Genomic DNA, 57,671 nt, shown 5'->3' with positions numbered 1-57,671 from the left:
TTGGCGGGCTTTTTTCTTCCTCTATATCCAGAATAGCAGTTTTGGCGAAATAGTACGCCAAACCTATGCCGTTTTATATTGTTTGTTTTCTTTGACTTGCGGAGTATTTCGCGATCAGGGGGCTTGACACGGTGGAATACCGTATCGTCGTGACTCTACTTTAAGGTCGCATTAGAGCGCCCCGGCATGAGCTAAAAAGGTGCTTTAAACCAGCCTTTAAGTGCATTTTATGTGCATTTTCTTGGACTTAAGAGCGGGTTTGCCCTCTGCCCGTTGAAAGTACAAATGCGACCTGGCTTCCGCCAAGTTTCGCATCTGCGGTGCATTTTTTTCGGCTGCCTCAGGGCAGACTCTCCGACTCAGCGTTGCTCCGCTCAGGATGACGACATGGGAACACACAAATGTGGCTTCTGTTAAGCTGCGTGGATTGTGATGAAGTCTTGGATCTTCGCTCTCTGTTTTGTAGGCGCGGCGGGTTTGAGCGCGCAGACGCCTGCCTGGCAGCCGCCGGCGGGATTTACCCAGACGCCGGTCTGGCCGGGGACGGTTCCGGATGCGGCGCCTTCAGCGGGGCCGGAGGTCGATACGACTACCGCCAAGGACCAGTTGATCGCGGGCAAACCGCTGATGCGGCTCGGCAATGTCTCCGTCCCGACGATGACCGTGTATCCCGCGAAGGGCAAGAATACGGGCGCGGCGGTGGTGGTCTTTCCGGGCGGCGGCTATACGATTCTCGCCATTGATCTGGAAGGCACAGAGGTCTGCGACTGGCTGACTTCTTCCGGCGTTACCTGCGTTCTGCTCAAGTATCGCGTGCCAGGTTCGGGGCCGTATCCGAAATCGCCGATGGCGCTTGAGGATGCGCAGCGGGCGGTTGGGTTGGTGCGCTTCCATGCAGCGGAGTGGCATCTCGATCCACACAGGATTGGCGTGCTGGGCTTTTCGGCGGGCGCGCATCTGGCGGCTGCGTTGAGCACGCACTTTGATCAGCGGCTGTACAAGCCTGTGGATGCGGCGGATGCTGTGAGCTGCCGTCCGGATTTTGCTGTAGTGATTTATCCGGGGTATCTGGCGATTGCCGACAAAAATTTTGCGTTTAATCCGGATGTTCCGGTTACGAAGGACACGCCGCCTACGTTTCTCTTGCAGACGGAGGATGATCATGTGGCCCATGTCGAGAGTTCGCTGCGGTACTACGAGGCGCTGAAGGCTGCCGGGGTTCCGGTGGAGATGCATTTGTACACCGAGGGTGTGCATGGGTATGGGTTGCGGCGGACGAAGCTGCCTGTGACGGGCTGGCCTCAGCTGGTGGATGTATGGTTGCGGACGATTGGGATGGTTGGGGAGTGAAGTCGCTTCATACGAATCACCGACTCCTATGAACAAATTGAAGTCTAAGAATTAGCTTTTTAAACCCTTTGGCATTGCACTTATTAGCTTCATATCTTTCGTTGTCTTCTGCTACGGCTGTTCAGCCTATGAAACAAACCACTGGGGACAGCCGCAAGGCTTCATCACGCACTTGCTGGCGGCAGGGGCATATTTGTCACTCTTTTTCGTGGCGATTTTCGTTGTTTTGGGAATTATTTCCGTGATCGTAGAACGCGGCAGCTAAAGGTATCATCAGGAATATGGCTACGATCCACATCTCGGTCAATGAAGCAGTTCGCGAGTTCGCGGCTCTGTTGGATCGCGTTCGAGCGGGTGCGGAAGTTGTCATCGAAGACGGTCCTATTACGGTAGCTGTGCTAAAGTCTCCGACTCCGCCACATCGGACGATTTCGGAATCCATTGCCCTGGCGGAAGCACGCACCAAGGAGCTAGGTTGCGAGCCTGTAATGGATGCGGACTTTGCCGCCGATCTTGAAGAGATCATCCACAACCGCAAGCCACGCGATACATCTGCATGGGACTGATCCTCGATACCAGTGCCTTGATTGCAAGCGAACGGAACGGGGAGACAGTCAGGCAAATTCTTCAGCACGTACGTGCCGCTCATGGCGAAACTGAGGTTGCCATTTCAGCGATCACCGTTGTTGAGTTCACACACGGCATTTATCGCGCTAGAACGGATGCAGATCATAAACGGCGACGAGCCTTCGCAGAAGAAGTGTATCGAGACCTGATCGTACGTCCGGTTACGCTGGAGATAGCGCAGCTTGCCGGACAAATAGAAGGTGAGCAGGCTGCTCTAGGAAATGTCATACCTTTAGAAGACCTTTTGATCGGAGCGACCGCACTACATCTTGGCTTCGACGTCCTGACGGTCAATGTAAAGCACTTTCAACGCATTCCCGCTCTGAAGGTCATTTCCTTTTAGTCTGTAGCTCAGGCGAAAAGCCAAGAACTGAACGATACTTTGCCAAAAGTTGCTTTAGCGATAGACGCTCGTCGCTGCGACCGATCATGAAGGCGAGAAAACACAAGGCGAGCACGGAATGATCGAGCGAAGCTCCGAAGTATTCCCAGAACGGAGCGTGTGCGCCGGGGTAATTCGACGAGAATAGCAGCGAAAGCATGTAGACCAGCCCGAAGGCGCTGGCGGTTCTTACCAAGATTCCGACTACGAGGGCCAGTCCGATTGCCAGCTCGCCGTATGCGACGAGGAAAGCGATCGCTGTCGAGTGTGGCAGCACGATCTTCTCGAGCACAGGAACCATGAACGGATACGCTCCGCCATTTTGCAGGAAGCGATGGATCCAGAACTCGAATCCACCACGCAGGGTGAACTGCGTGCCGAAGACTTTGTATTCGCCGAAGATGAGGAAGAGCGCGCCGACTGCAATTCGTAATATTGCAAGGGCGAAGGCGTTTCGATCCACTCTACTTTCTGGGCTGCGCATCGTTGGCGATCATTGTATCGTTGGGCTTTGAGGCCAAATTTCGTGTCTCTGATGAGGAAGAGCGGCCTTGCATACGCAAGGCTTCGCATCTATCGGTGCGGATCCTTCGACTTCGCTCAGGATGACGGTACGTGCATTGGACCTTGCGGCTCCCACTCTTTCGCACACTACGCGAAAGGATGGGGCACCCTTTTTCGTGCTGCTGCCTTGGAAAGGCGGACTTGCGTTTCCAAGGCTTCGCACGAACCCTTCGACTTCGCTCAGGGCAGGCTAACAGCGCTCGTGCGGGTCCCTCGGCAGGCTCAGGACAGGCTCTTCGACTTCGCTGCTCTCCGCTCAGGATGACGAACCTTTGAGGAAAAGTTCCGTACAATAGGGCAAGCAATTTCTTACGTGAAGGATACGGTGTCGATTTCCTCTTCTGCTCCCTTGAAGCGCGTGCTGAGCGGCATGCGCCCGACTGGCAAACTTCATCTTGGCAACTATATGGGCGCGCTGCACAACTGGGTGCGGCTGCAACATGAGTACGAGTGCTACTTCTTTATCGCCGACTGGCATGCGCTGACGACCGATTACGCAGACACGTCGCAGATCCGGCCCAATACGCGCGAGGTGATTCTGGATTTTCTAGGGGCGGGGCTTGATCCGGCGCATAGCGTGCTCTTTGTCCAGAGCGATATCAAGCAGCATGCCGAGTTGCATCTGCTCTTCTCGATGATTACTCCGCTGGGGTGGCTGGAGCGCGTGCCTACGTACAAAGAGCAGCAGGAGAATATCACCGGTAAGGACCTTTCGACGTATGGATTTCTCGGGTATCCGCTGCTGCAGTCGGCGGACATTCTGATTTATCAGCCGGATTTTGTGCCTGTGGGTCAGGACCAGGTGGCGCATGTGGAGCTTACGCGGGAGGTGGCTCGGCGGTTTAATCAGTTCTATCCCGGCGCTCAGGGTTCAGAGATACTTCCCGAACCGCAGGTTCTCTTGACGCCTTCGCCGAAGCTGCCGGGGACGGATGGGCGGAAGATGTCGAAGAGTTATGGGAATACGATTCTGCTGACTGATCCGGAGCCAGTGGTGCGGCAGAAGCTGAAGCCTATGGTGACCGATCCGGCGCGGGTGCGGCGGACCGATCCTGGGAATCCGGATGTTTGCCCGGTGGGAGATCTGCATAAGGTTTTTTCGTCGCAGGAGACGCTGGCCAAGGTTTACGACGGGTGCACGACGGCTTCGATTGGCTGCATTGAGTGCAAGGGCTGGGTTGCGGATTCGGTCGTGAAGGTTCTTCAGCCGATTCAGGAGCGGCGCGCTGGGTATGAGGCGAATCCAAAAAAGGTGGATGAGATTTTAGAGGACGGGAAGCAGCGGGCTACGACGCGGGCGGAGCAGACGATGGTGGAAGTGCGCTCGGCTGTGGGGATTGGGTAACGCGATGACGGACGAGTTGAAACCTGGTCTTCCTGAAGAGACGTCGGATGAGAATCCTGCGAACCTTTCGTCTGGTTCAGACATGGCCGAGGACAGCCCGGGGCTAAAGCCCTCTGATGACGGGGCTGTGTCTCCCGGGCAGAAGCCCGGGGCTTCTACCCTTTCCGCTGAGGGAGAATTGGGCGGTTCCGAGGAGCAAACACCGGAGAAAAATCCTGCGAAGATCTCACATCCCGCGAAGCGGGATATGGGGCACCCTGGTGTTGAGAGTCAGGCGTCGGCGGAGGCTTCGAGTCCATCTCCTTCTGTGCCCGCAACTGCAAAAAAGAGCGCAGAGAGGTCAGATAAAGACAAGAAGGAAGATAGCGCGTTTCCTTTTTCGGTTACCGTCGGCAGGGTGTATGACGGGCCGCTGGATCTGCTGCTGGATCTGATTCGCAAGCAGGATATTGATATCTACGACATTCCGATTGCGAAGATTACGGCGCAGTTTCTGGCGTATGTCGAGCAGCTGAAGGCTACTGACGTGGATACAGCGGGAGAGTTCATCTACATGGCGTCGCTGCTGATTCACATCAAAAGCAAGATGCTGTTGCCGCGTTCTCCAATCGAAACCGTCGAGGGCGAGGAGATCGATCCGCGGCGCGAACTGGTGGCGCGGCTGCTGGAGCATGAGCGCTTCAAGAATGCCGCGCAGATGCTGTCGCAGAAGCAGTTGATCGAGGAGTCGACGTGGTCGAACCCATCGCTCAAGGAGTTTCGCAACGACGAGGGGCCGGAGCAGGAGATTGCCGCGGACACGGTGGATCTGGTGCGCGTCTTCCGCGAGATTCTGGACCGTCTGAAAGAGCGGCCCGTGCTCGATGTAGAAGAAGACTCGGTGACCGTGGGGCAGATGATCGACTACGTGCGGCGGCGGCTGATTACTGAGGACAAACCGGTTGCGTTGCGAAAGCTCCTAGGCCACGCGAAGTCGGAGCGAACGCTGATTGCCATGTTTCTGGCGCTGCTTGAGCTCGTGCGTTTGCAGGCCATCCTGCTGCGTCAGGAGCAAAATTTCAGCGATATCTTTGTCAAGAAACATGCTGACTTTGAGCGTGTGATTAACGACCGGATGAATCAGATGCGGGATGACTGGGCGTAAGCCCTGTTTGCATCACACGTGCGGCAAATCTGCCGCATTCATCAAAAATTAATAGAGCTTTCGTGGGTATCTTTACACATCGTATGGACCGGCCCTGATAGGGTGCTTGCACGCATCTCTGTCGGAGCTGATTGTCTATGAACGAAGCCTCGTCTGTTGCCCTTCCCCCTGGACCTACTGCACCTTCTAAAAGCGCTCTTGACCACAAAATGAATAAGTCGCCCGGGCTGATCGGCACGCTGGTTTTTGGCGCAGTCCTGTTAGGCGGGGTAGGCTATGCCGGGTTTCATCTGGCGAACGACCTCGCGGGTACTCGCCTGGAAAGCATATGGCCGTATGTGCTGCTGGGAGTGGCGCTGCTGATTGCGCTGGGATTTGAGTTCGTCAACGGCTTTCATGACACGGCGAATGCCGTGGCCACGGTGATCTACACCCATTCGCTCGAACCGAATATTGCGGTGGTGTGGTCGGGAATGTGGAACCTGATCGGAGTGCTGACTTCGTCGGGCGGCGTTGCGTTCTCTATCATTACGCTGCTGCCGGTGGAGCTGATTCTGCAGGTGGGCAAGGGCGCGGGATTCGCAATGGTCTTCGCCCTGCTGATTTCGGCGATTATCTGGAACCTGAGCACCTGGGCTTTGGGTTTGCCGGCGTCGAGTTCGCACACTCTGATTGGCTCGATTATTGGCGTTGGCATCATGAACCAATTAATGGGCGGCCACAACGGCACGAGCGGCGTGGACTGGACGCAGGTGTCGAATGTGTTTCGCGTGCTGCTGATTTCGCCACTAGTGGGTTTTGGTTGCGCTGCGCTGCTTCTGTTGCTCCTGAAAGTTCTGGTTAAGAACCCGGCGCTGTATGAGTCGCCAAAAGGCACGGAGCCACCACCATTTTGGATTCGCGGGCTGCTGATTCTGACGTGCACGGGCGTAAGCTTCGGGCACGGATCGAATGATGGGCAGAAGGGCATGGGCCTGATCATGCTGATCCTGATTGGTACGGTACCGACGGCTTACGCATTGAACCATGCGATCGGCTTTTCCCAGGTGCCTGACTTTGCCGCCGTTTCGGAACAGGCCGCCAAAGTATTGAGCGGCTATGTCTCACAGAATGCGGTAATGGACGATGCACGTGCCGATCTGACGGAGTACATCCGCACCAAGCAGTTCACCCCAACTACGGCGCTGGCGGCGAGGCAGCTGGCCATCGATATCTCGAATGAGGTGCAGCAGTACAAATCGCTGGCGGGAATCCCGGGCAGTCAACAACAGAACGCCCGCAACGACATGTATGTAGAGAGCGAGACTTTGCGGCTGATGGCGAAGTCGAATACGCCGGCCTTCAGCGCTTCTGACAATGCCGTACTAACGAATTACAAGAAGCATCTGGATAACGCGACCAAGTTCATCCCCAATTGGGTGAAGGTGGCTGTGGCGTTGGCGCTGGGGCTGGGGACGATGGTCGGCTGGAAGCGCATTGTGGTGACCGTTGGCGAGAAGATCGGCAAGGAGCACCTGACGTATGCGCAGGGCGCCTCGGCCGAGATTGTGGCGGCTTGCACGATCATTGCTGCCGACCAGTTCAAGATGCCGGTGTCGACAACGCACGTTCTGTCCTCGGGCATTGCGGGAACGATGATGGCAAACGGGAGCGGGCTGCAACTTTCGACGATTCGGAATATCGCGCTGGCGTGGGTGTTTACGCTGCCTGCGGCGGCCCTGCTGGCTGGATGCATCTTCTGGCTGCTGCGGCAGGTTGTTCACTAATTCACAACTGACCTGACGGGATTCGTGGCGCTTCGGTAGTATCAAAGAGAACCGGAGCGCCATTTTTTGTTTTTCGGGCGTATCCTGTCCCCTGAATGCATGAGCCTAAAAGCAAAAATTGAAGCGGTGATTTACGCCGCAGAAGAGCCGGTAACGCTGGCGCAACTGGCTGGCCTGTTCGGCGATGAGGCCCTGGAGGAGAAACGCGCGCGGGAAGCGGCTGCGCGTGTGATTGAGCCTGCCAATGAAGTGTCGGTGGTGCTCACCACGGAAAGCGTTGGGCCTGATGATGGCGCCGTTCCGGCTGAAGCCATCGCCCAGGTTGTCGAGGAAGAGTACTCGGCTCCATTGACGGTGGAAGAAGCGGCTGTCATGGCGGCGCAGGCTTCCGAAGAAGGTGTGACGGTTGTTGAGGCCGTGGTTGAGCAGGAGCCGGATTCGACGCCGCCCGAGGACGACAAGCGCGCGGCACGTCTACGGGATCGCGAAGTGCGAGACGAGCTGCGGCGCGTGGTTGGTGAGCTGATCGCCGATTACGCCGAGAGCGATCGCGGCATGGAGATTCGCGAGATTGCCGGCGGCTATCGCGTAGGCACGAAGCCCGAGTATCACGACGCGGTGCGCGGATTTGTGAAGAGCCTGAAGCCGCCGATGAAGCTGTCTCTTCAGGCATTGGAGACGCTGGCGGTGATTGCCTATAAGCAGCCGGTGACAGCGCCGGAGGTGGGCGAGATTCGCGGCGTGGACTCGGCGGGCGTGATTGGGTCGCTGATCAGCCGCAAGCTGATTACGACTGCAGGCCGCAAGCAGGTGATCGGCAGGCCGATTCTCTACAAGACGACCAAGGAATTTCTGCTGCGCTTTGGATTGAAGGACGTGAACGAGCTGCCATCGATTGAGGAGTTCGAAAAGATGGCGGCGGGCGAGCTGTCTGAGCCGGAAGAATTGCCCTTCGAAGAGAGCGTGGCTGTTCCGAACGAAGAAGGGATCGTTGAAGCGGCGGCAGACGAGCCGGCTGATGAAGAGGAATCCGAGGCCCAGGAGGAAGCCAAGGCTCATGCGGCAGTCGAGATGGCGGATGAGAGTGAGGATGAGCTGGAAGATTTTCCCGGCGTCGCTGTCGAACTGGAGGTTGAGGGCGAAGAGGCTGAGATTATCAACGAAGCCACGGCCGAAGAGCACGCGGAATACAAGCCATGAGCGCGCCGATTCGGCTGCAGAAGATTATTGCCCAGGCGGGCATTGTCTCGCGACGCAAGGCAGAGGAACTGATTCTTGACGGGCGCGTGCAGGTGAATGGGCAGACCGTCACCGAGCTTGGCACCAAAGCTGATCCGGAACGCGACCATATTCGCGTAGACGGCAAGCTGCTGCACGGCGCGCAGCAGCAGCGCTACCTGATGCTGAATAAACCCAAGGGCTATGTGACGACGGCGAGCGATCCCGAAGGACGACCGACGGTGATGAAGTTCGTCGAGCGCGCCGGCGTGCGCGTCTTTCCTGTGGGCCGGCTCGATTATCAGAGTGAAGGCCTGCTGCTGATGACCAATGACGGTGAGTTGGCCAATGCTCTGACGAGGGCAGCGGCGAAGGTTGAGAAAATCTACCTGGTAAAAATCAGCGGCAAGCCGAACGAGGCCGGACTCGACCAGCTGCGTTCGGGGATCATGATTGAGCGCGGAAAGCCGGGTTTGCGCGAGGGGCGCGTGATGACGGCTCCGGCGAAGATCCGATTGATGCGCGATGCGGAGAATCCCTGGTACGAAGTGACTTTGATCGAGGGACGGAATCGGGAGATTCGCAAGATGTTCGAGGAGATCGGGCATCACGTGGAGAAGATTCGGCGCGTGGGCTATGGGCCGCTTGTACTGGATATTCCCCCGGGCGAAGTGCGGGAGCTTTCAGCGGACGAGGTAGAAGCGCTGCGGCGGGCTGTTCGGGCTAAGAGCGCAAGTCCTTCTGCGCGCGCGCCAAAGAAACGTGCCCGAGGGCATTCCAGTGTCGGCCCTGCGCCAAAGAGGCGTGCCGCTAAAAGCACAAGGCCGCGCGCTAAAGCTGATCCGTCTCGCTAGAGCTTGACGGTAACCGTTTTTACCTCCGTATACTGCTGCAGAATCGCGTGATGCTTCGGTCTACCTGCCTACCACCTGCACCACCGACTCATCAGTTCCGGCCCAAGCCGAGGCACCTTCGTGCTTTAGCTGATGCTCAGCGTCGTCCCACATTAGCTTCGTGACGGAGCCGCCGGTCTTTTCATATGTATAGGTCGCGCCGTCGTCCTGAAAGAGAGTAAAGCTTCCACTCGCGCCCGGATACACCCTGACCGACGCAATTGTCTGTGACTGCTGTGCGCTTTGCACCTCAGAGCCCACCGGCACAATACTCCCCGCCCGTACAAAGAGAGGCAGGGTATCGATCGGAGCATCAGCCACAATCGTCTGCCCACCGTGCACCCGCTCATTCGTCCAGTAGTTGTACCAATCACAGCCTGCCGGAAGGTAAACCGTCCTGTGCGTCGCGCCTTGCTCGGTTACAGGAGCAACAAGGAAAGCCGGTCCATACATATATTCATCCGGAATATCCGCAGCTTTGGGATCTGCCGGGAAGTCCATGAACAAAGCCCTGATATACGGAGCGCCGGTCTGATAGCTCTGATACGCAACGGAGTAGGTATAGGGAAGAAGCTGGTAACGCAACTTCAGATACTTCGCGAGAATCGGCTCAGCCTGCTTGCCGTATGACCAGACTTCGTTGTGCATCCTCTCTCCGTGCGCCCGCATGACTGGCTGAAACGAGGCCCATTCGAACCAGCGCACAAACAATTCGGGATAGTCTTCGTAGTTCCCAATGTTCTCGCGTACGTCCGATCCATCGATCAGCGGCTTATGTGCTGCGTGATAGCCGGCCGGGATCGCCGGCGAAAAGAAGCCCGCGATGTCGGTGTCCCAATAGGGGAGCCCGCTTGCGGTAAAGTTCAGTCCTGCGGGAACGGAGCGCTTCAACATGTCCCAGGTCGAAATGATATCGCTCGACCAGAAGACCGTGCCGTTGCGCTGTGCGCCGAGGTACGCGGCTCGCGCCAGGATCATGACCCGCCGACTGTCTCCGAAATCTCGCCGGAAACCTTCGTACACCGAAGCCGTGTGAAACAGTGGATAGGCGTTATAGAAGCGCGTTCCCGAGCCGATGGAGAAGACATCTTTCGCTGGGTCAACATCCGGCTCCGTTTCATCGAGCCAGATGTAATCGAATCCGTACGGCTTTACATACCGGTCGCGAATCTTCTCCCAGAACCACTTCGCTGCGTCGGGATTGGTTGTATCGATGTTAGGCCCGATCGCATCCTTGAAGGTTCCGGAGTCCGGCTTTCCGTCTCGCGTATGAACGAGCCAGCCTTTGTTTAAAAGCATGTCGTAGAACTGCGTGCCGGGTGCAAAGTGTGGCCATACGCTAAGCAGAGTCCTGACATCCATCGCATGCAGTTCCTGATTCATCGCCGCCGGATCGGGCCAGCGCTTTGGATCGAGATCGAGTTCGCCCTGCTTTGTCATGTTCAAAAAGTCCACCACTACAACATCGAGTGGCAGCTTCTTCTCGCGATACGTTTTCGCGACGTCCAGAATCTGTTGCTGTGTCGGGTAGATCGCCTTGCTTTGGATGTATCCGTAAACCGCTCTCGGCAACATGTGCGTCACACCGGTCAGGAGCCGATAGCCTTCGTAAATCTCATCGCTGGTCTGCCCCGCTATGACGAAATACGATACGCGGCTTCCAACCTCCGACGACCATACATTCTGGCCGTTGAATCCCAAGTCCACGGTCGTCTTCGATGGGTTGTCCCATACGAGGCCATACCCACGGCTGGAAATCATGAAAGGCACACACACATCCTGGCCGCCGATTGCTGAATATTCATGCCAACAGTGAATTTCATGATCCCGCAGGTCCATCCAGCCTTTTTGCTGCTGCCCTAGTCCGTAGTAGTGCTCGTCGGCAGGTGAGTCAAAGATGGCCGCCACCCGGTAGCCCTTTTCGGTAGCAGTGTCGGTCTGAGCTACTTCCGCTCTTTCCGGGGCCATCGTCCACGTGCGCATATGCAATAGCGGCTTGCCATCCGCCGCTGTTACTAGAACTGCGTCATTATGTGGAGCGTATGGATTCGGTCTTCCTCCAAAGTAATGCTCGCGCAACTGGTTATTGAGCGCATCCAGAGGCATCGGCTGTGGCAGCTTGTCATTCGGCTGATCACCGGGCGCAATGCGCACCACCATCTGCGCTGATCGGAAGACATCATTGCCTTCCGCATCGCGCTCATGTGTCCATCCCTCCGCTGATGGTGTTGCCACGATCCCGTATCCCGGCCCTCCGGTCGCGGCAGTTTTATCGGTGCTGATGGTGACCCGTAAAACATTGGGAGCGTAAGGAACCAGTGAGATCACCCGTCCATCGCGCTCAAATACGAGGGGATGATTCTGGGCTATTGCTACTCCACCAAACATTACCGCCTGGAGCGCTGCTAACAAGCCCCATCGAAAACACGACCTCATCCAATTCCCTCCAGTCAACATTGGCCCGCCAACCTATATATGAAAACTTCACGTTTCTCTTACGCTCTTCTGCCCAAGTCAGGGCATCCGGGTGCATGGTCTTAATCTGCGATCAAAATCGATGTCCTGACGTATTCGGGGAAAAATTGGCAAAGCAGTCCTCCCGCTGCGCAGCCTCACAGTTTTTTTTGTTAATCACTCAAAAACTGGCACGCAGATGAAGCTGGAGATAACGTGCCGGGAACTGATTGGTAGAATGGCCAAACAATGTTGGGTTGGATAAATCCGAATTCATACCCCAGAGATTGGCGCGATTGAAAAGGTTCGTGACTTCTCCCTTGGCTTCGATCTGCATCTTCTCTCCGAAGAACCAGGGAGTATGAAAGAGCTTCTCAAATGTGAAGTTGACGTTGTTGTAGCCGGGTCCATCGTAAGTATTTCGGCCGAGATTGCCTTCCGTGCCCAATGCGGGGCCAGGGAATGCAGACGCAGGGAAAAGCCCGTTAAGAAAGGCTTTTCTGGACTGTCCTGCAAGGTGGTTGCCGAAAGAAGGTACGTTGGGAACGTCGAAGTTAGAACCGTCAGCGTTATAGTCGCCGCCAGTATTGCCGACGACATTGCCAGCAGCATCGAAGACCGGATTGAATGAAGCAGTGGTGTACACGGTGAAGGGCTGACCTGTTTGCATGATCCATATGCCGCCAAACTGCCATCCGCCGAAAAGTGCCTTCTTCCACCTGGCATCGTAGGAGTTGGGCACAGTCCAGGTTCCATCTGCGGAGAATTGCTGACGAATATCGAAATCAGACCGGCCGCGTTGCCCTGCATAATCTCCATTCGTAAAGATCGGACCACTCGACTGGCCTCCATTAGAATTGCTCGTGACGGCTCCGCTATCCAATGAGCCGGCGTTGCTGAGAATATCCATCGCCTTGCCCCAGGTATAGATGCCCCGGAATGCGATCCCGTGAGAGAAGCGTCGCGCCATCATGGCAGATCCATAACTCCCGAAGGAATTCGCGTCCGAGGTTGCGTACTGGATCTGGTTAAAGTTCGGATTGAGACGTGTCAACTTCCCCTTATTAACGACCAGATCTCCGGCGAAACGGTTGAGGTCCTGGTTATAAATTGGGAGATGGCGCGCCGTAGACCCTGAATAGTTGAGCTCGAACAGCATGTTGTACGGCAGTTCCTGTTGGACGCTCAGCGTCCAGCTTTCGACTTTGGTGAGTTTGTAGTTTGGCGTGTATGCCCCGAGACTCGCTCTCTGGCCAACCACGCCGCCCGCGGGGTTCAACACGATATTGCTGGTATCCACAATCGGGCAAGCCTCGGTGAACCCTGATGGTGGACTACAGAGTTGGAAGACGGGTGGCGTTCCCTGGCGCACATCAAGCGATGGTGTGTAGTAGTTCGGTAAATTGCCGGCAGTAATGTCGGTGATATGCAGGTAAGGCGGCTGGTCTGAAAACAGGCCAACACCGCCGCGCAACGCAGTCTTGCCATTGCCAAAGACATCCCAGGCAAACCCGATACGTGGTCCCAAGCCCCAGACGTTTTGATTGAGGACATGAGTGCTGTTTGACAGGCCAGTAATGCCGTTGGCGATTTGCTCGTTATATGTGGATCCTGATCCGAGGGTAAATTTGGTTAGCTGCGGGCTATAGATAGAGAAGAAATTCGACATCATGTCGTAGCGGATGCCGGCGTTGAAAGTAAATGTAGATGTGGCCTTCCAGCTGTCCTGAACGAATATGCCAGTGTAAAGGCCGCGATAGCGGCGCTCGTAGGGAGCCTGTAGACGCGTATTGAGATTTACCGGAGTTGCGGATTCAGTCAGCGCCTTGTCCTGAACAAAGTCGAGCAGACTGTTGAAATTGTATGTAGGCCGGCCGAAAGCACCGCTTTGCTGATCGTTTTCGCGGATATTGAATTGCTCGAAGCCGAATTTCAAAGTGTGGGTTTTAATGTTCGCGGTCATAAGATCGCGCCAGCCCAGTGTTTGCTGGGTAAAGTTCCCAGGTCCCCAGTTCGCGAAGCCTTGCAGCCCGGTGACGTTGACATACGGTATGGTCATCGAGGGAGCGGCCAGGTTGGAGCCGTATGGACGTATGATGTTCGCGCCCGCTTCGTTGAGCAGCTTCGGCGAGAATGTATGTGTCCAGTCAATGTTCACAAAATCCGAGCTATTCTTCAGGTCGTTATTCAGGGCTGGGCGCGGTGTGGCGCCGACTGAGGTGTCGTAAGTTCGGATTCCGGTTACGTAGATACGATCATTCTGATGGAGGTAGTAGTCGCCACGAACGCTCCACTGATATCCGTCCTTGGGTACAGAATAGCTGATGTTGGCGGTGCCAAGCGCATCCATGCCAGCCGGGATATTGGCTGGAGGAGCGAAGAAGCCGGAAGATTCGATCTGCCCTACGGTCAATATATTGCTGGTCGGAAAGCTGAGAGGAGGTGCGGTGGTAAGCACCTGCGTGGCAATGTTATTGGGAAGATTAGCCGTCGCCCAGTTGTCGAAATCCTGGGTCTCGACGGTGTACTGACCGGCGCTCGTAGTGCTGGAGCGAAGCACATCGACGGCGCCAAAAATAAACAATTTGTTCTTGATGATAGGGCCGCCAAAAGTTGCGCCTACCTCGTTCCGCGTGAACTGCGGGACCTTGGACTCGAATTCCGTTCGAGCCGACAAGGAGTCATTGAGAAAGTAGTAGTCGATGCTGCCGTGGAAGTCGTTCGTGCCCGATTTCGTGAAAATGTCGGCAGTAGCGCCGCCATTGCGCCCTTTCTGCGCATCGAAGTCGTTCGTCCGAATGTCCATGGACTCGACAATTGATGGGTTTGGTGAGATCGAACTGCCACCTCCCCTGGAGGGGGTATTCGTGTATGCGCCGTCGATCTGGTATCCGTTCTGTTCCTGGCGTAATCCGGCGGCATTGATGTTGATGGCGTATTCGTTGGTGTAATTGTCGCCCGATGTCACTGCATTGCCGGTCATTCCCGGCGTCAGCGCTGCCAGTCCATAGACGTTTTGGCCCGGTAACGGCGTGTTCTGTATTGTGGTCGAGCCGACAACGGATGAGGTTGTCGGGGTGACCAGGTCGAGTGATACGGCAGAGGCGGTGACGGTGACATTCGTGGTTGCGGACCCTACCGTGAGCGCAGGTGTCAATGTACGGGTTTCGCCGGGCTGAAGAACCAGGTCTTTCTGGTCCCAGCTGGTAAAGCCGTTCGCCTCGACGCGGACTGTATAGGTGGATGCCGCGATGCTGTCGAAGCGGAAGTATCCGGAGTCGCTTGTGGTCGTGGTTTTGCTGATGCCGAGCCGGGTGTCGGTAATGGTGACCGTGGCGCTCGCAATCGCGGCCCCGCTTTGATCCTGTACCGTACCTACAACTCCGCTTAGGAATTGAGCATACGCTGATAGTCCGCTAAAGAGAAAAAACAGCCCTACAGAAATCTTCGCCAGATATTTCATTTTCTTAAGCCTCCTGAACATATCTCTTGCCGTGCGGTTTGCTCTTCTTGGCAAGTCACATCCTGGAAAACGATTACCGCGACTGCTTAAGCAATTCTCAGGCAGCGCGGTTTCGCCAGCCACCCCTCTCATCCTTCCATCTCTGCGATCAGAAAATCGGACGAGATTTCTTCTACGGCAACTCCGCAGTCACCAAGCTGATCGTTTGTGCGACATGAGTTTCAAGTATTGGACGGTTAAATACGGTGGTATACCTCCCCGAAAGGCATTTACGCAGGGGCGTGAAATTTTCCTACAAGCCATTCATTCAAAGGCGAATAGCGCGGGATTGCCTAAGTGGTGCGATGGCTGAAATGTTAAGGGGATTAAATTTTGTTATAGTGGCGGTCAACGGATCGGATGAGCATGGAACGCTCTGCTGCGCTGACTGAGAATCCGGCGTCGCACCCACACTTACCACCTGAAAGTAGTGAGGCGACGGCGATCATTCTGCGCGAACTGGAGAAAATACTCGAAAGTCCGCCGTTTCGCGGCTCTTCCCGGCGAAAGGAGTTTCTCTCCTATGTAGTACGCCACAGCCTGGAGGGGCATCACGACCTTTTGAAAGAACGTACGATCGGAACTGAGGTCTTTCACCGCGATGCAGATTACGCGACTGGAGACGATCCTGTCGTTCGCGTTCAGGCCGGTGAAGTACGGCGACGTCTGGAGCAATACTATTACACGGCCCCGGACGTTCCAGTTCGTATCGAGATTCCAATCGGCTCCTATCATCCGGAGTTTCACTGGAATACACATGCACTCCCGAAGGAATCGCATGCCGAACAGGCCATCGAGACCAACTCGCATGCTGTGGCGCAAGATTCTGCAGGCCGCCGGAGGTGGTTCTGGCTGCTTATAGCAGCAGTCTGTCTGGTGGGCATCGTTTTAGGGATTGCCGTGTTCAGTCCAGGTCTTCGGCATCATAAGCCGCCGCAGTCTCTTTTGGAGCTGTTCTGGGCTCCCGTATTCAAGACTTCGCAACCGGTGATCATTTGCCTGGCAAAGCCGGTAGTGTATCGGCCGTCGGTAGAAATTTATGAGCGCTATGCCAGATCCCACCCGGGCACATTTGAGAGTGAATCCGAACGAGACAACGAGGTTTTACCTCTGAATCCAAATGCAAAGCTGACCTGGGGAGACATGATGGTCTATCCGGGGTACGGCGTGGCCAGCGGAGATGCATATGCCGCGGTACAAATATCGAATCTTCTTGTGCGCATGGGCAAGCCAAGCCAGGTCAGGATTGGTAAGAGCTATTCCTTTGAAGACCTGATTAAGGCACCGGCGGTAGTTCTCGGTGCGTTCAACAATAAGTGGACGATGCAGATGACATCGAACCTCCACTTCGCGCTGCAATTTGACGCAGGTATCCGGGAGCAGATTCCTTCCGGACGGGTGTGGACCTCACAATTCAACTCGCGCGGCGAATATACGGCCGACTATGGCGTTGTTTCCAGGCTTCTCGATTCGAAGACAGGCCAGTTCCTGGTTTCTGCGGGTGGAATTGGCTCGCCGGGCACTCAGGCGGCAGGAGAGGTGGTCTCCAACCCGCAGTATCTTGAGGAAGCTCTTCGAACAGCGCCTGCGGATTGGGACAAGAAAGACTTCCAACTCGTCGTACAAACCAACGTGATCGATTCCATTCCTGGTCCTCCGCATGTGGTTGCTGCTTATTTCTGGTAAGCGACCTCCGCGCCCGTGAAGGCGATTTACACTGTGAGGAATCGTTTCCTCCTATGCTTCATGGCAGATGGATCGTGGTCTTCGTAGTATCTATGTCTTTTGTTGCCCGAGGGCAACAGAGTCAGTCATCCGTTGCGTCAATCGAATCTTTAATTCGCGCACAGCAATATAGTGCGGCCCTGGATGCTACCCGATCGGCCTTGCATGAAGATCCCAGGAATTACCGGTTGTGGACGGTGGAGGGCATCGTCCTTTCCATCCAGGGCCAGCGTCCAGCGGCGCTAACAGCCTTTGACAGGGCGCTTAGCTTTTCTCCCACGTATCCAGCAGCTCTAAAGGGCAAAGCCGAGATTCTGTATCAGACACAGGACAAGCGCGCCATCCCCGTTCTCAAGGAGATTTTGAGCGCAGATCCGAGAGATGAAACCGCGCATGAAATGCTGGCCGTGCTGGAAACAAAGCAAGGCGATTGCGATATCGCAAACCAGCATTTTCTTGCCAGCACAGACGCGATGAAAGATCACCCCGGGTCGCTTGAGGCCTACGGTTATTGCCTGGTCCAAACAAAGCAACCGGAAAAGGCGGTTCCGGTATTTGAACAACTCATGGCGCTGCACCCGGAAAGCACAGATACAAAGTATGATCTCGCGGTGGCTCAAGTAGAAGCGGGACGCTATTCGGATGCCGTCAAAGTCCTTGAGCCATTCCTTCAGGCAGATTCGCCGGACTCGGATCTTTTGAGCCTGGCATCTGAAGCGTACGAGGGGCTGGGCAATACTCCCAAGGCAGTCGAACTTCTTCGGCAGGCCATCGTGCTGAGTCCAACCGCAGCAAGCTACTATGTTTCCTTTGCCACGCTCTGCCTGGATCATGAGTCCTTTCAGGTTGGGATTGATATGCTTGACGCCGGCCTGAAACGCATCTCGGATGATCCTTCGCTATACATTGCCCGCGGCCTGCTCTATGCGCAGCTAGCTCAATACGACCAGGCTGAGGCGGACTTCAGGAAAGCGGAGCAGTTAGATTCGGCGCAGAGCCTGAGCGCATATGGAATCGACCTTGCCGAGATAGCCAAAAACAATCTCGATCAAGCGTTGTTGGAAGTGCGCTCGCAATTGAAAGCGCATCCGGAAAGCCCGCAACTGCACTTCATGCTTGCGAAATTGCTTTTCGAGCAAAGAACGGCGACGGACAATGTTGTCTCTGATGAAGCCATCAAAGCCGCCGAAGAGGCTTTGAAACTGAAACCGGACATGGTCGGAGCCAGAGACCTGCTCGCCGACATATACATCCGTTCCGGGCAATACAATCTGGCAATTGAGCAGAGCCGGGCCTCCTTGCGGTATTTTCCTTCCGACCAGAGCGCGATGTATCACTTGATCATCGCTCTTCGACATTCCGGGCCGGAGGGCCAGCGCGAGGTGCAACAGTGGGTCAAGCAACTCTCTGACTTGAAGCAAACCTCGCGACAGAAAGAAATGGAACAGAAGCACTTCAAACTTGTGGAAGTAGATTCACCACCGGCAAAGTAGCTTGGTGATTGTCCTCGGAGGGAGTTTTACGGTATACACTCCCCAAATGCAAGTCTGCTCCCTGCGATTTCCCTCTGCTCTGTGGCTTTTCAGTTTTCTCCTTCTCGGATCAGCATTTTCGCAATCGCGTTCGCCTGAGTATTCGCAATTGCAAAATCAGCTGGCGCGCGGTTGGAATACGTGGGACACGCACAGCGTTATGACTCAGGTGCTGCTGCCGGAAGGGCTTGCCGTGCAAATCGGGATCAAGCACCAGAGCACCGAGGGCTCTGATGGCTTTCTTGCATCCGCGCTGATCGGCCGCCAGGGAAAGGAAGATGAGCGCGTGATTCCCGGTCCGCACTCCTACAACGGTAGCTATACCGATTTGAAGCTCCTGTGGCGCGGTCATCAGATACGCATGCAAAGCGCGCATGACGGCGAGGATCTCGTGATGCTGCTCACCCCTCTTCCGTCAGTCGGAAATGCTCATCTTCCTCCGGAAGTGACCATTTCTCTTGGAATGCTCTGGAACCAGCCGGGCAAAGTTGTAAAGGAAGATGACCACCTGGAAGCACAGCTTCCGGGTCGGAACATATTTGTTTATATGTCTGGAAAAGACACCCATGATGTCAGCGTGCCTGTTTCAGGAAGCTATCTTTCTGCGGATTTGACGCAGCCTCTGGGGCTAAGCACGGGCAGATTACGGACTGTGGCCGACATACACACTGTGTTGGAACGCGAGAGACGCGCTTATGAGCAATCCGTTGCAGGTTTCGGTGATCGCGCGCCGGTAGCTGATGCCATCCAGACCGTGATTGGGTGGGACACAATCTACGAGCCTCACGGCCATCGCGTCATCTCCCCCGTGAGTCGTATCTGGAGTGTCGGATGGGGTGGTTACGTACTGTTCGACTGGGATACATTTTTTGCCGCTACACTCGCTGCAGTCGGCGACCGCGATCTGGCATACGCAAACGCAATTGAAATATGCCGCGAGGCAACGGCTCAGGGGTTCGTACCGAATTATGCGCGTGGCGGTGGATGGAAGAGCGAGGACCGTTCCGAACCTCCAGTCGGGGCCATCACTCTACTGGGCCTCTACAACAAATTTCACGACCGGTGGCTCCTTACAGATACATTCCCTGCCCTGCTTGCCTGGAACCGCTGGTGGGCCGAGCATCGCGATCGCCAGGGCTATCTCGTGTGGGGATCCGATGGCGAAAACCAGCCTGCGAATCTGGACGATGAGACTCGAGGCACGCGCGCTGGCGCAATCCTCGAATCGGGACTCGACAATAGCCCGATGTATGACGATGCTGCCTACGACGAAAAGGCGCATCAGCTTGAATTCGCCGATGTGGGCCTGATGGGAATGTATATTGCCGACTGCGACGCGCTGGCGGAAATCGCAAATGTTCTGGGCAAGACGGCAGAGACCAGGGAGTTGCGCGACCGAGCCGCGAAATATCGCGCCTCGCTGAGCACCTTATGGGATAACAACACCGGTATTTTTCTTAACAAGGACTTGCACACAGGAAAATTCAGCTATCGGCTTTCGCCCACGAATTTCTACCCCATGCTCGCCAAAGCAGCCACGCCGGAGCAGGCCTTGCGCATGGTAAACGAGCATTTGCTTAATCCGCGGGAGTTCTGGGGACAATGGGTGATTCCATCGATCGCGAGAAATGATCCTGCCTTCAACGACCAGAATTACTGGCGCGGCCGCATCTGGGGGCCAATGAACTATCTAGTTTACCTGGGGCTACGAAATTACCGCGAACCAAAGATCGATCAGGCCAGGCATGAGCTATCACAAAAGTCGCTTGAGATGTTCTTGAAAGACTGGCGAGAGAACGGCCACGTTCATGAAAACTACAACGGCGCAACCGGGAACGGCGACGATGTAAGCAATAGCGACCGCTTCTATCATTGGGGTGCGTTATTAGGAATCATTGATCTGTACGAGCAAGTGCAGTAGGGATAGAACTCGACGATCAATTCATAGATTTTCATTCAGTTCTGCGAACAAGAGAGAGATAGAGGCAATAGGTCAAATCAGAGCCCAAATTGGCGCAATTCGTGAGCAGTCAGTCTAAAATGTGCGGCTTGATGGGGCACTTTTTATTATGTTTAAGTTAAATGGTCGGCCCTGGAGGACGATCTTAGAACTGCGCTTCTCGATGCCAAAAGTTTTGAACTAGAGATTTCAACAAGATGAGCAGAACGTGAGAAGAATGGTCGGGGAGAGAGGATTCGAACCTCCGACCCCCTGGTCCCGAAGCATCGGGTTGCAAGTAACCCTGTTTACCCTTCGACTTTCCTTGACGCCCGCAAACCCCTGTGAATGTGCGTCTAAGAACCACACTCAAAGGAATTTGACATCCTCTGTTTTCCCTAGAGTGACCTACTGTGTCCCCACAAAATCACCCACAGTAAGCCATCCGCCTTCCGGGGTCATGCGGGAATAATGCCGTACTTGATAGCCAAAAAACTGCTGAAGGTCATCCGGACATCGTCGCCAGTTCTTGCCACGCAAGCAGTTTGAGGCGGCAACGTAGGTTAAAGAGCCGGACAGCCCGCATGACTCGGTACATGCTTCGACCAAATCGGGGCGGCGAGCGTCACAAAATACGCAGAACGAACAGCCAGTCGCGTATGCCGCCAGCGACCCTCTTATTAGCTGATAGCGGGAATGTCTTCCGTTGCGGCACAGACAGATCAAAGACGCGTTCCAGATCGCGATATCGAGAGATGAGGTCGAATCTTGCCGACTGAAAGTCCGATTCCATCAGCTTTACTTCAACCATCAACTGATCCAGCCTCATGTCAACCTCGGTGCGGTCATGCTTGCCGTTGTGCCAAGTAGTTCGTGATTTGAATCGGAATTCCGGCATCGCCTTTGACTCGGCCCCGAGCGATCGCCTTGACGAACACAGACGTGTCCTGACCCACGCCGGGATTTCACAATGTTCTCGCTAAGTCTCCGCGTCATCATCGATTTCAATCAGTGGCTGTGCGATCTGCCACACCGGCACAAGATCATCGTGCCGGCAACCACGAGACGTTTCTGCATATCAAGTCTGGCAATCGGAGTCTGCTTGACAATGCGACCGTTCTGATCAATACGACCGTGACGGTCGCCAATCTCCGCATCTGGGGTTCGCCCTCGACGGGTGATGCAGTAAGTGTGCATGCTGATGGGCTGAATCTTCGTTGCCCTTTACACCTGTCTCTTGCTGCGTGTCCGAACGAAGAGCAACACAGTCATACCACCCGTGAGGGCGTACATCGTTGAAGGTTCAGGAATCTGCTGCGTGAAATTTGGTGAAAGCTCCCAAGGGCCGCCGTGAGTTAGAGCGAGCAGCGTGGGAATGACAAGCACCCAGAACACTGAGGCTGCCGCAAATATCCAGAGAAATCGCCGATAGACATCTTGTACGTCCCTAACCTTGAAAAACGCTGGAACCGCAAAGAGGGCAAGAAACGCCAACCTGAGGTACGTGAATTGCGCGTGTGTTGGGCCGTCCGCCACCCAGATAATCCGATGATAGCCACTGTTGAGGCCGGTGTAGAGAATTTTGAGGGCCGCCGTCTCCCAGAGAGCACTGTTGAAACTCCCGGCAGCGAAAATAAAAAGTACAATCGACACACTGTATCGAAAAATTGTCTTGCTTCGATCCATTCGTTGATTCCTCCTACCTGAACTCTGCGGAGTTGTCCCAGAAATGGCGAAGATTTCGATCCAAATATTTTGTGTATCGTTCTGGTCTTGACTTGTGTAAAGCGTAACGCTACACTTAACGTATGATCGTTAGTTTTCGGCATAAAGGATTGGAGAAATTCTTCCTGGCCGATCGGAAAACTGGCATCCAACCCGCTCATGCTGACAAGTTACGCGAGCGATTGACCGTCCTTAATGTGATCAAGAAGATAACGGACATTCCAGTGTCGCTCGCTACAGCATGGGATGTGCATCCTTTGAAAGGCAACCTCAAGGGTACTATGGGCTCTCTGTGAGCGGCAACTGGCGGCTGACGTTCAGGTTTAACAGGGATGAAAACGTGGAGTTGGTGGATTACATTGACTATCACTAGGGTACAGGAGGAGCAATATGAGGATGATGAATCCGGTGCATCCGGGAGTGATCTTGCGAGCATCGCTAGGTGACATGGATGTGACTGATGCCGCAAACCGTCTCAAGATATCTCGCACGGCGCTGTCACGCATTCTGAATGGCCATGCCGGACTCTCTGCTGACATGGCCTTAAGGCTGGAGAAGTTCTTCGGCAATCCGAGCGAGTTTTGGATGGACTTGCAGAAGCAGTGGGAACTTGCCCAGGCCCGGAAGGAAGATGCCCCGGTAATCAATTCGATTAGGCCGTTACATCAAGCCGTCCGCGCTTGATGATGCGCTGATGAAAAGCCCTCGGTTCGAATCAATCGGAAGAGGCTCTGTCCACCGGATAAGACTTGAAAGCGAGCACTCGCGTTACTTCTCGCTGGTGCAAAGTGAATCAGTATCGCCACTCAAATAAGTAATCCAAGATCGAACGCGATGGGGGCATGAGCCGCGCTACGATCATCACATCCGCTGCTGCCCGTTTCCCAAGCAAGAGTCTCCATAACGTATTCAATTTATGCCGCACCCATCCCTTGCATACGGGCACATGTAACGTGACGCTACTGTTCAGGCGCACCATGTGTGGCAATGGCAATTTCTCTGCGGTTCCCCCAACAGCGCGAACGCCTGCACAGAGACTCTCGTAGATTCCTTTGCTGATATTCGGCGACATTCGAATCCCGGGAGGCCAAAGCCAAACCTGCCGATGAAACCCGGCTCGTCAAAATGCGTTCCTCCCCCCCAACTTAGTGCATACCGGGCCATCATTGGCAGCATGCCAGGGCCGTCGTCGATGAAAGCAATCGCCTTCACAAGTTCTTTGCCCTTGGTGGACTTGTCGAAAGTGATGTGGATCCGATGGGCACCTGCTTCTATCGAGTTGTCTGCAATCTCGCGACCTGCAGCGGCGGTATTGCGGTACCCATTGCGGCGCTGCGATTCCAGCGCCTGCATAGCGTTAAACAGGGGATATTCGAATGTCGGTGGAAGTTTCGCCAGATACTTTTTCTGACGGTCGATTTCGCTCAGAAGACGGTCGCTAACAAGAGTTGCCATTTTGGTTGTCCTCACTTTGGCTGCGCGTTGGCAGCAGGATTCGGGCTATCGCCCTCACCTATGTATGTCCACCGTGTCGGCAAATGTGAGCGGTAAGTATGGAAACTTTTTTGGGGATTTCTCAGGCGAACAGAGGCAACGCATCTTCCTCTAGGCCCGGGAGATCAACGCGGGCGGAATGCTGGTAGGGCAAGCGGATGTCGTTCACAGCCACGATATCGAGCAACTCTGGACGCCTCTCAACCCTTGGTGACAGCCATCTGGACCCCCAGTAGCGTGCAATGGCGCGGGAGACCTCTCGCGAACCCCGTTGAGGCAGTATGTAACGCGGATTTTTCTCTAGCCCAACGAGCACCCCTCGGAAGTTAAGAGCAAGAGGAACCCCATAGATCAATCTCGGATTACCGTGATTTAGAACACGGTCTGAGGGAAAGCCGAGGAAATCCAAACCATCTCGTATCTTTCTCAGCCTTGGACTGACGCCTTCGCCGAAAATACTGTTTACACGGCGTCCTCTACTGCTTTGAGCCAGGAGCAGTTCAAGTTCCCTAACCGTTTCTGCGCAGAGATGGGAGGAACCATATCCGACACTCTCGCCAAGGTAGGCGTAGCGAATGGTCTCCTTGGCACCAGCTACTCCGCGCGGTATTTGCACTCTGTGGTACTGATTGAGTCGTTCACCGTAGAGACTGGTGGTTCCAAGCAAGACCAACCTGGGAGGACGATGAACTGTTCTTCCGGCCATCGATGAAGCAATGATGCTAGGGGCGTCCTTATAGCGTCGTGCATAAGCTTGAACGATCTCCGGACTACACAAAAGAAGAGCGGTCAACTTCCCTGCCAAGAGCGGATTGTAGGGAGGAACAGCCCCACAAATGGTTATGTCCAACATGTCGATGCCGATGTGCTCTGCTTTCGACGCGCGGACGAGTGCTTCAAGGACCTTCTTTCCACCTGCATGAGCTAACAGAGCCTGCAAGGAGTCAACCTTGGGCTCATAATTCAATTCGTTTAAAGTTCGACGAACTTGTAGTAATTGGGCTAGTGTTTCACAACGTTTTGCACGGAATAAGTGAGTCAGAGCTTCACGTTTCCAGTGTCTATCATCGTACGAACGCGGCTTGTGCTTGCTTCGATGTGGAAATCGGCGGTGAAGTTCCCAAGCAATCTTTGCTTCCGCCAACAGCCTCGAAATCGAATCTTCAGTGGGCCTGCTCAACTCGCGATATGTGACATGACCAGCTTTGATCAAATCAGCTTTGTATATGGATTGTGTTAGAGTTTCCAACTGCCTAGGAACCCAGCGGGCTAACGCTATTGTCGGTTTATCTTGAGTGCTGCTAACGAAGTTAGCGGAAGTCCATCCGATCCACTTGTCTCGTTGCGAGAGTTGAACGATCGCACTGCCCAAGGCGGCTATGCCAATTATGGGGTGGTTGGGAGCAACTGCGTCGCGCACGAGCGCCAACATGCTCCTTCCTGGCACACTGTTGTAGGGCATTGCCCAGTTGTAGCGAAAGTATCGCCAGACATCCATTAGCCGAAGGCCGGTAAACTGACATCTTTCGTTTGAGTCCTCTATCACTTGCAGATAAGGATCTATGGCATTCGGAACGAGGCTGTCGGCTTGATTTGCTCGTATGGCAGCGGCCAGTTCCTTGCCATCACGCATCAAAGAGAATACGGACGTCCAGCCATGCGGGCCAAGTCTTTTCCTCTCCATCGATCTAACGAACTCCCGTACCGACTGCTTCCGCATTTGCACTTCGCGCTGGGCCAACTGGATTTGGCGTACGTATTCTCGTCGAGAGTCTTCCTCTGGACCGCTGGAGTCGGAAGCTAGAACGTTGGATCCATCGAGTTTCAACTGCCATCCGTGCCCGAGGAGATCGCTCAGTACTGATATCAACGCGCGGGCGCGTTGAGCGCGTTTGCCACAACCTGAAGCAGCCAACAAGGCAGCCTCACGTCTAGCTGTCAAGTCACAACGGTTCGATCCACTCAGGAGTTTCTGGACCGCTTCGAGTTCCTCTGGAGTTTCGCACAGTCAGAATTTGAAATAAGTGACATTCATGTTCTTCTTAGTTACCAAGGAATGCCGCGAGGGCATCGCTCCACTCCGTCCGGAAATGTCGAAACCACCAAAGTTGTTTTTGATTGCACGCACCCAATTCGACTCGCGCTGCAAAGAGGAGAGCATACTCAAACAATTCGACCTGTCCCTCATCCTCTGATTTGGCGGCCAGATACGCCGAGGTAATCGGATGATTGGGGTTAAGCCAGACCGCAATCCTCGAACCGGCCAATTCGACACGAAAAAAGGCAGTGCTTCTGGTTTCTTCGTCGATCTGTAGAAGGTAATTGGGATTTCGGACGGGAGACCTCTTTGAGGTCAGGATGCTCGGCAAATACCTGTCGCCAGTTGATACTACTTTCGGAACCTGGTGAGTTTTAGGTTTCGCTGTCCGAACAAACTCTTGGCGCACGCGAAAGTTCAAGGTTCTGGCAATGTTCTCCAGATCCGGCGTCAGCAGGCGGTCGATCTCCGGTGTGGGGCTGATCTGCTGTTTCGTGTGGTTCACACCGAACTGCTCGTCCAATTCTGGGTCGAATCTCAATTCACATCGCCACCAGTCATCGTAGTTCTCACGTCGCTTCGATCCGAAAAAGTACCAGCCGTAGGCGATTTCTCGCTCGTTACGCACTATAGAAACGCCAGCCCCTCTCGACACGCCTAGAGCCTGCTTCTCCGAATTTGACATTTCTCTCCACACCGATATGGGCAATTCAGCGAAGCGAACGCGAACGGTTGCGCTGTGATTTCCGACGGGAATCCGATATTCGAGCGGTGGACCGTAAAGCGCAGCTGAGACACCCATGTGGGCGCTCGAAAGGAAGAGGGGATCAAAGTGCTTCAGATGCTCTCCATTCACTTCTAGCGTCAAAATGCCCTGAAGCGGAAACCGGAAAATTCGTCGCAACTCAAACTTGGTTTGCGCGAGGCCCGCAGCATCGTTCAGTTTCCCACTTCTGTCGCATCGGATCAGAATCACAGCCGTCCCGTGGGTGCTCTTAGGTATGAATGGCGGACGAGCAACGCGCCGCGGCTCGGGCAATGAAACCAACGCAGATTCTTCCAGTTCATCGATATCCAAGAACGAGTGCAAAACAATCTTGTCTTTCCAAGTGTAAACGTCAACCCGTTTCGCTAGGGAGACCGAACTCGTGGGTAACCCCATGCCAAAGCGGCCAGTACCGTGACGGTCATTGAACCGCGTACTCCCGCCAAACTGAAGAGCTTTTCTGAGACCCTCTCTGGACATCCCAACACCGTTATCGGCAATTAGAATCGTCCCTCCCTGTTCTGCACTGATCGTGATCGATACGGTAGTTGCATCAGCCTGAAGGCTGTTATCTATGAATTCAGCCATGCTATGCGCGAGAGACCTGTACCCAGTTTCGCGTATTGATCGAAGAAAATTGCGGGCATCGACTAGTTCAATCATGTCTACCTCCTCGAAAAACGAATGGATGACTTGGATGAAACCTTGGTCGCAGTATGTTGATGGTTTAACATCACCTCGCAGCCGGAGGAACCAGGTCACCCTTCGTGATCGCTTTGGTCAAGAACTTCACTGGGATCTCAGGTTGCTACTTGGACATCCTCGTGTCTGCTCCAGTTTGTCATTTCGCTCCGCAGCGAGTCTGCTCTTCATGTACCCTGTGGCATGAAACTCCGTCACAACATTGGTGTTTCGGTCCAATCACAGCAAGACCTCACTACTTGGGAGATAGTCATTTCTGCGGGATCGTTAGGACAATCGGCTCTTCATCAATGTCGCCGAGCGGTCCAAGCAGCGCGGCATTCGCAAATATCGTTTCTTCGGTCGCGATGACTCCGTGGCAGCCGTGAATGTGCCCAAACACGCTTAGCCGGGGCTTCACCCTGGAGATCGCATTAAACAACTCCCGATCCCCAGCATGGAATTGAGAGTCGGAACCAGAATCCAAGATCCCGTACGGTGGTCCATGCGTGATGAGGATATCAGTGTTATCTGGAATTGTGTCGTATAGGAGTCGGCGCTCATCCGCTGAATTCACAGAGAAAGCAGGACCGAAGCCAGGCGTCACTGGTGACCCCCAGATCCGAAATCCAGCAATTTCCACGGCTTCGTTGATGAGAACGGCAGCGTTATTAACCAGCGACCGATTTGCAGGGTTGGTCTGAAGAAATGTTTCGTGATTGCCGGGAATGACCACCTTCCAGCGATGCGGCAGTTCCCCCAGCCATTCGTTGAAATCGATGATCGACCGAAGGCTTCGCGAAAACATTGTGAAGTCACCCGCGTGGATCAGGATGTCGCCCGAGGGCACGTTGAGTTCCCTGTGAAGTTCGTGTGTATCGCTGAGCAGGACAAGTTGCAGGTTGGTCTTCCGTCCCAATAATCGTGAGGATTTTCGTTTTCTCTGATCTACTTTCATCTAGAACACTGTTTGAGACAAATGACCGCTCCATATCGTCGTCACAGACATCTCGACTCACCGGCAAGACAGTTCGAAAATGCATCCGCAACAGCGTATCTGCTCAATGTACGCTGCCATAGTGACGCCGGTTGTGGATGCCACAATGCACAGATCAAGCCTCAGTTTTGGTCTTCAGTTCTCTCCCGTAACTGCGCTATTTACTCAACTGACTTCGGTGTTCCAGGCGGCCCAAGACAGGAAGGAACCGGTTGAGCAAGCCTAAGATTCTGGCCAAGCCTCTGAGCCTGCGGTTCGGCTTGTACCAGTGCGAGACGCAGGTTCTGCGGATCAAGTGTAGGTTGACACCATAGATGCCAATCTGCTCGCAGGTTGCTCGAAGCTGGCGCGTCACACGACTGAGTATTCTTGCGGGCGAAGGCCCTAGAACACCTTCTGATTGCGGCTGACGCTCTCGCCGCTGGATCAGAACATTCATTGTCTTCGGACCGAACGGCAGGGATCGTTGCGTTAGAGCTTTATTTGTGACGAGAATTCTGCGACCATCAAAATCGATGTCGGTCCAGCGCAGCAGCGCTAGTTCGCGCGGCCTGATCCCGGTATCTGCAATCACGGTTGCAACGTCGTGTAGGTCCTGCATCGCAGGATTGCGAGCTAAATGTTCAAGAACTTGGTGTAGTTCATCACGAGAAAATACTCTACGCTTCATACGAAGCTGTTTGCGGATACGTGATCGAGTTGACATGAGATGGCTCCTTGCGAGTCTTGTGCGCTCTGAATCTTGTGTGCGACCTAATGGTTTTGAAAGGAATGGCCAAACGGTCCAGGTTCCGGCTGCTGTCTACCGTCCACAGGACCTGACGCAATTTTTCCCCCAGCAGAGTTGACCTCGGCGAGTTCGTAGGTTCAGCGTGGATCTCGGATGGCAGCTTAGGTCCAAGTCTCATTCGTCGAATAATCTCAGCATGGATCCGGGCGGCATTCCGTGCGTCAGCCAGCGCCGTATGGGCAACGCCATCGAAATGCAGACCAAGCATACTGAGAGCGCTTGTAAGGCTGGCTTGTTGCCGCAGAAGAAAAAGACGCCAAAAGAGGTGGCTTAGGTCAATCACATTCCTCATGGGGCTGCGTAACCCATGGGTCCGACACGCCTCGGTCAACACATCGTTGTCGTCGCGTCCCCATGTGCAGCAGAGCTTTTCGGACGGTGAGAACTCGGTTACAAAGGCGTTCAAAACCTCCTGGAAGGCCCTCGCCGACTTGAGATCCGTCGCTAAGATACCAGTGATGCGCGTGCAACGGCTGCTGATGTCCAGGTGGCGCGGCCGAACCAGGTATGAGGCTTCTCGAACGATCTCTAGACTGTTAAGGTTTACCTCAACTGCGCCGATCTCGATGATCTCCCGTACTCTGCCCGCAGGTGGGTGGCCATCCCAGCAGGTCCATTCGAGATCAACATAGATTGCCCGCTCGTGCATTTCTCTTACATTCTTCATTGCCTTCTTTTCATTTCTCCTTTGTTGGCAAAAGTCGAATTTGCTAAGGGGAAGGCTCGCTGGGTGAGTCATGCGCTGATGTCGGTCAGGACAGCGACGCGAGATGGGATACCGTTGCAATGCATTCTGTCGTCATTCGAAGGCTTGGCGCTGAGTTTCGATGTTGCCGCTGGAGTCTTCAGCGATCCGGCCTAAATTGCTCGATCTTCGTCTAGCGCGGGTCCATAGCCCTCGTTAAGAATGCGCTGAATTTCGGATTCCGGAATCCGAACAGAGCGGCCTATCCGATAAACGGCGATGCGGCGTGCACCGATCCAATTTCGGATCGTCTTGGATGCAATCTGCAGCCGATCGGCTGCTGCTTCTATAGCGTGCAACTGTTCTGTGTGAGGCAGTGGCATTGAGCGTCCTTTCAAGTTTTCCCAATGCACATAAGATGTACTATCCCTCCGTCCTTAGCAACGATGTACTTTCAGTGTGAAATATGGTAAAAGACACTGACGTACTATGCCGAAGAGAATTTACAACGTGGGTCGGCTCCTGAAGGCGAGCGATTTGCTGACAGATCCGCTCACGGCATTTACCGCAGCCATGAATCCCGCCCTCTGCGAAGTCAAAGCGTCTATATTCGCACGGGCTCTGCAACTCCTATGCATGTACGACCCAACGGGCCCGCTTGATCTATCTGGTGATCCCCTACAGGCATTGCCCTTTTTTTTGCAGACAATCCAGCAACTTGTCCACGAATGGGCCGAATGCGAAGAGACTCCAATTCTCGATGCGCCGGAGGAGCACAGCCGGTTGGAACCTTGGCTGGACCGATATGAGAGCACTTACCTCAGAATTCGATTGGCCCAAGTGCAGCGCCCTTTCACTGTCCGCCTTAAGGTGGTTAACCATCGTCTTTTCTCGGGTGATGGATATTTGCCAACGTTCGTGGGAGTGGCGTCCTATCAGGAGACGGCAGAGGTGGCGGCATTAGCTCTGTTTGGGGATTTTCTCGCTAAAGAACGGGACACGATTGGATTTTGTGAAAAGTGCCATTCTCCATTTCAATCTCGGTCAAATAAGCAATATTGCAGCCCGACGTGCGGTCGTCTTATCTCGTCAGCGGTCGCACATAGGTCTCGTGTTCGGCGACAAAATAAAGAACGGCTTATAGCAGCGTCAAAGGCTCTGAAGGTATGGATTGCCCATCCCACACGGAACGGTTGGAGACCAGCAGTCGAGGCTGCTGCGCAGGTCACCTCTCGGGATGGAAGACGATCCAGGTGGCTTACGACGTTTGCGTTGGCTGCGCAAGAGCCGATCTCCTCAAAGAGACTGGAGACTCTAGTCGATCAGTGCTTCGACAGGAATCTATATCGACACAGTCCGGATAGGCTTCAAGATGCGCGAAAACGAACTGAGTTGCTGATTAAGACATTCCTTGAGCAAATTCGAACAGCAGAAAAGCTGGCTCAAGGGAAAAGTCAATAATGGGGACGTTCAAGCGCGGAAGGATTTATTGGTACGAGTTCCGTTTTCGTGGAGTGAGAATTCGCGAATCAAGCTATAGTCCAATTCGGGCTGTCGCCGAACGAAAGGAACGGGAACACCGCAGGAATCTAGAACTGGGAAATGCTGGTCTCAAACGGATTGAGAGTCCGCTCAAGGTCGCTCAAGCGATAACAGTGTTGCTGGAGGAGAAAATCCCTCATTGGGAGCCTAGCACGCTCGAAAATAATGGGCGCAGTTGGAAGCACTTATCACCGCATTTCGGAAAGCTGTTGCTTGACGAGGTTTCTGCCCGGGACATCAGTCGCTATCAATTGACTCGAAAGAAGGAGGGAGCCGGTAATCGAACGATCAACATGGAAATTGAGCTCCTCCGCCAAGTGATGATCAAGCATCGACGTTGGCAATTGATTTCACCAGATGTCCGGATGCTGAAAGAGCGAGAGGACATTGGCAAGGCTCTGAGGCCAGATGAACAGGTACGACTACTGGACGCTGCAAAGAAGAGCGTTAGCCAAAGCCTGTACCCAGCAATCCTGCTTTCGATCCATTCTGGGATGCGCATCAATGAACTGCGACACCTGCGCTGGCATCAGGTCGACCTTGCCAAAAACGAAATTGTAGTTGGGAGATCAAAAACCCTTGCTGGAGAAGGAAGAGTGATCCCACTTTCAGCTACTGCCCTTATCTGCATTAAGGAGTGGAAAGCCCGATTTCCAGAAGCGAAACTTTATCATTTCGTCTTCCCATCCGAGAGGTATCGCCTCTATCGGGATAAGGATACATTGGCGCTCACAGCAGAGGTCTATAGCCACGATCCCGCAAAACCGATGGGTGCCTGGAAGAGGTCTTGGATAAGCTGCCAAAAGAGGGCTCAGGTCTCCTGCCGGTGGCATGACTTGCGTCACACATTCGTAAGCCGGATGGGAGAAAACGGTGTTCCCGATCAGACCCTAATGGCAATCACGGGACATCTATCTCGTAAAATGCTGGAACGCTACTCACACGCCCGGATGGAGTCCAAGCGGGCAGCCGTCCGCACGCTTGATTCAACACTGGAAGCAGAGGCCGTTCAACAAAACGAATCGAGCATGTTGATCAGACCACGCTATAACCGCGAAGAACTTTACGAAAAAGTGTGGACAATGCCTGTCCGGATCGTCGCCAGAGAATACGGCGTATCGGATGCCGCAATCGCCAAAGCTTGCAGAAGACTCCAAGTTCCAGTTCCCGGTAGGGGATACTGGGCGAAGAGGGCAGCCAATCGGTCCGTAAAGCCCCGCCCTCCATTGCTCCCGAAGACTTAGGTGGATCCAAGAACTCCTCTTTGGGGTCTTGCCTGTGCCACTGGGTGGAAAACTCGCGTATGTTTATTACCGGAATTTCTCGACGAATCTGACGGGGGATCACCGCGCTTGAGGTCTAGCTGGACCAACGCCTGATTAAGTGGTTATACGAGAAAGCGATTGCCGGTTAGGATTTCCGACGTTACTCCGACCACGGGCGTCAAATCACCCTAGGTGGCAGGAATAGAAGATTTCTCTGGCGGAATTGCGAGTTTCAGGAGTAGATCATGGGGTATGCACAGTCGTTCGTGAAAATCGACATTGCTGCCGAAAATTTTTCGCCGTAACTGAATCTAACGGATACGCTTTATATATGGCCGGATGAAGTAGGCCAAAACAACGAGACCTAGTGCTGGAACACTAGGTCTCGCGAATCAGAGAAAGGAGGTCAAGATGAGAAAGCCATCCAATCCCGATTGGTATAAAAGGATTGTACCCTTGCTCGCAGTCTTTGGGCTATTTCTGAGCGTCTTGGTAAAGGCCACAACTCTTTATCACATATTCAGAACATAGGTCTATGCCCTATTGGATTCGCGGCCCTCGGGCCGCGAATCTAAAAATAGACTCTCGACCATCCCGAAGAACTATTGCTATTTCGCTCCACTACCGAGGATTTGTCAACTCCATTTGTTTCACGGGTTTAACGAGGGCTCTTCTCAATTTCAGGCCAGTCGAGCCTTGGCCAAGGTCTACCACTCTGTATCCATTCCGCAAGATCCACATTCAGGTGGCGACACGAGGCAAGGCGAATCTGCCATCGAGTAGGACTATCGCGCAAGGGGCCGTACAATAGGAGCCTTCTCTCCGTTGCGAGTCGAGGTGGTTGAAGTCAGCGAATAGCCTTGTTCTACAAGGTTGCGACGTGCGACTCCCCACAAAACTGCCCACAATTCCACGAAGGAAGTGAAGAAAGTACATCGTAAATTATTGATTTTAGATGGTCGGGGAGAGAGGATTCGAACCTCCGACCCCCTGGTCCCGAACCAGGTGCTCTACCAGGCTGAGCCACTCCCCGATCTTGCGCTAGTGTGTTCGCTCAGAAAGCATTCCTGGTAACGCTTTGCTCGTTCGCGCGAACTTCAATCAGTCTATCAGAAGATCGCGTGCACAGGTTCATGCTTCCGTGTATTCATGCAGCTACGCAGGCTGACAACTCACGCCTCTGCCAGGTAGCGGCGGCCAACGATCTGGTACTTTTCTGACAGCACCCGCGCGATGGCTTCAGCGTAAGCGATGTGCTCTTGCTCGAGAATTCGCGCTGCCAGCGTATGTTCATCATCACTGTCGAGAACCGGCACGGTTTTTTGCAGGATGATGACGCCGTGATCGAGTTGCTCATCAACAAAGTGCATCGTGCAGCCAGCCACCTTTGCACCATACTCGAGTGTCTGCCGTTGTGCGTCGAGCCCGGGAAATGCAGGCAGTAGGGACGGATGGATGTTCAGGATACGCTGTGGGAACGCAGCTACAAATTCCTGCGACAGCAGGCGCATGTAACCGGCGAGACAAACCAGATCCACCTGATACTCATGCAGGCAGGCTACGATCTCAGAATCATGCTCAGCGCGTTTGCGTCCACGTGTTTCGATAGCAACTGCGTTCAGTCCTCGTTCGCGCGCAGCCGCCAAGCCAGGTGCGTCTACCTTGTTTGAGATCACGACTGCGATCTCAACTCCGGCTAATTTCCCGCTTGCGATGGCGTCAGCGATTGCAAGGAAGTTTGATCCGCGTCCGGAAAGAAGAATGCCGAGTCGCTTTGAGCGCAGTCGCTCACTCACTGGTAGATCACCTTGCGATCACCCTTGACCGTCCGGCCGATCACGTAAAACTTTTCGTTAGCCCGTTCCAGCATTGACTTTACCCGTTTGAACTTCTCGGCCGGAATTACCGCTATCAACCCGATGCCGAGGTTGAATGTGCGTTGCATCTCGTCCTGCGAAACATTGCCGAGTTCCCGCAGGTGCTCAAAGATTGGCAACACAGGCCAGCTTCCCAAGTCGATGACGGCCGAAATCGTTTTCGGCAAAATGCGCGGCAGGTTTTCCGTGATGCCGCCGCCTGTGATGTGCGCCATGCCGTTCACATAGTCGCCCGCCGTCAGCTTTTTAATGACATTCAGGTAGCTGCGGTGCGTCTTCATCAGAGCTGCGCCTGCCTTTTCCTTGAGTGCATTTACGTACTGTTCTGCCTTATAGCCTGCGACTTCGAAGAACAGTTTACGCGCCAGCGAATAGCCGTTTGTGTGCAGACCAGTAGATGGCAAACCGATGAGCACATCGCCAATCTGAATGTTAGCTCCTGTAATGATCTTCTCTTTTTCAACCACACCGACAATAAAACCGGCCAGATCGTATTCGCCATCGGAGTAGAAGCCCGGCATCTGCGCCGTCTCTCCTCCAATCAATGCACAGCCGTTGGCACGGCATGCGTCTGCCAGACCGCTGACGATCTTTTCCGTCACCACTCCGTCCAACAGTCCTGTCGCCAGATAGTCGAGGAAGAAAAGCGGCACGGCTCCCTGCACTGCGATATCGTTTACGCAATGATTCACCAGATCTGAACCCACAGTGTGATGAATACCCAGTTCAAAGGCGACCTTCAGTTTTGTCCCCACGCCATCGGCGCTTGAAACCAGCACCGGTTGCTGGTATTTCGAGGTGTCCAGTTTGAAGAGTCCCCCGAAGCCCCCAATTTCGCTCAGCACATTTCGAGTAAAGGTCTTCTGAGCTAAATACTTGATCCGTTGCTTGGCACGATCACCGCTGCTGATGTCAACACCGGCATCAGCATATGTCACCGGCGACTTCGCAATAATGGATTTCTGGTCTGACAAGGCAATTCCGTTTTCATAGAGATTAAGGATGGAAAAAGTCAGTTTAGCATTCCGAATTCACACTTCGGATTTCGCGACGTTCCCAGGAAGTTACGAGGCATTCTTCCCGCCTTGGCAGGGGGACTGAGCCGATTGCGAATACGGAAATGGGAGCAAAACTTTGAAATACCGATGGGAAGGCATGTCGCTCAGCGAAAACGCTAAAAAATAGAGAGATTTCGCTGGCGTAACCGTGACACTGAGGAGTAGATTCCTCAGGAATGCACATTTTTTTGTGAAAATCAACATTCTTCAGAAAATTATTTCGCTGTAACTGAATCTAACGGATACGCTTAGTGAAGCGCTTCTAGCGCCCCCGGAGACCCTTTTGAAAAAGTTGACTTTTGCACGCGTTGCTGCCCTCGCCAGTCTGTCCTTTGCTGCTCTGCCTTTCGTTACACATGCCGCTACTTTTGGTCCTGGCGGCGGTATGCCCAGCCCGATTGGCCAGACCGGCCTCATTGCCTTTGGTCCTGGCGGCGGTATGCCCAGCCCGATCGGTCAGACCGGCCTCATCGCCTTTGGTCCTGGCGGCGGTATGCCCAGCCCGATCGGTCAGACCGGCCTCATCGCCTTTGGTCCTGGCGGCGGTATGCCCAGTCCGATTGGCCAGACCGGCCTCATTGCCTTTGGTCCTGGCGGCGGTATGCCCAGCCCGATCGGTCAGACCGGCCTCATTGCCTTTGGTCCCGGTGGCGGTATGCCCAGCCCGATCGGTCAGACCGGCCTCATTGCCTTTGGTCCCGGCGGCGGTATGCCCAGCCCGATCGGTCAGACCGGCCTCATTGCCTTTGGTCCTGACGGCGGTATGCCCAGCCCGATCGGTCAGACCGGCCTCATTGCCTTTGGTCCCGGCGGCGGTATGCCCAGCCCGATCGGTCAGACCGGCCTCATTGCCTTTGGTCCTGACGGCGGTATGCCCAGCCCGATCGGTCAGACCGGCCTCATTGCCTTTGGTCCCGGCGGTGGTATGCCCAGCCCAATTGGTCAGACCGGCCTCATTGCCTTTGGTCCCGGCGGCGGTATGCCCAGCCCAATTGGCCAGAACAATGGCTGAGGGCAAAAGCCTGACATTTTCTCTTGGAATTGATGGCGATCCGGGTAAGATGCCTCTATGAAAGTGTCGCTGTTAGACAATGCGCTGTGGGCAGCGAGCTTCTTAGGTACCTTCGTATTGTTCACCGTCTTGCTTTTGCGCAAACGGTGGCAGCAGTTCCCTGTTTTCACCACACTGATTGGGTATTACGTCCTGGAAAATATAGTTGGCTATCTGGTGTTGCGCTATGATCGTCCGCTGTATCCAAAGGTGTACTGGATCACGTTCGCCCTTGATTTTTTATTGCAAGTCGCTTTGATCGTCGAGGTGGCGCGTGTTGTGCTGCGTCCAACTGGCACGTGGGTGCGCGACGAGCGCACCGGATTTATCATAGCGGGGACTCTCGGAGCCCTCATCGCAGCGGGACTCACATTTGCCGTTCATCCTTCAGTTCCTAAGAGCATGGATGCCTGGGGAATCCGGGCCTATTTATTTACCAGTCTGATTTTCTGTGAATTGTTCCTCGTTGCTATGTTTACAGCCCAGAAGTTGGGCCTGGTATCAAGAAACCACGTCATGAGATTAGGACAGGGGCTGACTGCATGGGCTTTGATATCAGCCATGGTAGACGTCGCCCACAGTTACTACGGTGTCACCCATCTTCATGATTTTAATACACTTGAACACGTTCGCATCCTTGCCTATATCGGTGCCGTAGCCTACTGGACCATTTCTTTCTGGTTCGCGGAACCAGCAAGGCGGGAGCTTCCGGAAGAAATGCAAAAATATCTTGTTGCCTTGCACGCAAAAGTTCAATACGATTCTACCCAGGTTAGCAGTGCTCAAAATCTACGCTGAGAGCTGGCCGTTATGATCATTGTTTTATTAGTCTCATTCCTGGTTCTTCTCGCTGGTGGTCTGGTTTATACGCAGATCAGCGCCAGTCGCCTGCGCTCGACAACGTGGGAAGATCTCGTGTCGCGCATGGAACCGATGCACGCCCGGGGACTTGAGATCGTTGCGCTCGACAACCTGCAGCCGAAGGCCAACCAGTTGCAACTTGAACCGGAACATCTCTGGGGTCTGATCGGCGGCACGGAAGGACTGCGGAGAATGCGTAACAATGCGGACCTACTCATCGCACTCGCTGCTTATGTGCAGCGCTGGAATTTCGAAGAGGGTGTGATTGTCACAGAGCGGATGCGCCACGATGCGGTTCAACTCAAGCGCGCGATCTTCCGCATCCGTTTCGACATGATGATCCGCCGTTCGCAAATTCGGGCTCCGTTCTATATTCACCAGGCGGCGTCTGCATACTATTTGATGACGCGGCGCTTGATCGCTCTCTATGAGACCAGTCACGCTGGCTTGCTTCCTCGCTTGGCTGAAGCGCTCTAATCACAGATCAGATAAATAGAAAGCCTCTCCACACGGAGAGGCTTTTCTGCGTTTGCACAGGCATGAACTTATACTGATCAGTGATGCCCGTTTCCCAGAAGAGACAACTGAATCGTTCTGCCGAACTCCAGCGTCGCGCGGAGAACCTGCTACCTGGCGGCGTAGACTCACCCGTACGCGCATTCCGCGCGGTCGGCGGCAGCCCTCCGTTTGCGGTCAGAGGTGAGGGCGCGTACTTGTGGGATGCGGACGGCAACCGTTATCTGGACTACTTTGGCTCATGGGGGCCGATGATTTTGGGCCATGCTTTTCCCCCCGTCGTTGAAGCGATCCAGCATGCGGCTGCCAACAGCGCTAGTTTCGGTGCATCGACTCCCTCTGAAGGCGATCTGGCGGAACTGGTGATCGATGCATATCCATCGATCGAAAAACTGCGCTTCGTCAGCTCCGGCACGGAAGCGACCATGTCTGCGATCCGGCTGGCGCGCGCCTCTACCAAGCGCGATTACATCATCAAATTTGAAGGCTGCTACCACGGTCATTCGGACGGTCTTCTGGTAAAAGCCGGATCAGGCGTAGCGACATTCGGCATTCCAGGCTCTGCCGGCGTCCCTGACGAGATCGCGCACTTCACGCTCGCCCTGCCCTTCAATGATATCTTTGCCGTCGAAGCAGCTTTCGCTGAGCATCGTGGTCAGATCGCCTGCGTCATTCTCGAGCCGATAGTCGGTAACATGGGCTGTGTTCCCCCAGTCGACAGCTACTTGCAAGCGCTGCGCGATATCACGCAACGGGAGCAAGCGTTGCTGATCTTTGATGAGGTGATGACAGGCTTTCGTGTTGCATATGGCGGCGCGCAGGAGTTGTACGGCGTTCAGCCTGACATGACGACCCTGGGCAAGATCATTGGCGGCGGTTTGCCCTGCGGGGCCTTTGGCGCACGCTCCGAAATCATGGACATGCTTGCTCCGCTTGGACCCGTCTATCAGGCAGGAACGTTGAGTGGAAATCCGCTGGCCATGGCGGCTGGCATCGCGACCGTCAGCCATTTGAAGGAGCATCGCAATGAGGTCTACGCGCGGCTTGAAGCTTTGAGTGCTGCGGTGGCAGATGGTGTTGCCGCCGAGGCGGCGAGGATAGGATTATCACTCACCACGAATCGCGTAGGCGCGATGTTCACCTGGTTTTTTGCTGCCAACAGCGTAATTGATTTCGAATCAGCCGTGACCTCAGATACTGCAACATTCGCCCGATTTCATCAAGCCATGCTCGACCAGGGCATCTGGTTGCCGCCATCGCAATATGAAGCCGCATTTATGAGTACGGCGCACACCATGGACGATGTAGCCCACACAATCAGTGCGGCAAAAGATGCCCTCCAAGGTCTTGCGGAAAAAACACGTTGAATCATCCCAAAACTCAACCAAGGATTCATGAGGCAATCAACCAAAGTGTAAGTTCGCATGGATCCTCCTACACACGAGCGCTATTTGTTCCATGCATCGACTGTCACAAATCGAACTTGCCGCCCAAGCAGTTCCAACAGTTTTTCAGTCGCGGCGACTGAGTGCTCACGGTTCTGGCCAATGCCAGCCTGACCCCCGTCGTGTAGCAACAAGTTTGAGCCCACCCCATGTTGGCGATTTCGTGTTATCCCACGTTGGAGATTCGCGACCACCTGCTCGGCAGTTGTTGGTTTCCAGTCGTACCCCATCGCATTCCAGAGCACCGGCGTCAGTCCCAGGTGGTGTGCCGTATGCAGCACGTCGGGTCTGCGTGCTCCATGAGGTGGGCGGAAATACCGGACCTGCTCGCCGAGTGCGTCTTCGATGGCGGCATTGCAGTCTGCCAACTCTGCACGCACTCGTTGCGGAGACTGAAACAAGAGGACTGGATGAGTCATGGTATGGTTGCCGACAAGGTGGCCTGCGGCATGGATTGCGCGAGCAATGTCAGGGCACTGGCGGACGAACCGTCCGATCAGGAAAAAGGTGGCACAGACGTCATGTTTCGCAAGGATTTCCAGAAGTTGCAGTGTGTAGGGATCGTTGGGGCCGTCGTCGTAGGTGAGGGCGAATTCATTCGAGTCTGGACCTCCGATGATGGCGCGGCCGAAGATCTGCGAAGTCGGCCACATTGCTGCATAAGCGTATCCGCCCGCGGCCAAGGTGACCGCGGCTCCGGCGGTGGCGAGTGTAGCAAGCATTGGGTTTTAGTTTAGCCTGTTGCCCATTTTGGAACCTGCCGGTGGCGCAATGGCAGGGAGCATGGTACCTTCGTATTTTATTCGCTTTTGAGTTGACGTGAGATGGCCAAGCTTTTCGAACAGCCGCGTTTTATCGCCGTCGAAGGCCCGATCCGGGTTGGCAAGTCGTCGTTGGCAGAGCATTTGGCTAAGACGCTGCATGCAAAACATATTGTTGAGCCGGAAAATAATCCCTTCCTGGATCGTTTCTATGGTGCTGAACCGGGCATGGCTTTTGCCGCGCAGATGTGGTTCCTTGCCGAACGCTATGAGCAACTACGTCAGGCTAAGCATTCCGATGAGCCTGTGGTTACTGATTACATCTTTGAGAAGGACAAGCTTTTTGCATACGTCAATCTCAGCGATGCTGAGCTGGCGCTCTACAACCGTTACTACCAGATGTTTCGCGAACAGCTTCCCGCGCCTGATCTCGTGATCTATCTGCAGGCAACTCCGGAGGCGCTGAAACAGCGGCTCAAACGCAAAGGCGTCGCTGGTGAAAGGGCGATCAGCGATGCGTACATTGAGCAGATCGTGGCGGCTTATGAGCACTTCTTCTTTCACTACTCGGCCAGCGATTTGCTCATTGTGAATACTTCGGACATCGATTTTGTGAATAACAACAAGGATCTGAAATTGCTAATGAAGCGGTTGTCTGAGCCTATTAAGGGTACGCAGTATTTTCTGCCGCTTGGGGAGAATGCTGCAGATTAGCTCTGACTGTCTGACGAAACGATTAGGTTCGTGCTTTCCCACCCTTTCGCAAAAAGAACGCGAAAGGATGGGGCGCCCACTTTTCGTGCTCCATTCTGAGAAAAGCAGACCCTTCGCTCCGCTCAGGGTGACAGCCTAGTTTAGGATGACAAACCTAATGAAAAAGGGCGCGATTATCGCGCCCTTTGTTACTTCTGAACTGCTATTCGTTTACGCTGCGGCGGTATTGTCCAGTGCGGCCTTTGCCTGCTCGACCAGGGCGGTGAAGCCCTGCGCGTCGTTCACGGCGATGTCGGCGAGGATCTTGCGGTCGAGCTCGACGCCGGCCTTCTTGAGGCCGTTGATGAGCTGCGAGTAGCTGATGTTGTTCAGCTTTGCGGCGGCGTTGATACGCACGATCCAGAGTGAGCGATACTGGCGCTTCTTCTGGCGGCGCCCGCTGTAGGCAAACTTCAGGCCGCGCTCGACGGCTTCCTGGGCTGCCTGGTACAGCTTCGATTTTGTGAGGAAGTAACCGCTCGCCCTTTTCAGGATCTTCTTGCGGCGGTCATTGCGTTTTGTTCCACGTTTTACGCGGGGCATTGCCTTGGTTCTCCTTTTGCGTCTTTCGTTATGCGGCTGGAGGCAGGAGGCTCGGGATTATCCCGGCTTTAAACCTCTTCACTCGCTGTCAATTCTGATCACTCGGCCTTTGCCTGGCCGGGGTCTATCGGAACGCTTTACCGAAAGACCTTGTCTTGCGACAGATCAGGCGTATGGAATCATGCGGGCCACCTTCGCGTGGTCGGCGTCCGAAACCAGAGCGCTGTGTGCGAGCTTGCGCTTGGTCTTGGTCTCCTTCGACGTGAGGATATGGCGCATCTTGGACTGTCCACGCTTGATTTTGCCGGTGCCAGTCTTCTTGAAGCGCTTTGCCGCGCCCCTGTGTGTTTTCAATTTGGGCATGGTTTCCTGCTTAGAAAAACAGTAGATACAACATCAACCAGTATACGGGATTTGGACCTTCTGCGCCACCATTGCCCGCAGTTGTACGACAGGCTGATCTCAACAGATCCACGGCAGCAAGCGTTCAGCCCGGAATCTGCATCGTATAACTCAAGTATATTTGCGCACCCGCTTCAGGAAAAGACATCGGAGTCCCCAAGCTTTGGAGTCACGAGCCTTACAGTTCGGAAATTCAGCCACTGCGCGTGATCGTCGCCGCGATGCTCAACAGCCTATTCTCGATCCGAGATTTCACCTTGCCGCTATCGTCAGCTCCTCCGACGACCCGATTATCAGCAAGGACTTGAATGGGACAATCACTAGCTGGAACGAAGCAGCCGTCCGCCTCTTCGGCTACGAACCAGAGGAGATGGTTGGCCAGTCCATTCTGCGGCTCATTCCCCCGGAACTGCACAATGAAGAGGCAGATATTCTGAGTAAGGTGCGGGCGGGCGAACGGATCGATCACTACGAAACTACGAGAGTGAAGAAGAGTGGCGAAAAGTTCCCCGTATCGGTAACGATCTCACCCGTTAGGGACGAAACCGGGCGCGTGATCGGGGCCTCGAAGATTGCTCACGACATTTCGGATCGCAAGAAGCTGGAAGAGATCCGATCCAGGCTTGCGGCCATTGTTAATTCCGCCGATGACGCCATTATCAGTAAAGATCTGAAGGGCGTTGTGAAAACTTGGAATGCAGGGGCATGCCAGATGTTTGGCTATACCGCTGAGGAGATGATCGGCCAACCTGTCCTGCGGCTGATACCGAAAGATCTTCAATACGAGGAAGATGAGATCCTGCAAAAGCTGCGGGCGGGAGAGCGTATCGATCACTACGAGACCACGCGTCAAAAAAAGAGCGGTGAGACATTTGAGGTTTCCGTAACCATCTCTCCCATCTGCGATGAAACGGGCCGTGTGATCGGGGCCTCGAAAATCGCGCGCGATATCTCCGACCGCAAGCGCATCGAGCGGCTGCTGGTCCAGTCTGAGAAGTTGGCTGCCACGGGCCGGATGGCGAGTGCAATCGCTCATGAGATTAACAATCCTCTTGAATCGCTGATGAACCTGATCTACCTGGCCCGGCAAAACAGCCCTGCAGAAGGGAAGGCGTACAAGCTGCTGATGACGGCAGAGGGCGAGCTGGAACGCGTCTCTCATATTGCAAGGCAAACGCTGGGCTACTATCGGGATACAAATTCGCCGGTCGATCTCCACCTGCATGATCTGGTTGAGAATGTGCTGACGGTTTACAACTCGAAGTTGATCAGCTCGGGTATTTCAGTGGATCGCCGTTTCAATGACCTGCAGAAAATAGCCGTGAGCAAGGGTGAAATGATCCAGGTCATTTCCAACATCATTGCCAACTCCATCGATGCAATGCGCGATGGAGGAGTTCTCCATATCTCAACCCGGAAGGTGATCAGCTCTGCCGGTGACGGGATTCAGATCGTGATCCGAGACAGCGGAACAGGCATCAGCGCGGAGAACCTCGCAAGGATTTTTGAACCATTCTTCACGACGAAGGGCGAGCTGGGAACAGGCATTGGTCTCTGGGTCGCAAAACAGCTCGTCGAACGGCGCGGAGGCCAGATTTCTGTTGCAAGCAGCACTGAGAAGGGCAGCAGCGGCACCTCCGTCACCATCTTCCTCCCCTTTGTGATTCCCCCTCGTGCACTAAGTTGATGTGTCGATCTGCGAGAACTCATCTATGCATGAACCGCCATCCGACCACATATACGCGACGGACAAGCCACTGCGGAAACCGAACGAGTCTTCGTGGGAAGAGGCTGATTCAAGTGATACTCACCCGCGTCGGCCGAAGGTGTTGGTCGTCGACGACCAAAAGCTGATTGCGGACACCCTCAGCGAAATCCTGGACTTGGAGGGTTTTCATGTGCTGACGGCCTACGATGGCTGGACGGCGCTGGAAACAGCGGGTCGGTTTCGGCCGGATTACCTGCTCTCCGATGTGTTGATGCCGCAGATGAATGGAGTTGAACTTGCAATTACGGTTCGAAAGATGAATCCCGCAGCGAGAATCCTGCTCTTTTCCGGCCAGACGGGAATCTCAGAGATCCTGCTTGAAGGTCAACGACAGGGATTTGAGTTCGAGCTGATTGCCAAGCCCATCCACCCCGTGCAGTTGATCGAGCTACTCAAGAAGAAGGACTGACGATGTCATTTTGGGGTTGCGGAGGGGAATCGTCTCCTTCAAATGTGCACTGCCCCCCACTCTCCGGTAAATTCCTCTTCCCATAGGTGGTTAGGCGCGAATTCAATGGGAGGCCCGGTGCGGTTCTTAGATACCATTCCGCTAGCGCCAAAATGCCCTCCTTGCGGTTGAAAAAGAATTGGGCATTTGCAAGAAGCCGCAGGTACATCGTAGAGGCAGGCAGGAAGCAGGAGGATCATCGAGATGGAGATACGTTCAATCGGCATTGACTTGGGGAAGACGACCTTTCCTCTGGTTGCGCTCGGCAGAGCCGGCGAGGTGCTTGTGCGGAGATGCGAAATTTTGTTTCACTTTACCTGCCAACGGCGCGACTTAAGACCCAATTGTGTCTGGAGATCGCATTGAAGCTGCTGACGGCCCTTCACGACCACAACCCGATCGTTTGAGTGCATCCGTCGGAGCATACGCACGGTTGAAGTTATCGGTAGTTTGAGGTCCGGAGTGTGGGGTGAGATGTGCCGCTAGGTGGATGGGCGCATCGGCAAACCTACTGCCGAGCGGTAGATCGAAGAACTCAGTCTTGAACTGGAGCGGACGCGGTTATAAAGCCGAAAGACTCGGCTTGCCAAGCTTCTCTCGAAGACGACCGCAACTTTCACAAACCCACTACTCGCATACAAGATACGATTCTGCTTATTTTGAATAATCCACTCGGAGGTCCCGATGAAAGGGGGGCAATGAGACAGTGCGATCTGGCGCGGTAGGGTATGCCCGGAGTTGGTAAAGCCGATGAGACGTTCGCCAAAGATTGGTGACCGCGATCTGAAAGCTCATCCGTGCCAGGTGGAGTCCCGCATCAAGCACATCGTGTAAGGACGCATCTAGATGACAGGTGTGGTTGTTGTTGCGAGTAACTACAGCGATCTTGTGAAACGCGAGCACATACGTCCTGCGTTCAGGAAGCTCTTCTTATCTCCTTCACTCCGAGATTGAGCCGCCGTCGCAGAAGGAGTCGCAACGTTCCACCGTCCTTGTACCCGACTTTTGCGGCAACCTCTTCGACACTTGCCTTGCTGGTCTTCAATAGATGCACCGCCCGTTCAACGCGTAGGCTTTGGAAATACGACATCGGAGATTTCTCAAGGACGCTCTGTAGGCGCCGGGTAAGCGTCCTTTTGCTTGCGCCTACGGTCTTCGCAGCACTGTCGAGGGAAAATCCACGTGCGAGCCTGGCACGCGCCCAGCGTTCGAAGAGCTGTACAACCGGGTCGGAGTGGATTAGGTGATCAGAGAGAGCATACGCAGTCTGGGAAGGTCTGGAATCGATAATGAGATATCTTGCGGTGAGCGACGCAAGCTCGGGGCTGACACTTCGAATCAGCCATAAGGCAAGGTCGATATGGCCCAGAGCAGCTCCGGCAGTCACAACGTTTCCGGACTTGACCACCATGTCCGATTCGTCCAGCAATACCTGAGGGTATCGTTCGCGAAAAATTGGCGCCAGCCACCAGGTGGTGGTTGCGGGCTGCTGGTTGAGCAGACCAGACTCAGCGAGCACAAAGGTTCCGGCACAAGCAGCGCTCAACTTTGCTCCGTCGTTCGCCCACTTTCGAAACGCCTTCGCAGCATCGCGGACGTCGGGCCTCGCAAGAGCTGCTTTCAGAGTATCGGCTGTCTTGCAGGCGATCGCCGGGACAATAACGTATTCAGGCACCCGTCTTCCAACTGGCTGAACCGGGATCTTCAGCCCGTGTGCGGTTCTGACCGTCTTTCGTATACCTACGATCTTGACTTCGAAGTGTGGAAGTTCGCAAGATCGAGTCCCTGCATCAAGAACGCAGCGAGTTCCTCTTCTTTGCCCGACTTCGCTTCCAAACGGGCAAAGAGGCCAACTGTAATCATTTCATCGCTCCTACGACGGAATCTAGTGCGCTGTCTCAAGCAGATCGTCTTTTATATGGAATAAAACCGACTGATTGGAAAGAGATTCGTCTCTATACTGGCATGTGGAGGCAGCACGCACATGGACGCAGATGACTTGAGGATTGTGGACGCCGTGGCAAGAATCGGCAGCATGAACCGGGCGGCGGCTGAACTGAACATGGTGCAATCAAATGTCACCTCCCGCATTCGCCTCCTGGAGGAAGAGCTCGGCGTTCAACTATTCGTCAGGCACAGCCGTGGCGTGGAACCGAGTGAAGCTGGTCGACGCCTCCTTCCCTACGTGGAGCAGATACTTGCGCTCTTCCAGCAAGCCATCACGGCGGTCAAGGAGGATGGAACTCCAAAGGGCAAACTGCGTATCGGAACGACGGAAACGATAGCTGGACTGCGACTGCCCACTCTCGTAGTTCAATATGCGCAAGAATATCCGAGAGTCGAGTTAGCGATCGTGACGGGTACTACGACATCTCTGATCAATCAGGTAGCGGAACACGAGTTAGAGGGTGCCTTTGTGGCAGGGCCTATTCATCATCAAGAACTGAGAGAGGAGCCTCTATTCCTCGAAGAACTTGTTCTTGTAAGCCCTTTATTCGTACGAAACTTCAATGACCTCGCCAAATTTCCAAATCTCAAAGTAATCGTTTTTCAACAGGGTTGTTCTTACCGTCAAAGGCTCGTCTCTATCCTCGATGGGCTAGGTATTCATTACATGGTGATGGAATTTGCATCTCTCGATGCAATTATCACCTGCATCACTGCGGGCGTAGGTATAACCTTGCTACCGAAGATGCTGGTGGACAGACTCTGGATAGATCAGTCCGTCACAGTGCATGAGCTCCCAGTGGATCAGGCGCAGGTAGAGACTGTATTTGTTAGACGGCATGATCGTTATCCGACGAGCGCACTCAACGCCTTCTTGAGAATGAGTCGTCAGATCTCGAACATTGCTACCCTCGATCGACAACTGGAAGCTATCGACTAGAGCGATAGCGGGTATCAGAACAAATCGAGTCTCATAGCAATCTCCTCCCACATCTATATTGCAGCTTGAACGCTGCAGGTAGCCGCATTAACGTGCGGCATCGCCAACGTCGAGGACAATTCCCACGTTGCCATCTGCGACGTCAGCAGCACTGATTTTGACAGGAGCAATAAAATGGCAAACACTCAAAAGACGCTAATCGTGACAGGCGCCTCTCAGGGAATCGGCGCCGCAGTAGTAAGGTCGTTCCTTGAACGTGGCTATAACGTAGTCGGCACATCTCGCAATGCGACAAAGTCGGTAGAGTTGAAGGCTTCCGACAAGCTTATATTGGTGGACGGAGACATCGGCCAAGCGGCTACTGCACAGAAGGTGGTCGATGCTGCTGTTCAGAAGTTTGGCTCGATTAATGCGGTTGTCAACAACGCAGGCATCTTTTCGGCTAAGCCTTTCACTGATTACAGCGCTGATGATTTCCGTGCACTCGTCTCTACGAATCTCGAAGGCTACATCTACATCACCCAGCTCGCGGTCAAGCAGATGCTCGCACAAAAGTCGGGCGGAAGCGTCGTGAGCATCACGACATCGCTGGTCAAAAATCCCATCGGTGGCATACCGGCGTCCGTGCCGATGATCACGAAGGGCGGTCTTGAAGCCATCACACGCAGCCTGGCCTCGGAGTATGCGAAGGAACAGATCCGCTTCAATGCGGTCGCGCCCGGAATCGTTGACACTCCTCTTCACAAAGACAACCCGAAGGACTTCCTGAAGACTTTGTCGCCGATGGGCACGATCTCCACTGCGGAGGACATCGCAAGCGCGGTGATCTATCTTACCGAATCGCGCCAGATCACCGGGGAGGTGCTGCACGTGGACGGCGGTGCGCACAACGGCAAATGGTAAGCCCGAGCATTCCGCAGCCGGCCAGCGCGGAGCACCGGCTGCAGGACCTCGGGATCGTTCTCCCCAACGCTCCCCACCCGCTTGGCGCATACGTCGAGGCAGTCCAGTCAGGCGGCCTGCTTTTCCTGAGTGGAATGCTGCCGGTCAAGGATGGCAAGCCTCAATTCGTTGGGCGCCTGGGCAAGGAGATCGATGCGAATGCTGGCCGTGATGCTCTGCGAACCGCGACCCTGAATGCTCTATCCGCTGCGAAGGAATATCTGGGATCTCTGGATCGCGTGACGCGGGTCATTGGCGTGAGAGTCTTCCTGGCCACATCTGGAGAAGCGGATGTTAAGCAGCCCTTCGTCGCGGATGCAGCATCGGAACTTCTTCGAGATGTGTTTGGAGAGGAAAAGATATCCGTGCGGTCCGTCCTAGGAGTAACCAGCCTGCCTCTGGGCCTGCCAGTTATGCTTGAGGTAACGTTCGAAGTCAACAACTAAGAAAGCGGGAGCTTAGCTCCCGTTTTTTGTAGAACACATGGGAATCATCGTGGCAAATCATGTGGGCTCAAAATCGTGGACGGAAAATCGACCGACTTCAAGCTGGGCATGGCTGGTCTTAAAGCATTTGCTCTATCGGAGATGTCAGTACTCGATGAGCGCATTGGCGATTTCGCACCAATCGACGGCCAAACACGAACAATTTTCAAAAGGAAGGCCCCAACCTGTCCGATGGCAATTCACGCACTTACCTAAACTGTCATTTCCTCCGGTATCGTTTCACTCGGTACAGAAGGGACCGACTCGAACAGCATGTGAAGCCCTTCGACAAGCGTGGGGTGGGCCAGAACCGCATCCCTTAGCGCTGTGTAGGGTAGTCCTCCCATCATCGCGATCTGAACGGCCGACATGACCTCGCCTGCTCCAACACCGAAGATCATGAAGCCAAGGATCCGATCACTATCTGTCGCGACAAGGACCTTCAGGAATCCGCGCGTATCAACAAGCGAGCGCGCACGGAGGACTGTCGCCATTGGAACCGTGAATAGCCGGTACGGAATACATTTGGTCCTAGCCTCCCTCTCACTGAGCCCGACTCGAGCAAACTCCGGATCGGTGAACATGCAGAATGGAACCAATCTTCCGGTGGTGACATGATTGCCGCCGGTGACGTTGTCACGGATGATATGGAAATCGTCTTCACTGATGTGAGTAAACTGGGGGCTTCCGGCCACCTCGCCGACAGCCCAGACGCCGGGTGCAGTGGTCTCGAGGCGTTCGTTCACCTTCACATAGCCGCGATCCGTGACCTGAACGCCTGCTACTTCCAGTCCCAGATCTTTCGTGTTTGGGACGCGACCCGTTGCAACCAGGATGTGTGTGCCCTCTATGGTCTTCTCAACTCCGTTTTGCTCGGCGATAATTTTCACCGTTGACCCGACTGTCCAGACACCCTTTTGATCTGCGCATTCAGGATGAGTTCGATTCCCTCATCCTGGAAGGGACCACCGATAGCCTCGGCGACATCGTCGTCCTCTCGATGCAACAATCCTCGGGAATGGCGGGGTGGAGACGATAAGCAAGCGGCCGAAGCCCCATGTTCGCTACTAGAATGGCGACCCCGAGCACAAGTGCCAGGTTCAGAGCACCGAGCCCGCACAGCGCACCGATCGCGGCAGAACACCATATCGTCGCGGCCGTGTTTAGACCGCGCACGTTTCCACCTTCCTTGAAGATCACTCCGGCCCCCAGGAAGCCTACTCCAGAGACGACATAGGAGACGATACGCCCGCGCGCAGAAGGGTCATTATCGAGGAGGAAGCCACACATCACAAAAGCCGCGGCTCCGGCGGCCACCAGAGCATTGGTACGGGTGCCCGCCATGCGTTGCCGCCATTGCCGCTCCATGCCCACCGTTGCGCCCATCACGATCGCAGCTAACAAGTGCAGGCTGAATGAAACAGTGCTGATTCCGATCATGCCAATCTCCATCTACCCTCTGTGTGGGATACAGGAGGCGCTTCTGCGCCTCCTAGGGTGTTGTTAAAAGCGGAACTTCGCCGCGATCTGACCAATTCGAGGATCGGCTGCACGCAGTACATGGCCGAAGGAGGCATCGCCTATGTTTCCGTCGACCGATCCATTCGGGTAGAACTGCGCGTGGTTGAAGACGTTGAACATTTCCAAACGCAACTCAAGTGAGCGCGATTCGGTGAAGTTAGTTACTTTGTGCAGCGCCATATCGTAGTTATCGATGCCAGGCCCATAAAACATCCTGCGCTTGGAGTTGCCTTCTGTTCCAAGTGCATTGGGCGTGAATGCGGCGGTGTTGAAATAGGGTCTGCCGTTTCGGGGGTTATGGTTGATCTTGTATCCTGTGCCATCGTAGTTAGGCATGTCGATACTGATTGAGTTCACACCGTTGTTCTGCACCTGCACGAGGTAGTTATCGCCTGAACTGGCAAAGGTGACAGGCAGCCCTGAGGCAAAGCGGGTAATCCCGGAAAGCGCCCAGCCGCTGGTGAACCGGTTTGGATGAAGGAAACGATCTACAGGCAGGTCGTAGTTGTAACTGAAGACGAAGTCATGCTTGAGATCGAAGGCTGAGATGCCATCGAGCCGGTGATAGTCATACGGATCGACCTGTTCCTGGATGCTCGATGTCTGGTCATAAGATTTGGAGTAGGTATAGCTGGCGAGGAAGGACAACGGTCCTGCGGTGTGCTTGAAGGTGACCTCCAAACCGTTGTACTTCGAATTGCCCATGTTCTTGTAGTAGGCATCAGTCCCGATCGTGTTGGGAAAGGGGCTGCGCGTTCCGTTAACCACCGTACCGTCCGCGCGGGTATAGACCAGGTTCTCCCCGAAGGGACCGCAAGTCGGAGAGCCTGGTGCCACTTCCGACGGTTGACTTAGGCTGAGGCACAGGGCGGGATTGCCGGGATTCGCTCCGACGACCGTCAACAAGTGCCGACCCAGCGAACCTATATAACCGACGCTGACCAGAGTATTCGTACCAATCTGACGCTCGATGGTGAGGTTGTACTGCATTGCATAACTGGTCTTGTTCTTGTAATAAACGCTGCCCGCACCGCTGATGGGGTAATAGCGGCTCCAGTCAACCGAGTTATCCGGGTTAGTTGGCGAAACACTATAAGAAGGTACATTCACGGGAAACTGCTGGATGTAATGCGTCCCGGAGAGCGCACCGATGAAGGGTGTCTCCATGACGGGCGCCTCCGGACTGGTGTAAGTCAGGCCATAGGGCGGGTTGCCGGTTGGATACGCAACCGTGAGACCCTGGGGCGAAGTGAAAAAGCGTCCTCCGCCCAAACGGATGCTGGTCTTTCCTGGGCCGCCCGTGAGCTTGCTGATAAAGCCATCCGATACAGAAGGTGAGTAGGCCAGGCCAAAGCGGGGAGAGAAGTTGTTGAGTGGTGTGGGCGCAATGCCAGCTGGAATGTGTCCGCCACCAGGGAGAGGATCCCCGGGGACCAGGTAGCCGAGAGGCGCGCCCGGGAAGGTCGTGGACTGCACTCCCTGCACAAACGTAGTCGTCTGGTGATACTTCTCTGCCCATGGTGTGACGTAGTCCCAGCGTAGGCCGTAGTTCAAAGTAAGGCTGGGACGTACACGGAAACTGTCCTGCGCAAAGAGGTCGCCATCTGCGGCCGATTCGTAAAAGGTTGGAGAGGATTGTTGAGAATAGAAATCAGGGAGTCCGAGCAGGAAGTCTGCGAAGCCATTGCCAGTCGTCTGGTTTCCCGAACCAAAGAATGAGAATGTGCCGTTGGCAACGAGGTTCGGATCCTGTTTGACTTTATACCAGATGTATCTCCCGCCAACCTTGAGGGTGTGGTTGCCTATGGTGCGCGAAACACTATCGCCCAAATCGTATGTGTCATTGACTTGAGCAAGGGAGAAGGGATTTGTTCCAACCGAAAAGCCGTTGAAATAGAGTTCCTCGAGGCCCGCCTGTGCAGGAAAACCCTGGACAATTCCTTCGCCACCGGCCTGGATGCCCTGGTCCTGTAAAGTGACGCCAACGCCACCTTTTGGCTCACCAATCTTGTTGTCGAGACGTGTCATGCCGAAGCGCGCCTCGTTCACGGTGCTCGCTCCAAACGTATGGATGTTGCTGAAGATCAACACCTGGTCGCCGCCACTGGATGTCGCATCATAAGCGAAGCCATTACCGGGAAGTGTGGCGCCGCCAAGACCGCTGGGATAGGGGTTGTCCAGGTTGTAGAGATCGTTGAAGTAGTAGATCGATGAAGTGCCGAAGCGGTTGGAGTTGAAGTCCACGCGGCCAGCTGTCTTGTTGTCATTGATGCGGCTGTCATACGCTCCGCTTGAGAACGTATTCAAGCCGATGTTCGGTTCGGGAATGTACTGCAGCATGCGCTGTGACGCGGTTCCCCATGCGCGTTGGGGAATCACGCCGCTGGGAAACACCTGTGAAAACGGTTCGCCCTGCGTGACCTGGTAGCCGAGTCGCTGAGTCAGAGTTTGTGCAAGATATATCCCGTTGACTGTTCCGGTAAACGCAGATCCCGCGCCGAAGTTGCCGCTTCGGTTCAGCAGAGAAGGCACTGTAACGAAGCCTGTCTCGATACCCTGGATGTAACGCTGCCCCTGGTAGTCCGCGAAGAAGAATATTTTGTCCTTGTGGATTGGGCCCCCAAAGGTGCCACCATATTGGTTTTGATGGAAGACCGCGCGCTCAGGAGAGAAATAGTTCCGTGCGTCGAGGTTAGTGTTGCGGAAGAACTCAAAGAGATTGCCATGAAAGGCATTGGTGCCAGATTTTGTGACCACGTTGATGATGCCGCCGGTGAAACTTCCGTATTCAGCGTCAACGTTACTGGAGAGAATCCGGAACTCGGCAATAGAGTCGAGGTTAGGGATGATGCCCGCCTGCTGGCCGATGGTTTCCTCAACGCTAGCGCCATTCAGGTAGTAGGCGTTGTCAGATTCGCGTTGTCCATGGATGGAGAACTGCCCCGTGTTGGCCTGACCCGCCGCTGGCACGGTGCCAAAGCCGCCTCCGGAACTGCTGTTGCCTGCGCCGCTCGTCGTCACCGGTGTGACGCCCGCCTGTACGGCCAGCAGATCCGTGTAGCTGCGGCCGTTAAGAGGAATGTCGACTATCTGCTTGCTCTCGATTGTCTGGCCAATCTGTGTGTCCGTGGTATGGACCTCGGCGTTGCCCTCCGTCACCGTGACAGTTTGCGAATCCTGCGCCACTTGAAGCGTCACGTCGATGGTCAGCGATGTGTTCACATCGATCTTGATTTCGCGGGTTTGCTTATATGGCGTGAATCCACTCGCGGTGACGTCGAGTTCGTATTGCCCAATCGATACAACGGGAAAGTTGAAGATACCCTCCTCATTGCTCGTAGTAGTTTGGGTCACGCTCGTTGCTGTGCTGGTTAAGGTAACGCTACTTCCCGAAATAACAGCGCCCGTTGCATCCTTCACTGATCCTGCAATTCTTCCGCTCCCAGTCTGGGCGAGAGCGGTGTGACTCATGAATAGCGCGAGCACGAGAAGCACAACAAATACGCCAAGTGGGATCAGCACTGTGTCTCGCAGCGCCCTCCACCCGCGAGGTGGTTCGAGACCGTCTTCGGCGCGCGCGTTCGAGGAATATACCCAGGCATCGTTGATCAAGTTCCGGTGGTTCATGGTCGTCTCCGATGTAGCGTGTCTGGTCGGTTGAGCGGACACACCACGAGTGTTCTGGGCAGACCTCTCATATGGTCCGCCAGTGGACTCGTGCATTCGCCGTGAGTTGCGAATGCTGTCTATTGCTGGGAGCTCGTTACAGAAATGAGCTCGCTCTTGTGCTGTGGTTCTCCCGGAGACAGAGTTGCCTGAGCTGGCGTGGTCTACCGGAGATTGCCTCCGGCTCGCGGAGGCTCGTTTATTTCGGGTTCTTCCATCGAGTGCCTCGTTTCTTAGAGCTTGAAGTGCTTGAGCGCGCCAGCGAGATCAAGCACGTGATAGAGCAACATTACGGTCATCAGCATCAGGTAGCCGCGCAGAACCCTGAGGGACAGGCGAACGCTTGGCGTTATCGCAATCTGGCCAAGACCTTCGCTTGAACACTTCTGCTCGGGCACGTCTTGGAGTGGGTGGACAACGTTGTAGCGCTGCGGTTTATACGAACTCTGCATGGTTGTCATCAATCACCTCTCGCACTTACTTGAATAGGTTGGGAAGCATTACCTGTGCAGCCAGCAGCAGCGACAGAGCAAAGAGGACAGCGATGATCGTCCAGTTGATCCAGTTGTTCCAGGGGCGGTTGACCCAGCGATCACCGAGCAACGCGTGATCATTGAGCAGGAGCTGAAGAAAAATAATGGCGGAGGGAAGAATCAGTCCCGCGAAAACCTGCACGCTGATAATGACCAGTTGCAGCGGTACATGCGGAATCAAGACAATTGCCGCAGCCGCACCGACGCAGGCGATATACGTTGCGTAGAAGCCAGGCGCTTCCCACAGTTTCTTGTGAAGAGAGTGTTCCCAGCCCTTCACTTCGCCGTATGCCCACGCGCTGGCCAGAGAGATGGCCGTCGTTCCCAGCACGGCAGCATTGACCATCAGCAACAGCACCCCGTTACGCACGAACTTTCCTGCAAGCGGACCGAGTGCGAGAGCAAGCTGAGCAGGGTCTTGAAAGACAACTTTGTGCTGAAAGCCATAGTTGCCGACCAGCATCATGGCGCCTGCCACAAACACGGTGAAGGTTGCGCCGATGAGTGTATCGAGCCGCGCCAACTTCAAGTCTGCGAAGCGCAGCCGCTTTTCCGCCACGCAACTTTGCTGGAAGAAGAGTTGCCATGGTGCGATGGTCGTACCCACAATCGCAATTACAAGAAAGACGAGGCTGCTGGTAATTCCACCTGTGGGAATTCCGGGGTTCACAATCGAGCGGGAAACTGCTGACCAGTCGGGATGCACGACATAGGCCAGCGCGAACCAGGTTAGATCCATCAGACAGAGTGCTATGACGATACGTTCCCAGCGAAGATAGCTTCCGGTGACGACCATGAGTGTGAGTCCCAACGCCGACACCGGCACCGATATGTATGGGTTGATTCCCAGCGCGCTGAGTGCCAGGGAGATCGCCGCAAACTCGGTGATCAGCGTTAGGAAGTTGACTACCAGCAGATCGATGAGCGAGAAGCGTCCCCACCACGTGCCAAAGCGCTCATAGATCATGGCGGCGTGGCCCTTGCCGGTTGCGATTCCTAACCGGGCCACCATTTCCTGTACGAAGTAGCAGATGGGCAGCAACACCACAAGCAGCCAGAGTAGGTGCAAACCATACTGGCCGCCCGCCTGCATATAAGTGGAAACAGCTCCCGCGTCGTTGTCCGCTTCCATCACGATCAGGCCCGGTCCAAAGACCATTAGGAACGAGAGCAGATGTTTCTGCCAGCTACGAGGAACGACGAGGCCACGGGCTGGTGGCCTCGCCGCAACTTCGAGGTCTGCTTCCTCTATGCGCACAGACGCAATCCCCCTGCTTCATCAGTTTGGGAGGACTGCGCTGTAGAGGTCACTAGTGAAGGCTCTGCATCTGTCCAGACGCAAGCAAGAGGCATCTTCGGATCGCCCGTTGGTACCCAGGCACAAGTCATACGAGCGGTCTTCCGGCTCGTCAAAAGGATGTTATTCATGGTTCCTCCTTTGGCGGTCCGTGCAGGCGCGACCGCGTCCGACGCCAGTGGCGCGGAACGGAACGGCAGCACGAATCATCGGTTCGGGAGGGGTGAGCCTGGGTTCTAGTGACCGCTGGCTCACGCGCTCAAATCACAGGTCGCATGCTGTGATGAGCGAGAGAGAATCGTCCAAAGCGAGGCTAGGGGCGGCTTTCTGAGCGCTCATCGCAACACAAGGAAGAGCTTCCAGTACTTGGAGGTTCTTGTGCGGATTCTTTGCTCATAAAGTTGTTTTTTGCTTCTCCGGCGCGGATCGCAATCCCCGCCTCTCTTTTTGTACCATATCCCCCTAGGGTATAGTCAAGGAGAATCAGGCGCATCCGGATAACGAAAGCAAAAGCTGGTTGATCGTATAAAACGCATTCGGGGACAGATCGACGCAAACGTTCCCGGCTCGTGGCAAAATTACTCGACTTCAGCCCTGGATCAGAAGTTTTATCAACAGGCGAACAGCATTCTTGATTCGACACTCTACGACCTTCCTATGACACTCTACGACCTTCCTATAAGGATGCCCGTGATGAACACAAGCGCTCCGCCGAGTCCCACCTGCAGAGCTGCCGAAAACACCGGAGTATCCATGAATCGGTGTCGCACCCATGTGATGACCCCGAGTTCGACGAGCACGACGGCCATTGCAATCCCCAAGGCGATCCGAAACTCCGGGACAAGGAACGGGAGGGTGTGACCGATGCCCCCCAGCGTTGTCATGGCACCGCAAATTAGCCCGCGTACCCACGGGTGTCCGCGTCCGGTAAGACTTCCGTCATCGGACAACGCCTCCGCAAAGCCCATGCTGATGCCTGCTCCCAGCGATGCAGCCAGCCCGACCAGGAAGGCATCCCAGCTGTTCTTCGTGGCCAAGGCCGCCGCAAAGACCGGGGCCAAAGTCGAAACGGAGCCATCCATCAGTCCAGCCAGGCCGGGCTGCACGATTTGCAGCACAAACAGCCGTCGGCGTGCCTTGTCCTCATCTTCTTTCACGTCTGGACGCAGCTTTTCTTCCGTTAGCTCCTGGGCGCGATCTTCATGCGTGCGCTCCTCCTGCGCGAGATCATCGAGAAGCTGGCGGATGCTGGCATCCTGGGCTCGGGCCGCAGCCCGTTCATAGAACCTGCGCGTTTCGACTTCGATAGCGCTTGCCTGCTTGCGAACCGTGTCCAACCCCAACGGACGCACCAGCCACACCGGCGTGCGCTGGACGAATCCTTTCACGTCCTGGCGGCGAATCAGCGGGATGTGCTCGCCAAACTTCTGCCGATAGAGTTCGATCAGACGACGGCGATGCTCCGACTCTTCATGTCGCATGCTGTCGAAGACGGCAGCGGATCCGGCATAATTCTCGCGCAGCCCTTCGAAGAAGTCTGCATACACGCGCTCGTCCTCTTCTTCCAAAGAAATGGCCAGCGCGAGAATCTCGCGTTCCGACAACTCATTGAAATTCTTCATGGTGCTCCCTTTCACTGTGTGATCTCGGGACTGCCCGCACGATGATGCGTCCAGTCGAAGCGTCTGCCCACAATGCCCTCTACGATCAGATGATCGGTGGCTGAGATCGGTCCTACGCCGACACCGAAGTTGATCTCCCAGTGGCATTCGGCCCGAATCCCACGCCTCGATTGACGCTCTGCCCGTGAAACGATCGTTCCAGCGCAGGGTTCACGGCGAAGTACCAGCGTCCTATTGTCTTGTCCACGATAGGACGGATCTCCCACGTCCAGGTGTCGGTCGAGTAATGAGGACGCTGGTAACCGATCTCGGTGGAAAGGCCGACACCGAGACGCCAATGCCAGCTGTCCGGGAGCTTCCGGAGATCCCAAAATTCGAATCTGCCCTTGTGCTGCCACGCGCGTGTCTATATGGCTTCCAGGCCCACTCGTCAGATTAGGAAATAAGCTTCTATCAGTTCGCCAGTCAAGTACGCGGCTAGCCGTCAACCGATTTCCCGGCGTCGCCGGTTATACAGCTTGCCTGCTCCGACGATTTCTCGTTTATGGACTCGACAGTCCTCGACCCCTCAGTTGCTAGATACGTCGGCGGCCTGATATCGGTAAAATACTTTGTTCCTGGGATAACTCCAGGATTCGCCCCCGATCAATAAACGTGATCTGAACGGAAATCTGTTCGACCTCAAGCGTGTTGTGCGACCAGAAAAGCACCGTGCGTTCCTCATCTGCCAGCACCGCCATTAACTCGCCCAGCACGTCTCTGCGAGCAATCGGGTTAGGGTCCAGGGACCTTCCGCAACTTGAACCCTCAA

Annotated in this window: 52 protein-coding genes and 1 tRNA gene (1 of these 53 only partly in view); 25 read left to right on the top strand and 28 right to left on the bottom strand. The window is 54.7% G+C overall.

All coding sequences use genetic code 11. The features are described from left to right. Positions 1-432 precede the first annotated feature (432 nt). From H7849_RS24445 to H7849_RS24435, 3 genes are all read left to right on the top strand, one after another. Positions 433-1,350 (top strand): alpha/beta hydrolase, encoded by a 918-nt coding sequence (locus H7849_RS24445; protein ID WP_186743063.1) that lies wholly within the window; start codon positions 433-435, stop codon positions 1,348-1,350. Positions 1,351-1,631: 281 nt separating this feature from the next. Further along, entirely contained in the window at positions 1,632-1,916 is a 285-nt protein-coding gene (locus H7849_RS24440; protein ID WP_186743062.1) for a type II toxin-antitoxin system Phd/YefM family antitoxin, read from the top strand. Next, entirely contained in the window at positions 1,907-2,320 is a 414-nt protein-coding gene (locus H7849_RS24435; protein WP_186743061.1) for a PIN domain-containing protein, read from the top strand. Before H7849_RS24440 ends, H7849_RS24435 begins: the two co-directional genes overlap by 10 nt. Here H7849_RS24435 and H7849_RS24430 read toward each other — a convergent pair. Next, positions 2,307-2,822, bottom strand: a complete 516-nt coding sequence (locus tag H7849_RS24430; protein ID WP_251106465.1) for a DoxX family protein — start codon at positions 2,820-2,822, stop codon at positions 2,307-2,309. The two genes, H7849_RS24435 and H7849_RS24430, sit on opposite strands and share 14 nt — an antisense overlap. 426 nt (positions 2,823-3,248) lie before the next feature. Here H7849_RS24430 and trpS point away from each other — a divergent pair, with 426 nt between their 5' ends. The 5 genes from trpS (at position 3,249) to H7849_RS24405 (ending at position 9,250) form a co-directional block, all read left to right on the top strand. Then, the gene (gene trpS, locus H7849_RS24425; protein ID WP_285288917.1) at positions 3,249-4,268 is read left to right on the top strand and encodes a tryptophan--tRNA ligase; all 1,020 of its coding nucleotides are present in this window, start codon (positions 3,249-3,251) and stop codon (positions 4,266-4,268) included. Between the two features lie 4 nt (positions 4,269-4,272). After that, positions 4,273-5,412, top strand: a complete 1,140-nt coding sequence (locus H7849_RS24420) for a segregation and condensation protein A (protein WP_349627440.1) — start codon at positions 4,273-4,275, stop codon at positions 5,410-5,412. Between the two features lie 209 nt (positions 5,413-5,621). After that, positions 5,622-7,178, top strand: coding sequence for an inorganic phosphate transporter (locus tag H7849_RS24415; protein ID WP_251106464.1), 1,557 nt, complete (start codon positions 5,622-5,624; stop codon positions 7,176-7,178). Positions 7,179-7,277: 99 nt separating this feature from the next. Then, positions 7,278-8,378 carry an SMC-Scp complex subunit ScpB gene (scpB, locus tag H7849_RS24410; RefSeq protein WP_186743058.1) on the top strand — a complete coding sequence of 367 codons (1,101 nt, stop codon included), beginning with the start codon at positions 7,278-7,280 and terminating at the stop codon, positions 8,376-8,378. Then, entirely contained in the window at positions 8,375-9,250 is an 876-nt protein-coding gene (locus H7849_RS24405) for a pseudouridine synthase (RefSeq protein ID WP_186743057.1), read from the top strand. Before scpB ends, H7849_RS24405 begins: the two co-directional genes overlap by 4 nt. 60 nt (positions 9,251-9,310) lie before the next feature. Here the strand turns inward: H7849_RS24405 and H7849_RS24400 are convergent, their stop codons facing one another. After that, a complete protein-coding gene (locus tag H7849_RS24400) occupies positions 9,311-11,725 on the bottom strand; it encodes a glycoside hydrolase family 31 protein (protein ID WP_186743056.1) in 2,415 nt (804 codons plus the stop codon). 199 nt (positions 11,726-11,924) lie between these two features. Further along, positions 11,925-15,206: a TonB-dependent receptor gene (locus H7849_RS24395; protein ID WP_186743055.1), complete on the bottom strand. Its 3,282-nt coding sequence runs from the start codon at positions 15,204-15,206 to the stop codon at positions 11,925-11,927. On the opposite strand from H7849_RS24395, the gene H7849_RS27695 reads away from it, so the two are divergent. The 4 genes from H7849_RS27695 (at position 15,198) to H7849_RS24380 (ending at position 20,423) form a co-directional block, all read left to right on the top strand. Further along, positions 15,198-15,296: a hypothetical protein gene (locus tag H7849_RS27695; protein ID WP_432756558.1), complete on the top strand. Its 99-nt coding sequence runs from the start codon at positions 15,198-15,200 to the stop codon at positions 15,294-15,296. The two genes, H7849_RS24395 and H7849_RS27695, sit on opposite strands and share 9 nt — an antisense overlap. A 315-nt stretch (positions 15,297-15,611) precedes the next feature. Then, positions 15,612-16,931 (top strand): hypothetical protein, encoded by a 1,320-nt coding sequence (locus H7849_RS24390; protein ID WP_186743054.1) that lies wholly within the window; start codon positions 15,612-15,614, stop codon positions 16,929-16,931. A gap of 53 nt (positions 16,932-16,984) precedes the next feature. Continuing rightward, entirely contained in the window at positions 16,985-18,463 is a 1,479-nt protein-coding gene (locus H7849_RS24385) for a tetratricopeptide repeat protein (protein WP_186743053.1), read from the top strand. 148 nt (positions 18,464-18,611) lie between these two features. Then, positions 18,612-20,423 carry an MGH1-like glycoside hydrolase domain-containing protein gene (locus H7849_RS24380; RefSeq protein WP_186743052.1) on the top strand — a complete coding sequence of 604 codons (1,812 nt, stop codon included), beginning with the start codon at positions 18,612-18,614 and terminating at the stop codon, positions 20,421-20,423. Between the two features lie 426 nt (positions 20,424-20,849). Here the strand turns inward: H7849_RS24380 and H7849_RS27760 are convergent, their stop codons facing one another. The 3 genes from H7849_RS27760 to H7849_RS24370 all read right to left on the bottom strand — a co-directional run bounded on the left by H7849_RS27760 (position 20,850) and on the right by H7849_RS24370 (position 22,127). Beyond that, complete coding sequence (locus H7849_RS27760; RefSeq protein ID WP_490337728.1) at positions 20,850-21,167, bottom strand: PGN_0703 family putative restriction endonuclease; 318 nt, start codon at positions 21,165-21,167, stop codon at positions 20,850-20,852. Further along, positions 21,067-21,381: a PGN_0703 family putative restriction endonuclease gene (locus H7849_RS24375; RefSeq protein WP_490337739.1), complete on the bottom strand. Its 315-nt coding sequence runs from the start codon at positions 21,379-21,381 to the stop codon at positions 21,067-21,069. Before H7849_RS24375 ends, H7849_RS27760 begins: the two co-directional genes overlap by 101 nt. A 284-nt stretch (positions 21,382-21,665) precedes the next feature. Beyond that, entirely contained in the window at positions 21,666-22,127 is a 462-nt protein-coding gene (locus H7849_RS24370) for a PEP-CTERM sorting domain-containing protein (RefSeq protein ID WP_186743050.1), read from the bottom strand. 122 nt (positions 22,128-22,249) lie between these two features. Between H7849_RS24370 and H7849_RS27690 the strand changes: the two genes are divergently transcribed. Next, entirely contained in the window at positions 22,250-22,462 is a 213-nt protein-coding gene (locus tag H7849_RS27690; RefSeq protein ID WP_285288916.1) for a type II toxin-antitoxin system RelE/ParE family toxin, read from the top strand. A gap of 94 nt (positions 22,463-22,556) precedes the next feature. Further along, the gene (locus H7849_RS24360; RefSeq protein ID WP_186743049.1) at positions 22,557-22,850 is read left to right on the top strand and encodes a HigA family addiction module antitoxin; all 294 of its coding nucleotides are present in this window, start codon (positions 22,557-22,559) and stop codon (positions 22,848-22,850) included. Positions 22,851-23,132: 282 nt separating this feature from the next. Here the strand turns inward: H7849_RS24360 and H7849_RS24355 are convergent, their stop codons facing one another. The 7 genes from H7849_RS24355 to H7849_RS27685 form a co-directional block, all read right to left on the bottom strand. Next, entirely contained in the window at positions 23,133-23,621 is a 489-nt protein-coding gene (locus tag H7849_RS24355; protein WP_186743048.1) for an ATP-binding protein, read from the bottom strand. Between the two features lie 121 nt (positions 23,622-23,742). Beyond that, the gene (locus H7849_RS24350; RefSeq protein ID WP_186743047.1) at positions 23,743-25,344 is read right to left on the bottom strand and encodes a Druantia anti-phage system protein DruA; all 1,602 of its coding nucleotides are present in this window, start codon (positions 25,342-25,344) and stop codon (positions 23,743-23,745) included. A gap of 358 nt (positions 25,345-25,702) precedes the next feature. Continuing rightward, positions 25,703-27,127 (bottom strand): ATP-binding protein, encoded by a 1,425-nt coding sequence (locus H7849_RS24345; protein ID WP_186743046.1) that lies wholly within the window; start codon positions 27,125-27,127, stop codon positions 25,703-25,705. Between the two features lie 289 nt (positions 27,128-27,416). Continuing rightward, on the bottom strand, positions 27,417-28,103 hold the full coding sequence (locus H7849_RS24340; protein ID WP_186743045.1) for a metallophosphatase domain-containing protein: 687 nt from the start codon (positions 28,101-28,103) through the stop codon (positions 27,417-27,419). A 196-nt stretch (positions 28,104-28,299) separates the two neighbouring features. Beyond that, entirely contained in the window at positions 28,300-28,848 is a 549-nt protein-coding gene (locus H7849_RS24335) for a site-specific integrase (protein WP_186743044.1), read from the bottom strand. Further along, complete coding sequence (locus tag H7849_RS24330; protein WP_186743043.1) at positions 28,802-29,599, bottom strand: 3'-5' exonuclease; 798 nt, start codon at positions 29,597-29,599, stop codon at positions 28,802-28,804. Before H7849_RS24330 ends, H7849_RS24335 begins: the two co-directional genes overlap by 47 nt. A gap of 191 nt (positions 29,600-29,790) precedes the next feature. Continuing rightward, complete coding sequence (locus H7849_RS27685; RefSeq protein ID WP_186743042.1) at positions 29,791-30,000, bottom strand: helix-turn-helix domain-containing protein; 210 nt, start codon at positions 29,998-30,000, stop codon at positions 29,791-29,793. A 1,077-nt stretch (positions 30,001-31,077) separates the two neighbouring features. Between H7849_RS27685 and H7849_RS24320 the strand changes: the two genes are divergently transcribed. After that, entirely contained in the window at positions 31,078-32,403 is a 1,326-nt protein-coding gene (locus H7849_RS24320) for a tyrosine-type recombinase/integrase (protein WP_186743041.1), read from the top strand. Positions 32,404-33,380: 977 nt separating this feature from the next. Here H7849_RS24320 and H7849_RS24315 read toward each other — a convergent pair. The 3 genes from H7849_RS24315 to purM form a co-directional block, all read right to left on the bottom strand. After that, positions 33,381-33,457: transfer RNA gene (locus H7849_RS24315), tRNA-Pro, on the bottom strand. Positions 33,458-33,596: 139 nt separating this feature from the next. Then, positions 33,597-34,220: a phosphoribosylglycinamide formyltransferase gene (gene purN, locus H7849_RS24310; RefSeq protein ID WP_251106462.1), complete on the bottom strand. Its 624-nt coding sequence runs from the start codon at positions 34,218-34,220 to the stop codon at positions 33,597-33,599. Then, positions 34,217-35,275 carry a phosphoribosylformylglycinamidine cyclo-ligase gene (purM, locus tag H7849_RS24305; protein WP_251106461.1) on the bottom strand — a complete coding sequence of 353 codons (1,059 nt, stop codon included), beginning with the start codon at positions 35,273-35,275 and terminating at the stop codon, positions 34,217-34,219. The genes purN and purM overlap by 4 nt, the downstream gene beginning before the upstream one ends. A gap of 367 nt (positions 35,276-35,642) precedes the next feature. On the opposite strand from purM, the gene H7849_RS24300 reads away from it, so the two are divergent. The 4 genes from H7849_RS24300 to hemL all read left to right on the top strand — a co-directional run bounded on the left by H7849_RS24300 (position 35,643) and on the right by hemL (position 39,154). Continuing rightward, positions 35,643-36,371 (top strand): hypothetical protein, encoded by a 729-nt coding sequence (locus H7849_RS24300; RefSeq protein WP_186743040.1) that lies wholly within the window; start codon positions 35,643-35,645, stop codon positions 36,369-36,371. Positions 36,372-36,428: 57 nt separating this feature from the next. Then, complete coding sequence (locus H7849_RS24295) at positions 36,429-37,208, top strand: hypothetical protein (protein WP_186743039.1); 780 nt, start codon at positions 36,429-36,431, stop codon at positions 37,206-37,208. 12 nt (positions 37,209-37,220) lie between these two features. Then, positions 37,221-37,748, top strand: a complete 528-nt coding sequence (locus tag H7849_RS24290; RefSeq protein WP_251106460.1) for a hypothetical protein — start codon at positions 37,221-37,223, stop codon at positions 37,746-37,748. 83 nt (positions 37,749-37,831) lie between these two features. Next, complete coding sequence (gene hemL / locus H7849_RS24285) at positions 37,832-39,154, top strand: glutamate-1-semialdehyde 2,1-aminomutase (RefSeq protein WP_186743038.1); 1,323 nt, start codon at positions 37,832-37,834, stop codon at positions 39,152-39,154. Between the two features lie 80 nt (positions 39,155-39,234). On the opposite strand, the gene H7849_RS24280 is transcribed toward hemL, so the two are convergent. Beyond that, positions 39,235-39,954, bottom strand: coding sequence for a polysaccharide deacetylase family protein (locus tag H7849_RS24280; protein WP_186743037.1), 720 nt, complete (start codon positions 39,952-39,954; stop codon positions 39,235-39,237). Positions 39,955-40,056: 102 nt separating this feature from the next. Between H7849_RS24280 and H7849_RS24275 the strand changes: the two genes are divergently transcribed. Beyond that, entirely contained in the window at positions 40,057-40,707 is a 651-nt protein-coding gene (locus H7849_RS24275; protein WP_186743036.1) for a deoxynucleoside kinase, read from the top strand. Between the two features lie 210 nt (positions 40,708-40,917). On the opposite strand, the gene rplT is transcribed toward H7849_RS24275, so the two are convergent. Both rplT and rpmI read right to left on the bottom strand, forming a co-directional pair. Then, positions 40,918-41,289 carry a 50S ribosomal protein L20 gene (rplT, locus tag H7849_RS24270; protein ID WP_186743035.1) on the bottom strand — a complete coding sequence of 124 codons (372 nt, stop codon included), beginning with the start codon at positions 41,287-41,289 and terminating at the stop codon, positions 40,918-40,920. A gap of 165 nt (positions 41,290-41,454) precedes the next feature. After that, on the bottom strand, positions 41,455-41,652 hold the full coding sequence (gene rpmI / locus H7849_RS24265) for a 50S ribosomal protein L35 (protein ID WP_117299858.1): 198 nt from the start codon (positions 41,650-41,652) through the stop codon (positions 41,455-41,457). A 202-nt stretch (positions 41,653-41,854) separates the two neighbouring features. Between rpmI and H7849_RS24260 the strand changes: the two genes are divergently transcribed. Together H7849_RS24260 and H7849_RS24255 are read left to right on the top strand one after the other, a co-directional pair. Then, positions 41,855-43,378 carry a PAS domain-containing sensor histidine kinase gene (locus H7849_RS24260; protein ID WP_251106459.1) on the top strand — a complete coding sequence of 508 codons (1,524 nt, stop codon included), beginning with the start codon at positions 41,855-41,857 and terminating at the stop codon, positions 43,376-43,378. A 25-nt stretch (positions 43,379-43,403) separates the two neighbouring features. Then, positions 43,404-43,868, top strand: a complete 465-nt coding sequence (locus H7849_RS24255) for a response regulator (protein WP_186743034.1) — start codon at positions 43,404-43,406, stop codon at positions 43,866-43,868. A 955-nt stretch (positions 43,869-44,823) separates the two neighbouring features. Here the strand turns inward: H7849_RS24255 and H7849_RS24250 are convergent. Together H7849_RS24250 and H7849_RS27160 are read right to left on the bottom strand one after the other, a co-directional pair. Continuing rightward, a complete protein-coding gene (locus H7849_RS24250; protein ID WP_251106458.1) occupies positions 44,824-45,582 on the bottom strand; it encodes a GlxA family transcriptional regulator in 759 nt (252 codons plus the stop codon). Positions 45,583-45,647: 65 nt separating this feature from the next. Beyond that, entirely contained in the window at positions 45,648-45,770 is a 123-nt protein-coding gene (locus H7849_RS27160) for a hypothetical protein (protein ID WP_285288915.1), read from the bottom strand. A gap of 121 nt (positions 45,771-45,891) precedes the next feature. On the opposite strand from H7849_RS27160, the gene H7849_RS24245 reads away from it, so the two are divergent. The 3 genes from H7849_RS24245 to H7849_RS24235 all read left to right on the top strand — a co-directional run bounded on the left by H7849_RS24245 (position 45,892) and on the right by H7849_RS24235 (position 48,182). Then, a complete protein-coding gene (locus tag H7849_RS24245; protein ID WP_186743033.1) occupies positions 45,892-46,794 on the top strand; it encodes a LysR family transcriptional regulator in 903 nt (300 codons plus the stop codon). A 174-nt stretch (positions 46,795-46,968) separates the two neighbouring features. Next, the gene (locus H7849_RS24240; RefSeq protein ID WP_186743032.1) at positions 46,969-47,697 is read left to right on the top strand and encodes an SDR family NAD(P)-dependent oxidoreductase; all 729 of its coding nucleotides are present in this window, start codon (positions 46,969-46,971) and stop codon (positions 47,695-47,697) included. Next, on the top strand, positions 47,691-48,182 hold the full coding sequence (locus tag H7849_RS24235) for a RidA family protein (RefSeq protein ID WP_186743031.1): 492 nt from the start codon (positions 47,691-47,693) through the stop codon (positions 48,180-48,182). The genes H7849_RS24240 and H7849_RS24235 overlap by 7 nt, the downstream gene beginning before the upstream one ends. A gap of 251 nt (positions 48,183-48,433) precedes the next feature. Here H7849_RS24235 and H7849_RS24230 read toward each other — a convergent pair whose 3' ends face one another. The 7 genes from H7849_RS24230 to H7849_RS24200 all read right to left on the bottom strand — a co-directional run. Beyond that, the gene (locus tag H7849_RS24230; protein ID WP_251106456.1) at positions 48,434-49,111 is read right to left on the bottom strand and encodes an FAD-dependent oxidoreductase; all 678 of its coding nucleotides are present in this window, start codon (positions 49,109-49,111) and stop codon (positions 48,434-48,436) included. Between the two features lie 40 nt (positions 49,112-49,151). Further along, entirely contained in the window at positions 49,152-49,661 is a 510-nt protein-coding gene (locus H7849_RS26985; protein WP_251106455.1) for an MgtC/SapB family protein, read from the bottom strand. Between the two features lie 63 nt (positions 49,662-49,724). Next, positions 49,725-53,369 carry a TonB-dependent receptor gene (locus tag H7849_RS24220; protein WP_186743030.1) on the bottom strand — a complete coding sequence of 1,215 codons (3,645 nt, stop codon included), beginning with the start codon at positions 53,367-53,369 and terminating at the stop codon, positions 49,725-49,727. A gap of 272 nt (positions 53,370-53,641) precedes the next feature. Then, complete coding sequence (locus tag H7849_RS24215; protein WP_186743029.1) at positions 53,642-53,869, bottom strand: hypothetical protein; 228 nt, start codon at positions 53,867-53,869, stop codon at positions 53,642-53,644. A gap of 16 nt (positions 53,870-53,885) precedes the next feature. Continuing rightward, a complete protein-coding gene (locus H7849_RS24210; protein ID WP_251106454.1) occupies positions 53,886-55,199 on the bottom strand; it encodes an Nramp family divalent metal transporter in 1,314 nt (437 codons plus the stop codon). 704 nt (positions 55,200-55,903) lie between these two features. Continuing rightward, complete coding sequence (mbfA, locus tag H7849_RS24205; RefSeq protein ID WP_186743028.1) at positions 55,904-56,860, bottom strand: iron exporter MbfA; 957 nt, start codon at positions 56,858-56,860, stop codon at positions 55,904-55,906. Between the two features lie 575 nt (positions 56,861-57,435). Next, positions 57,436-57,671: the 3' portion of an ATP-binding cassette domain-containing protein gene (locus H7849_RS24200; RefSeq protein ID WP_186743027.1), read on the bottom strand. Its footprint extends 13 nt past the window's final position; 236 of the gene's 249 nt are visible here — the last part of the coding sequence; its start codon lies beyond the right edge, outside the window; its stop codon occupies positions 57,436-57,438.

It is taken from the genome of Alloacidobacterium dinghuense (assembly GCF_014274465.1).
GTDB classification, from domain to species: Bacteria; Acidobacteriota; Terriglobia; order Terriglobales; family Acidobacteriaceae; genus Alloacidobacterium; species Alloacidobacterium dinghuense.
This window is presented reverse-complemented; position numbering and strand designations above follow the sequence as displayed.

Excerpts from the sequence above, each read along its gene's own strand:
- H7849_RS27160 (WP_285288915.1), bottom strand. The coding sequence starts at position 45,770 with ATGATTACAGTTGGCCTCTTTGCCCGTTTGGAAGCGAAGTCGGGCAAA.
- H7849_RS24330 (WP_186743043.1), bottom strand. The coding sequence starts at position 29,599 with ATGAAGAATGTAAGAGAAATGCACGAGCGGGCAATCTATGTTGATCTC.
- H7849_RS24215 (WP_186743029.1), bottom strand. The coding sequence starts at position 53,869 with ATGACAACCATGCAGAGTTCGTATAAACCGCAGCGCTACAACGTTGTC.
- H7849_RS24395 (WP_186743055.1), bottom strand. The coding sequence starts at position 15,206 with ATGAAATATCTGGCGAAGATTTCTGTAGGGCTGTTTTTTCTCTTTAGC.
- H7849_RS24290 (WP_251106460.1), top strand. The coding sequence starts at position 37,221 with ATGATCATTGTTTTATTAGTCTCATTCCTGGTTCTTCTCGCTGGTGGT.
- H7849_RS24235 (WP_186743031.1), top strand. The coding sequence starts at position 47,691 with ATGGTAAGCCCGAGCATTCCGCAGCCGGCCAGCGCGGAGCACCGGCTG.
- H7849_RS24255 (WP_186743034.1), top strand. The coding sequence starts at position 43,404 with ATGCATGAACCGCCATCCGACCACATATACGCGACGGACAAGCCACTG.
- H7849_RS24405 (WP_186743057.1), top strand. The coding sequence starts at position 8,375 with ATGAGCGCGCCGATTCGGCTGCAGAAGATTATTGCCCAGGCGGGCATT.
- H7849_RS24360 (WP_186743049.1), top strand. The coding sequence starts at position 22,557 with ATGAGGATGATGAATCCGGTGCATCCGGGAGTGATCTTGCGAGCATCG.
- H7849_RS24400 (WP_186743056.1), bottom strand. The coding sequence starts at position 11,725 with ATGAGGTCGTGTTTTCGATGGGGCTTGTTAGCAGCGCTCCAGGCGGTA.
- H7849_RS24340 (WP_186743045.1), bottom strand. The coding sequence starts at position 28,103 with ATGAAAGTAGATCAGAGAAAACGAAAATCCTCACGATTATTGGGACGG.
- H7849_RS24335 (WP_186743044.1), bottom strand. The coding sequence starts at position 28,848 with ATGTCAACTCGATCACGTATCCGCAAACAGCTTCGTATGAAGCGTAGA.
- H7849_RS24390 (WP_186743054.1), top strand. The coding sequence starts at position 15,612 with ATGGAACGCTCTGCTGCGCTGACTGAGAATCCGGCGTCGCACCCACAC.
- H7849_RS24295 (WP_186743039.1), top strand. The coding sequence starts at position 36,429 with ATGAAAGTGTCGCTGTTAGACAATGCGCTGTGGGCAGCGAGCTTCTTA.
- H7849_RS24355 (WP_186743048.1), bottom strand. The coding sequence starts at position 23,621 with ATGGCAACTCTTGTTAGCGACCGTCTTCTGAGCGAAATCGACCGTCAG.
- H7849_RS24415 (WP_251106464.1), top strand. The coding sequence starts at position 5,622 with ATGAATAAGTCGCCCGGGCTGATCGGCACGCTGGTTTTTGGCGCAGTC.
- H7849_RS24435 (WP_186743061.1), top strand. The coding sequence starts at position 1,907 with ATGGGACTGATCCTCGATACCAGTGCCTTGATTGCAAGCGAACGGAAC.
- H7849_RS24370 (WP_186743050.1), bottom strand. The coding sequence starts at position 22,127 with ATGGATCGAAGCAAGACAATTTTTCGATACAGTGTGTCGATTGTACTT.
- H7849_RS27690 (WP_285288916.1), top strand. The coding sequence starts at position 22,250 with ATGATCGTTAGTTTTCGGCATAAAGGATTGGAGAAATTCTTCCTGGCC.
- H7849_RS24245 (WP_186743033.1), top strand. The coding sequence starts at position 45,892 with ATGGACGCAGATGACTTGAGGATTGTGGACGCCGTGGCAAGAATCGGC.
- H7849_RS24420 (WP_349627440.1), top strand. The coding sequence starts at position 4,273 with ATGACGGACGAGTTGAAACCTGGTCTTCCTGAAGAGACGTCGGATGAG.
- H7849_RS24240 (WP_186743032.1), top strand. The coding sequence starts at position 46,969 with ATGGCAAACACTCAAAAGACGCTAATCGTGACAGGCGCCTCTCAGGGA.
- hemL (WP_186743038.1), top strand. The coding sequence starts at position 37,832 with ATGCCCGTTTCCCAGAAGAGACAACTGAATCGTTCTGCCGAACTCCAG.
- H7849_RS24445 (WP_186743063.1), top strand. The coding sequence starts at position 433 with ATGAAGTCTTGGATCTTCGCTCTCTGTTTTGTAGGCGCGGCGGGTTTG.
- mbfA (WP_186743028.1), bottom strand. The coding sequence starts at position 56,860 with ATGAAGAATTTCAATGAGTTGTCGGAACGCGAGATTCTCGCGCTGGCC.
- rplT (WP_186743035.1), bottom strand. The coding sequence starts at position 41,289 with ATGCCCCGCGTAAAACGTGGAACAAAACGCAATGACCGCCGCAAGAAG.
- H7849_RS24320 (WP_186743041.1), top strand. The coding sequence starts at position 31,078 with ATGGGGACGTTCAAGCGCGGAAGGATTTATTGGTACGAGTTCCGTTTT.
- H7849_RS24350 (WP_186743047.1), bottom strand. The coding sequence starts at position 25,344 with ATGGAGAGGAAAAGACTTGGCCCGCATGGCTGGACGTCCGTATTCTCT.
- H7849_RS24275 (WP_186743036.1), top strand. The coding sequence starts at position 40,057 with ATGGCCAAGCTTTTCGAACAGCCGCGTTTTATCGCCGTCGAAGGCCCG.
- H7849_RS24345 (WP_186743046.1), bottom strand. The coding sequence starts at position 27,127 with ATGATTGAACTAGTCGATGCCCGCAATTTTCTTCGATCAATACGCGAA.
- rpmI (WP_117299858.1), bottom strand. The coding sequence starts at position 41,652 with ATGCCCAAATTGAAAACACACAGGGGCGCGGCAAAGCGCTTCAAGAAG.
- H7849_RS24280 (WP_186743037.1), bottom strand. The coding sequence starts at position 39,954 with ATGCTTGCTACACTCGCCACCGCCGGAGCCGCGGTCACCTTGGCCGCG.
- H7849_RS26985 (WP_251106455.1), bottom strand. The coding sequence starts at position 49,661 with ATGATCGGAATCAGCACTGTTTCATTCAGCCTGCACTTGTTAGCTGCG.
- H7849_RS24385 (WP_186743053.1), top strand. The coding sequence starts at position 16,985 with ATGCTTCATGGCAGATGGATCGTGGTCTTCGTAGTATCTATGTCTTTT.
- scpB (WP_186743058.1), top strand. The coding sequence starts at position 7,278 with ATGAGCCTAAAAGCAAAAATTGAAGCGGTGATTTACGCCGCAGAAGAG.
- H7849_RS27685 (WP_186743042.1), bottom strand. The coding sequence starts at position 30,000 with ATGCCACTGCCTCACACAGAACAGTTGCACGCTATAGAAGCAGCAGCC.
- H7849_RS24220 (WP_186743030.1), bottom strand. The coding sequence starts at position 53,369 with ATGAACCACCGGAACTTGATCAACGATGCCTGGGTATATTCCTCGAAC.
- H7849_RS24440 (WP_186743062.1), top strand. The coding sequence starts at position 1,632 with ATGGCTACGATCCACATCTCGGTCAATGAAGCAGTTCGCGAGTTCGCG.